Source organism: Dictyobacter kobayashii (assembly GCF_003967555.1).
In the GTDB taxonomy this organism is placed as follows: Bacteria; Chloroflexota; Ktedonobacteria; order Ktedonobacterales; family Ktedonobacteraceae; genus Dictyobacter; species Dictyobacter kobayashii.
This window is the reverse complement of the sequence record NZ_BIFS01000002.1, coordinates 403700-461370: the sequence shown is the minus strand read 5'-3', so window position 1 is coordinate 461370 and position 57671 is coordinate 403700. Positions and strand designations below refer to the sequence as shown.

Genomic DNA, 57671 nt, shown 5'->3' with positions numbered 1-57671 from the left:
GTGCGATAGCCAGCCAGCTCATCGGGCGTAACCAACCAGGGTCCCAGAGATGTCGCAAAATCCTTACCCTTGCCAGGCCCCAGGTTTAATTTCATATCCTGGCGCTGGAAATCGCGGGCACTCCAATCATTCATAATGGTGTAGCCTGCAATATAGCCAGCCGCCTCATCGACCGAGATATTTTTCCCCTCGCGCCCGATGACACAGGCAATCTCTAACTCGATATCCAATTCCTGGCTGCCGACCGGATAAGGGATAGGTTCATTATGTCCATACAACTCGCTGGTATTAGAGAAGTAGAAGGTCGGAAACTCATACCACTCAGGGATCATATCCAGGCCACGTTTGGCGCGACCAGCCTTGACATGTTGTTCGAAGGCATAGAAATCGCGCAACGTCGGAGGATTGGGCACGGGTGTCATTAAAGTAAGGGTGCTGAGAGGTAAGCCTGGCTTATTATTACTTTCCAGCACCTGGCGCGCCTGCTGCAAGCCAGCGGGATCTTGCAGCAGCCTGAGTAGATTGGGGTAATGCAGTAAGAGCACTTCCTCACCGCGCACTACCCCGGCGTATGTAATGTCATGGGCAGTTCTGACCGTGACCAGTTTCATCTAAAGGTTTCCTCGCAGCTCCTGCTCATGCTCCAGAGCCTGAAAGAGTGCTTTAAAATTGCCTTCGCCAAAACCACGGGCACCTTTGCGTTGGATCACCTCAAAGAACACAGTAGGTCTTGTCACGACAGGTTTCGAGAAGATCTGGAGCAGATAGCCCTCTTCATCATGATCGACCAGAATGCTCAAATCGGCCAGTTGTTTTAGATCCTCGTCGATATGACCCACGCGGTCCAGCACATCATCATAATAATTTTTAGGGGTCTGCAGAAATTCAATGCCACGCTCATTCAAATTGCGGACCGTCGCAACGATATCATCGGTGATCAAAGCCAGGTGTTGTACGCCGGGGGTGCGATAGAAATCCAGGTATTCTTCAATCTGGGATTTCTTACGGCCTGGAGCAGGCTCATTGATCGGCAGTTTAATGCGGCCACTACCATTCTGCATGACCTTCGACATCAAAGCCGAATACTCGGTACTGATCTGGCGATCATCAAAATGGATCATCTGCGAGAAGCCCATAACCTTCTCATAGAAGCCGACCCATTCATTCATCTTACCCAGCTCGACATTGCCCACCACATGGTCAATTCCAGCCAGGCCAGCGGGACGTGAACGGCGCGGCAGCGAGGAATCCAGGGCCCGGAAACCAGGCAGGAACGCACCTTTATAATCCTGGCGCTCCACAAAGGTATGGATGGTCTCGCCATAGGTAGCGATGGAGGCTATTTTCACCGAACCGAAGCTGTCGCGCATCTCGGTTGGCTCCTGCACACCACGGGCACCGCGGCTGGTTGCCTCTTGATATGCACGCTCCGCGTTCTCCACGCGAAAAGCCACATCTTTCACACCATCACCATGCAGGTGTACATGTTCGGCGATGGGACCATCAGGGGTTAAGGATGAAGTGATCAGCAGGCGGATATTGCCCTGTTCCAGCACGTAGCTGGTCTGCTCACGCGAACCTGTTTCCAGGCCTGCATAAGCCACTGGCACGAAGCCCCAACCATGGGTTAAATAATACGCGGTATGTTTAGCATCGCCAACATACATCTGAATATAATCAAAATTCTGGATCGGCATGAAATCCTGGTGCGTCATTGAACTCTCTCTTTCCATGCGTGAATGTAGCATTGCTTTATTGATTTGTCCGATAATCGGACAAAATATTCGTTAATCGGACTACCTGCTTTAGTTATAGCAGGGAACCTATCAGATGTCAAGGAAGCGCGAGATGCAGGCAGGGCTTTTTAATTCTCCTCTTTGGCGCCTGCGGCGCCGGGTTGGGAGTGAGGAGTGTGTGGTGGACGGCTGCAGCCGTCCACCACACACTCCTCACCGGAAAGAATGGACATCGTATCGCTTGCTCGCGATTTCTCTCTGCTCTCTGAACGAACAGTAAAAAGCTCTGAGATGCAGGCATGGGCAGGTCCCGATATGTAATCCTATGTTTATTCCTGTGTTTATATAGGAATAGATTATGGATAAAGTGATATGGACAAGAGAACTGCGAATAGTGTATAGTCGTCAGGATAGCATTTTTTCAAGGGAAAAACACGAATAAACGAGGAAAATAAGGTCATGGCACAACCGCTTCCAAATGAACGGTCCTTGCACGGTGAAACGGCCCAAACGTTGGATCGAGGGTTGCAGGTGCTAGATGTACTGGCCAACTATCCTGCGGGTTTGAGTATAAATGATATTGCTCAAGAACTGAAGTTGCATCGTACCATCACCTATCGGCTCCTCAATACCCTGGTAGTTCACCGACTGGTGCGGCGGATGGATGATAGCCGCTACTGTCTGGGAGTAGGTCTGCTCGAACTGGCGCGCCATGTCGTGCCACGTTTACAATCGGTAGCGCTCCCTGGCATGAAGCAGCTCGCCGATGAACTGAGCGCCACCGCCTGTTTAACCATCCTGGACGGAGATGAAGGCGTAGTATTAACCACGATTGAGCCCCGTACAGCGCCCATGCATATTGCCTATCGACCCGGCTATCGTCATCCTCTGGATAAAGGAGCGTCGGGGATGGCTATTCTGGCCGGGCGAGCTCCGCAGCCTGGTGAGCGCAGAGAAATCACCCAGGCCCGGAAACGTGGCTATGCCACCAGTTATAATGAAATTCAACACGGCGCAAGTGGTATTGCCGCCCCTATCCAGGTCAGGGGCCAGGTGGCCGAAGCCAGCATCGGCGTAGTCTTGCTGGGTAGAATCGATGAGGCCGCCTTCGCGCCATATATCATCGCAGCAGCTAATACCATTGCTGATGCCCTCTTCTGAGATTCTCCTATCTCACAACAATAAAAAGAGAGGCCCTTCAACACCTGAAGGGACCTCTCTTTTTACCTGAGCCGTATGCTCGATTGTGTGGAAACCAGCGGGATGATGAGACTAGTTGCAGCCGCCCTGTTGGCCGCCGAACCAGTTGCTACCACCACTTGAATGCTGGCTGCCGCCGAACCAATTGCCACCGCACTGCTGATAGCCACCACCATGATGGTGGTGATGACGATGATGATGATGACCACCAAACTGATAGCCGCCGCCATACTGGTTGCCGGGATCGCAGTTGCTGTAGCACTGGCTATGGGACCCGAAGGCACCGGTAACAGTCGAAAGATCTGCATCGGTTAATTCAAGTGCGCCAATAGGATTCTGAGGAAGTTGTGCGAGCTCCTCGCTGGTCAGGGTTTCACGATACTGGGCATCTTTCCAAGCTTTTGTGATGTTGATGTTCATAATTGGTGCCTTTCTTTTTGTAATAAACGGTTAAACTACATTTGTGGTATCTCACATCTTACGCACTACAGGAATGATTATAGAGACAAACTATCAAAAGCTCCACAACAGTGGATTGGCTTTATTGTTCTACATTCCATCTTGTAGTATATGTTCGCGTGACTTAATGAATTTGGATACCTAAATCTATTATAAAAACGCCCAAAACAAACAAGCTATAATAATATAGTAATACATGTATAAAAATTAATTTACTGACAGTGATTAACGCTTTTTCTCTCGATTTTATGAAGGGATCATTCATGTTTTGAGCGCCTGTGAAGAGGTTTGCCCACCAATTTAGAGCTACATTCTGGATAGTTTGTGCTTGATTTGCCTTTTTGGTGACCAATTTGTAGCAAAATAAAAAATGAATATAAATTTAACAAAATATATGAGTTTTACAGAAGGTAAGATAGGTGGAAAGGATTTTAACTATAAGCTCCGCTATGCATACATTCAAGCATATAGAGCGGCATTGTATCACAACAGCCAGCTTCTCACGTAATAATAAGAGCGCGCATCACATAATGTGTATTAGCCTGCCAGCAATAACTGGCTATATACGCCCCGTAATGGTGACTTTGTCTTCTTAATAAGAAGTCTCACCAGAATTACATTAGAAGTAAGGACGTATGAGATGAGTATTCTTCGCACCAAGTCTGTAGAGCAGTCTATCAAAGACACCGAAGATGGTGAGCATCAGTTAAAAAGAGAGTTAAAGGCGCTCGATCTACTCGTATTTGGTATCGGTATGATTATTGGTACAGGTATTTTTGTACTGACCGGTATCGCGGCCGCCACTAAAGCAGGTCCCGCCATAGTACTCTCTTTTGTTGTCTCTGGTATCACCTGTGCATTTGCCGCGCTCTGTTATGCAGAGTTTGCCAGCTCGGTCCCCGTGGCAGGTAGCACCTATACCTTTGCCTATGCCTCACTGGGCGAGATCGTTGCCTGGATTATTGGATGGGATCTATTACTAGAAGTTATTGTAGGAGCCTCAGCGGTATCGGTTAGCTGGGCTAAATACTTCAATACCATCCTGCACTATATCGGCATTCAACTTCCCACCTCATTGACTGGTGGGCAGCCCGTCATTGCCGGTTTAAACATCAATCTGCTGGCAACATGCATTGCCCTCTTACTAACAATTGTAGTAACGATAGGCATTCGTGAAAGCGCCCGCTTCAACCTGGTCGTAACATCGATCAAGCTTGCTGTAGTAGTCTTCTTTATTATCTTTGGTCTCTTCTTCATCAAAGCCGCCAACTGGGTACCCTTTATCCCTCCGGCTGGTCCAGCCCCGCATCCAGCTAATGCCGGGAGCAGCAACGGATTTCTGGACCAGCCCCTGATTGCCTTGATACTGGGACAACAATCAGCCTTTGGTTTCCAGGGCATCATCACCGGTGCGGCTGTGGTCTTCTTTGCCTACATCGGTTTTGAAATAGTCTCAACCACCGCCGAAGAGACGCGCAATCCACAGCGCGACATGCCGATTGGTATTCTAGGATCGCTGTTAGTCTGTACGGTACTCTATATCGCCGTTTCCTTTGTATTGACCGGCATGGTCTCTTACAAACAACTCAATACCGAGGCCCCGATGGCGACCGCCTTTACGCTGGTTGGACAAGGATGGGCCGCTGTACTGGTATCGATTGGCGCGATCTGTGGCCTGACATCGGTGATCATGGTACAGTTACTTGGTGCCAGCCGTGTCTTTTTTGCTATGAGCCGTGATCGCTTACTACCAGCATGGTTTGCCAGGACGCATCCACGTTTTCGAACGCCTTATCGCATCAATATTATTATTGGTTGTCTGGTAGCTATTATTGCGACCATCACCCCCATCCAGGAACTGGCCGACCTGGTCAACTATGGAACGCTACTGGCATTCATCCTGGTATCAATCGCAGTTATCGTATTGCGCCGCAGGAATCCTGACCTGCCGAGAGCCTTTCGGGTCCCCTGGGTGCCACTGCTGCCAATCCTCTCTGTCCTTTGTTGTACTTATCTATTAATTAGTCTACCAATAGTTACCTGGATACGGTTTATTGTCTGGTTAGCGATTGGTTTTGCCGTCTACTTTTTATATAGCATGCATCACAGCCGTCTGGCTGCATCAAATATCGAGGATCGTAAAGAGGCAGTTAGTAGAGGATGAAAAATAGCGGGCAACAAACAAATGGTTTGTTGCCCGCTATGCCGTGTATGTACTGACTACTTATATAATCTCGATTGGAGACTAGTAGCCGCAGCAGCTGCTACCACCGTAGTAGCAAGGGTCGCCACCGTCGAAGCCGTAGCCTCCACCGTACCAGGAACCACCGTCGTGGTTGTAGCCACCATACCAGGAACCACCAGAGTGGTGGTGATGACCACATCCGCCGTCGAAGCCAAATCCGCCGCCGAAGCCAAATCCGCCATCAAAGCCGCAAGGATCCTGTGGGCAGAAACCGCCATTAACGGTAGCAAGGGCACTATCTGTCAATTCCAATGAACCGATTGGGCTCTGTGGCAACTGGGCGCGCTCCTCACTACTGAGGCTCTCCTGATACTGGGCGTCTTTCCATGCACGTGCAATGTCAATACTCATAATCGGTATTACCTTTCTTTTTCAAAAAAAACAATTTGTGGTATCGCAGTCGAAGATAAGTAGATGGAATCGTGTATGCCCATACATTTATAAATGGACCAGGATTTATAAAGTACATGAACGACATCCACAACTCTTGTACTTATTTCGTTTTTTCTCTACGAATTTGGATACCTAAATGCATTATACGAAGGGAAAAAACAAGCGAGGGCTAAAAATATAGATGGAAATGTATAGTTTTTAAGATAAGATGACGGGAATGCAGATTATGTTCAGGGCGTGTGAAAGAAGCTTCACAGTGAGTAGAATGGCTTTTTTGAGAAGAAAAGTAATTCTAAAAGTGAAATGAGCTAATTTTCGGGCCAGTTTGATGAATTTGCACCAATTTTTGCCAATTTTTGAAAATGAATAAGATTTTAGCAATTAAAGCCGTATAAGAGGTTTAGAATAGTATTATGTATTAAAGATACAAATATATGGATTATAGAGCCGCCGAGAACTCAATATTGCGGCGGCTCTATAATCCATATTTATAGTTTGGTACTCTGGGAGGTCATGTGGAGATTGTAGTGGGCAAGTTCTGCGAAGAAGGGGGCTACGGGTATGCATACTTCAGGTCCGAAGGCACCATGCGATGAAATGGTTCCCTGGCCTAGCATATGGCCAGCGATGGCCAGAGGAACGCCCGTGTCGAGGGCACCTGCACTGATGCTCCAGGGAGTATAGGGCAAGGCCACGACCTGGTTAGTGATCTGGACAGGCTGATTATCCTGCCTGCCCGTAACCACCACGCGTAGCACATCACAATCCTGTGGCTCTACCTCTTCAGCAGGTTCCAGTTCAAGCAGACGGGCCAGCACTTCTCGCGGCGACACCTGGACTCCCTGTACTTTGATTGGCTCAGCCTTACCAAATCCAAGTTCAACTAAAAACGTCAGCTTGCTGACAAAGTCACCTGGAAAAGCGATCTTGAACGAAACATGGCGCAAGCCTTTTTCCCGGAAAGACAGTGGAAAGGTGGCGCATTCAGAGTGTAGCGAGTAGATAGCGGTGGCCTTACCTACGGGAGGCGGAAAATCCAGTATTTCCTGACCTGAAAGGGGGCGCTGGGCGATCCATGCACCATCCTGATAAACTTGAGGCTCTTTGGTAAATTCATCCAGAATGGTGCGAATGGAATAGGGGGCAACCAGGGCAGCATTGGATGGTGTTTGATCGCTGCACCCCAACTGTACTTTGATGCTATCTACCTGATCAAGCTGGTCAACGGCAGCGCGAGCCAGGAGATTGGTAATACCGGGCGTACCACCAATGCCCAGGATCGCTGTGATGCCAGCCTGTTGTGCTGCGGAATGCAAGTCTAATTGCTGACGAGAAACATGAAACAGGCCGCCAAGGTCCGCATAGTGAATGCGTTCCGCCAGGCAAGCCTGCATGACCAGGGTATTAAAGCGGTAGTCGGCGGCATTGAGCGCAACCGTGCAGCCTTGCAAGAGCGAGCGCAGCTGTGTCTCATTTGTAACATCAACCTGGCGGGCCACGACGCGTGTAGCTTCAAGTGAGGACGCTAGTTTCCGCGCCCGTGCTTCATCGTAATCAGCAATAATAATCTGCTCAATATCAGGATACTCTGTCAGAGCACGGACGGTTATCCGTCCCATCGCGCCTGCACCACCCAGAACTATAATACGCATAGCGGTATCCCTTTCCTGATAACTAAAAAGCTGTTAAAAACCATTGGGAGCGTCCCCAGAGCTTGCTAGCTAATTTTCGGCAGGCGGCATCGCCTTTAATATAAGCTGCCTGTGTTCTTGGCCATGGAGGACTTGCAGGGTGAGGGCATCTCCATGCGAGGCCAGCAATTGTTCATATAGGCACTCAATAGAACGAATCTCCCTCCCATTGGCCGCGATAATCAGGTCACCCTCTTGCAGACCGGCTTCCGCAGCGGGACCTGGTATAGAGACGTTCTGTACCAGCAGCCCGGGAATATCTGGAAGGCCAGAAGCGCGGCGTAATTTTCTAGCGATATGGGCAGGTGCCAACGACGCACCAATCCAGTGCGTAGGATGCTGTGGATCTTCAGGCGCAATCTTATCAAAGCTGAGCAGTAGAATGCGTAATAGATCAGCTAGCTGAGTGCGCTCTTCCTGATTTAAAGCGGAGAGCAAGCGATCCTCATTGGCCAGGTGCAGTGGAGCCACCTGCTCAAAGAGCCGTTCACCAGTTGTCGTCAGGCGCACCAGCACTCCCCGCTGGTCTAATGGATCGGGCAAACGCTCCACAATGCCATCGCGTTCGAGCCGATCAATACGCACACTGATCGTTCCTCCCGTTAACTGGAGCGCATCCATCAAGGCCCGTTGTGACAATTGATACGGCTTGCCGGCACGACGCAAAGTAGCGATGACCGCAAAAGATGGGCCGGTCAGGCCAAAGCGCTCATAAATGGCCGCAATTTCAGAACGCAGATAGACCTGAAGTCGTTCCAGGCGGCTGATAATCGCGATTGGCGAGACAGGGAGAGCTGGCAATTCTTTTTCCCAGCCTTCAAGTACCCAATCGACATGATCTTTTAAATGCCGGGTTGAGGTCGCCTGAAGATTGCTTGCTTTGGCATCAGGCGTTGTGCCATTGGAGGTGTTCTCCTGGGATGGTTCTGTCTCCTGCATACTTCACCTGTATTTGTAGTGATTAGTTCTGTGCTTGAACGATGGAATGGCTGAGTGTTTCTGGTAGCTTAATAATATCACATGGCATATCGGAATAAATATTTGAATTCAAACGTTGTATTAAAATGAAAGGCGAGTGGGCAAAATAGGGAGAGCAGATGCTGAACTATTGTAGCGCACTCAATATAAAATTTCGGAGAAGATATGATGGCAAAAGAAGCATTGGTCATTGCAGTACTAGGTGCAGGTAATATCGGGAGAACGCTGGGCAAAAAGTGGAGCGAGGCAGGGCACCAGATTCATTTTGGTGTGAATGATCCTGCTGGCAAGAATGCTCAGATCGTACATGCCGAATTTGGTGATCGCGCCACGGTTGGTACGATCGCAGAGGCGTTGCAGGGGACCCCGCCGTGGTATTGATTGCTTTGCCCGGTGGTGCCGTAGAGCCAGTAGCGCAAGAATATGCAGCCCAACTTGATGGCCGTATCATTATCGACGCCGCCAATCGTGTCGGCGAAGATTCAATGCATAATCTGGGCCATTTTCAGAAATACACACCACAGGCCCAACTCTATCGCGCATTTAACTCGCTTGGTTGGGAAAACTTCGCGGAACCCGATTTTGATGGTATCCAGTCCGACCTCTTCTACTGTGGAGTAGATGGTGCATCCCAGGCGACGGTCGAGCAACTGATCACAGATGTCGGCTTACGACCAATCTATCTGGGCGGGATCGATAAGGTCGAGCTACTGGATGCTGTCGCATCCCTCTGGTTTGCCCTGGTCTTTGGTCAAAAAAAGAGTCGTCACCTGTCCTTCAAAGTATTAGGTATCTAGTTTAAATTTGACTATACAAAGGGGAGAAGATCATGACGGATACAACACTCAAAAACAGTGGCTCACATCATGCTGCAATTGACACCACCCGTACCCGACCTTTCCGGATCTTACAGGTGGTAGCCAACCCCAGCACATCTACGACCACTGGCTGGCCAGTAGGCTTCTGGGCGGCCGAGCTCTCACATCCATATTACGAATTCACCGAGGCCGGCTATGAAGTCACCATTGCCAGTCCTAATGGTGGCAAAGTTGAAGTCGACGCGTTGAGTGATCCCCGTGACCCCAGTAAATGGTCGGCCGATGACTTGATTAGCATGGGATTTCTCTCCACCCCAGAGTTGATGGAACTGCTAGAGAACACGCCCCGCGTGGCGGACGTTGATCACAGTTCGTACGACGCGCTCGTCATCAGCGGCGGACAATCGCCCATGTTTACATTCCGCGACAACCAGGACCTGCACAATGCTATTCGCACCTTCTATGAAGCGGAGAAGCCAGTCGCCGCCTTCTGTCATGGTGTGGCGGCCCTGGTGGATGCAACCCTCTCAGATGGTAGTTACCTGGTCACTGGCAAAACCGTCACCGGGTTTGCCAACGTAGAGGAGGACTACTCAGACAAAGCGGCTGGCGTCAAAATCATGCCCTGGCGGCTGGAAGACGCACTCAAGGAGCGAGGGGCGAATTATATCCAGGCTGGCCTATTCAAGCAGTTCGCCATTCGCGATGGCCGCCTGATCACAGGTCAGCAGCAATACTCCGGACGCAAAGTCGCGCAACTGATTATTGCCGCCCTTGGCCAATAATCAGATTGCTAGCTGCTGGAAGCTTTTTCAGAGTTGACATGAACCCTGGGCACTGCTCATACGTATACGTAGACGTAACGTCCAATGTAAAACTGGTTTGCCAGATTTGATAGAAGAAGCAAGAATACGTATCTGTGTGAAAGGACCTGCTCAATGGACGCAAAGAAGCCACCAGTTGGCAAAACACTGGCATTGATGTATGGAATTGTTGCCTCATTTGTAACCGTCTATGTGGTAGGAGGAATACTCCTCGATAAAGTATGGCGCAAATAATTGTAGCAAATTCATGCCTGTGATAACAGAGGAGCCGGCTTACCTGAATATGGTGAGCCGGCTCCTTTATAAAACACGTCCTCATCATTTTTTTCTGATGATGACCCGAAAAATGGCTAGGCAATAAACTCGCGCGCAAAGCGCTGGAGTGAAGTCAACTGGGTAGCATCAGGGAAATTAATAAGCAGTTCATGCACACCAGCCTCTTCGTAGGTCTGAAGGCGCTGACGAATAGTATCAAGGCTACCAACGAGCGTACTATTAATCGCATCTCCAAAGCGAGCCTTCATCATAGGAGGAACCTTAGCCAGGGCCTCCTCATCGGTCTCACCAATAATGCAGATCGTTGTCGCTGTACGATGGATACTATTATAGTCGCGTCCAATCGCTTCACAATGCTGTCGCAGCACCTCAAATTTATGTTTCAAGGTCGGGATATCGCCGTTGACATTACAGGCATCGCCATACTGAGCCACCAGCTTGAGGGTCACTTTTTCACCACCACCACCGATCAGCAAAGGAATATGTGGTTGCTGAACCCCTTTCGGTTGATTGATCGCGCCATTGATATGATAGTATTTGCCCTCAAATACAGCCTCCTCCTGGGTCCACATTGCTCGAATCACCTGGACAGCTTCGCGCAGCATGCGCAAACGCTCAGGTGCATCAGGATAATCATAGCCATAGGCACGATATTCATGTTCATACCAGCCAGCGCCGATACCGAAATTCAAGCGACCATGACTCAGGACATCCACCGTACTGGCCATCTTTGCCAGCAGGGCGGGATTCCTATAGCCGTTGCATGACACCATCTGACCGATGCGTACCCGTTTGGTGTCGCGGGCCAGCGCGGCCGTCGTTACCCAGCACTCAAATGTCACTTCCTGGGAAGGCTGGGGGATAGTATGAAAATGGTCTACCAACCAGACAGAATTATAACCAGCCTCATCGGCTGTTTGCGCTACACGGGTCATGGTTTCATACGCTTCAACAGGATCTTTGATATGGGCCAGATCCATCGTCCAGCCCTGTGGGAGTGAAACGCCATACTGCAGTGCCATAATAGAAAGAACCCCTTTCTGCGAAAACGCTGTACACAACTAAGTAACCTGTAAAAGGTAAGAGGAGTGAGAACGCGATTGTAGATAGGCTGAATGACAGGAAATATGCAGTTTCCTGATATCAACTCCCTTTATTGTAGTACATATTAAGATGTACGTGGGGTATTTTCGACCCCGAAAATATGAGGTTCTACACAATAAGATCGGGTGCGAGGCTTGCCCCTGCTTCGTTCGTTCCTGCTTGAAAACAAACAAGAAACACGACTTGTATAGGTTCGGCCCTCAGCGGCCGATTGCCGCCCCGGTAGGGCGGCCCCGTATCCCAGCGCCAGGGTGCCTCGTGGCATGACCTGTTCCTCCACGCGGTGTCCAAACACGGACCATCCTTTTGGGCACCGCGTGGGCCGAGGTGTCAGAGATAAGCGAACCGCGTGGTGAGGATACCGGGCCGCCCTACCGGGGCGGCAATCGGGGACAAGCCCCGAACCTATACAAGTCGTGTTTCTTGTTTGTTTTCAAGCAGGAACGAACGAAGCGGGGACAAGCCTCACGCGTACAGATCATTGTTATTGTTGCGTCCGATGTATTGCTTGATTCTTAGTAGTAAATTATTTTCTGGCTCTCTCGCATGAATATAAATATATAAGCTATAATGATAATAGCGATATTGTATTCATGGATAAAAGGGGAGATATAAAATGCTAAATCTTTCTATCTCTTACAAGATGCTGGTCAGAATTGTAGGCATATTATTGCTTTTTTATGGCCTCTTCCTGGTCTTTAGTGCGTTGCTGGCACAAACCAATATGAGTGGAGATCAACCATACAGTGGTCTGCTACTTTTCTGGGATACTGGTAGAATTCTCTCATATATCTTCTATGGATTTCCTCTATCCTGCTTGCTGTCTATAAACCTGTGCTGGCGCTGTTAAAGAAACTCTGTATACGGCCTGCTACTTTGAACCCGTCAGGAATGGAAATGTCGGAGATGATGCGGACCAGGGATTAGCACAAAGCAGATATGATGTGTTGCGATGGGAGTTTGAAATAATTTTCTGGAGGCAATGCCGATGCAGCCATTTCATGATTTTTCGGCGCGGTCTTTGATTGAGGTGATTGAGGCCAATACACGCGAGTTCTTGCTGGCGCTGGGAAGGCTGGGTGGTGGTGAAGATCTTGATAGAGCGGACAGGCAGTGGATCATCGGGGGATCTCCACTTGCCTATCATAATTGTGTGGTCCGTGCGTGCTTGACGGAAGAGACAATGGATGAGGCTATTGTGAGCTCGATCCAGCGATTTCAGGCTTATAACGTGCCGGGTTCATGGCATGTTGGACCCTGGATGCGTCCGGAAAATCTTGGCGAGCGACTTGTTGCGCATGGTTTCACTCACGAGGGCAACGAGCCAGGGATGGCTGTTGACTTGCTGAGGCTCAACGCGCACATTTCGACACCTCAGGGGCTCGTCATTGAACGGGTGCGTAATGAGCAGGACCTGGAAGTGTGGACACGCACGCTGGCCATGGGGTTTGGAGAGGGCGAGATCGAGGCGAACTGGGTTGGAGCCATGTATCACAAATCCGGTTTTGCTGAGGATGGGTTGTGGCACCATTACCTGGGCAGGTGGAATGGGGAGCCAGTGGCCACCACATCACTGTTCCTGGGCGCGGGTGTGGCAGGGATCTACTTTGTCTTTACGATCCCGACCGCGCGCCGCCAGGGTATTGGTGCAGCCATCACGTTTGCCGCCTTGCAGGATGCCAGCAGGCGCGGCTACCGCGTGGGTATATTGGGGTCATCTTCAATGGGATATCCAGTCTATCGGCGTCTGGGTTTTCAAGAATACTGTCAGATCGAGATGTATGAGTGGACACCCAGAGAGAATGGCCCTTTGTTTGCTTCTCAATAACATTACGCTTGCTTTTAAGAACGTAGTATTTTTCTTAGAATGTGTTCGAGGGTTTGAGTTGGATGTGATGGCATGGAATGGGTGCGCCAGGCAATAAAGCCGTCGGGGCGTACTAATACTGCCCCGGTGGAAGCGATGCCGTAGGCTGAGCGGAAGGCGCGTTCTGGATCGGTGTAGGTTTGCTTAGCGCCGATGCCATAGATCGCAAGTGGAATATCCAGCTTATTTGCGACACTGGTAATGGCTTCGGACCAGATGGTGCTATCTGGTGTGAGTAAAACAAAGCCAATACCAAAGAGATCGAGGGTTGAGAGGCGTTCATCCTGGTATGCAAGCCAGATGTGCGGGGCACGTGTCCCGGGATGTCCCGAGGGCGTATTTTCGAATAGCGGAGCAGGGGTATCGTCTTTGGTAATGATAGCGGTTGAGCGATAGCGATAACCATTGACCACGCTAAAGCCGGTGGGTTGTGGTGCGTCTGGAGTCAAGCGTACGCGGTCTAATAGCCTGGAAGCGCTAGCAATAATTATCTCGCGTTGAGCATGTTGTGGCAGACGATAGGCATATAACCCAAGGGAAACACCCACAGCAAGATCCGCTGCCGGTTGACGTTCGGCCTCGTAAGTGGCGAGCAGGGAGGGAGCAGCCTGTCCTTTGAGGACCATAGCCAGTTTCCAGGCCAGATTGTGGGCGTCAGCAATCCCGGTATTGGCCCCAAAGGCTCCCATGGTCGTCATCACGTGCGCGGCATCACCCGCCAGAAATACCCTGCCAGCCTGGTAATGTTCAGCGACCCTGGCGGCTAATTCCCACTGGAGCGTGTTGACTAGCTTGACAGGCCAATCAGGGACACCAATGGCGGCATGTACCAGTTCCAGGCAGCGAGCTTCCGATAAAATAGCTGCTTCATCCGGGCGAAGATGGGCCAGCAAGCCCCAGTTATGAGCATATGACTGTCCCATAATACCCTCTACAGTTGGATTATTGACGAAGCAGAGTGTAATTTTGCGTTGCGGTAGCAGCTCGCTAAGGTCAGTCTGAAACAGGATACTTGCCCAATGTCCCAGCGTACCATAGCCATAGCTATTGATCTCCAAATGCTGGCGTATCGTGCTACGATTACCATCCGCAGCCACCAGGTAGCTGGCTCGTACCTGGTATGCGCGGCCAGTCGCGAGCTCTTTGAGTTGCGCAACCACGCTATTCGCATCCTGCGTAAATGATAATAGCTCTGTGCCAAAACGAATATCACATCCTGCCGCCCTGGCATGGGCCAGCACAATCGGCTCAAGTTTGTTCTGCCCAATCATGGTTCTACGGGTAGGACTGGTGAAAGGATCGGGTTGCTGGTACTGCTGCTTGACAATCTGTTCAGTCGTATCGACGACAGCGCCGGCCAGGCTTTCGACGCGCAGACCCATTTCGCCCAACTCTGAAGGGGGTGTCTCTGTTTGTAAAATAGGAGACTCCAGGCCTACCTGGCGAAATAACTCCATTGTACGCGTATTAAAGCTGCCGGCGCGAGCATGGATTGAAGTATTGCTGTGGCGCTCAACCAGCAGGCATGGTATGTTCTGTTTGGTCAGAAAGAGGGCTGTGGAGAGGCCGACGATACTTCCTCCAACAATAAGGACTGGTATGTCTACTGGATTGATAGCTGTTTGTGTGCTCATCGTGTTTGCTCCAATCTGCCTTTAAATGATTGATAGGTATAGATGAGCAGTATAAGGTGCAGCAGGGTGATATGGCATCACCCGTGCTGGTGAAATTTGTAGGTTGTTTGGGGGTGATTTGCTTCTTTTTTTATGGGAAGTGTGTTATTGCTGTGCGGGCGTGCGCATACGCGCCCGAATCTTTTTCTTATTTGGTGCAAAAATTGCGCATTGCGCAATTTTTGCACCAAATAAGAAAAAGAGCGGCGGGAGCGAAAGCTTATGTGGGGAGGGCGTGGTGGCGAGAGGGGGAAGATACATGCTTAGAAAAGACGGCGCCGTTGAATGGTTGTTTGGAGTTCGCGGCGGCTATGTATGCCGAGTTTGCGATAGATGCTACGTACCTGGGTCTTTACCGTATTGATGGTGACGATCAGCTCGCGGGCGATTTCTGGATAAGAGAGATCTGCCATCAATAGACGCAGCACTCGCTGCTCTTGAGGTGACAATGTCTGCGATGTGTCAGGCAGCGGCGCGGGTGTTGTCCGTAATGGGCCAAAGGCCTGGAGCACAGATTGTAAGTAGCGAGCAAGGGCTGGCTCGTATATTTGCCGCTGGAGTGAGCTCAGCAAAAGTGCTGCGATCTCTCCCTGGTCCAGGAAAAGGCGAAGATAGCCCTCAGTGTGGGTGTGTATGAGTATTGTTTGTAGTGTCTGGCGGACCTGCAAGGAGCGACGTTCCGAGTATTGTACACGGGCCATCAACAATTGGATCTGCAGCACTGTACGTCCATGCCCGTTTGCTTGATATTTTTCTTGTAGTCTGGAAAGAAGCGCAGTGGCTGCACGATGATTTTCTTGTACTACCAGCAGATGGGCTTGAAGCAGTTCGCGCTGCTCCTGAATGTAGACCGGGACGGCCGGAGCCCGGGCCGTGATGGGAGCGAGCTGTTGTTCGACTGTGGTTGGATTGTCAGTGAGCAGCAAGAAATGTAGCTGGCAGAGTTTCACCTGATAGGACAGCGGCTGCTGATCCGGAAGACGAGCTAAAAGGGAAATCAGACGCTGTTGCACCTGGCTTTTCTGGTCACGTGCATAGGCAATACGTATTAAAATCAGGGCGGCCTGTGTCTGTAATGTCTGATTTTGTAGCTGCTCGCTCAGTGCAGTCGCTTCCTGGGCGGCTCGCTCGGCATCTTCTAGCTTATTCCACTCATAGAATAAATGTGCCTGACCAAGCAAAGCAGGGGCCAGGTCCTCTAGATCTCCCAGCTCTCTGGCCTCCCGTACAACTTCTCGATAGCATGAATCCGCCAGCCGCAGTGCCCCTGTTCAAAGTACACCATACCCAATGTCAGGGTACAGCTACGGGCTCCATGGGGATGATGGAGGGCCTGCCAGAGTGCCAGCGCATTTTGTAGTGTTTTTTTAGCCTGTATGAGTTGGCCAGCATAAAGTTCGCCAGCGCCCAACAGATTGAGGCAGACACCTCGCCAGTGCCTGGCCTCAGCAGGCAGTTGTCGTAATGCCTGCCGAGCATAATTAGTTGCCTGTTCAATGTTACCTTGCCAGATCGCATGTTGGGCACGAAAGGCAAAGACCTCTCCCAGGCGAGCCATATTGTCCTGGGTACGCCAGCACTCTTCGGCGTGAAGCAAGAGCCTTTCGATATTCGCCAGTTCGGCACTTGCCGGGGGGAGCGGTGCAAAGCTTAGCGAGAGCACCCTGGCGTAGCACAGGCAGAGCAAAGGATGGAGATAGAGTACATCATCAGGTAATTGCTCCAACCAGCGGCGTAACGTATGAAACTCTTGCAGATCATCAAAACCCTGTAGGGCTGGCAACTGTACCATGATTTCCGCTGCCAGCGCCATTTCCTCGGCCTGGAACGCGGTTTCGATGGCTTCGGTAAACATATGTTGCTGTTGATACCAGGCACTGGCCTTGCGAGCAATATAACGCAATTGATCCAGACCAAGGCGGCGCCTGGACTCTGTACGCATTGCTTCAGCAAAGAGGGGATGGTAGCGATACCATTGTCCCGGGCCCTCCAGCTGTTCCAGAAACAGGCCGCGCCGTGCCAATGATTGTAGGAGTGATGCGCTATTATGCCGATTAGTCATAGTGTCACAGAGGGCAGGGGTCAACCGATTCAGCATACAGGTTTGCAGCAGGAACAGCTGGAGCGAATTGGTGAGCGTATTAAGGACCTCGTCAATGAAATAATCCTGTAAAGGCCGATGGTTGCGCACAAAGTTTGTCAATTGCTCTTCAACTGTCTGCTGGGTATGAGCTTTTTGTAGCGCGAGCGCAAACAGACGCAGGCCAGCGGCCCAGCCTTCTAACTGAGTGTCCAGTTGCTCAAGTAGCCGGGGGGTCAGCAGCCTGGGGAAGAGAGGTTGAAAGAAGGCGGTTATTTCTGCTGGCGTAAAGCGCAGCTCGCTAGCCTCTATTTCGCACAGTTCACCATGGACCCGCAGTTGTGCCAGAGGAAGTGACGGAGTGCTACGGGTGATAATGACGAGATGCATCGTGTCGGGAAGGTGGTCAAGTAGAAATGTCATTGTCTGATGAATAGGTGGTGAGGTGATCAGATGATAATCCTCCAGTACCAGCATGACTTGTTTCTCAATATGTACCAGTTCATTGAGGAAGAGCGTGAGGATGGTTTCCAGGAAATGTGTCTCACGCAGGTGCTGTGGGGTGAGTGCCAATTGTTCAAGGGCACTCTGTCCTAGATGATCCTGAAAAGCCTGGCATGCTGTAAGCACATAACGCCAGAAGCGCACCGGATCATTGTCATTGCTATCCAGGGATAACCAGGTGAGGTGTGGAAAATGGTTTTGATTCTTACGGCTGGCCTGCCATTGACTGATCAGAGTGGTCTTACCGCTGCCAGCCGGTGCTGAAAGCAGGATTAGACGGCGTTCCAGACCGGAGTCGAGTAAGGCAAATAAGCGTTCGCGCGGTACCAAAGATGAAGCAACGTGTGGCAGATGAAATTTTGGTTCAAGCAAAGGAGCAGGCTGCACACCCCGCAGTTCTAATCCTACCTCCTCTAACCGAGGGATGGTGACATCGGCGCTCTTCCCCAGATAGCGCTTGACGACACGCTTACCCTGACGTTGATAGGCATACCAGTAGCTTTCACCAGTATTCTTGCGCGTCTCTTTCAACACATTGAAGTGATGCTGCTCACCCTGAAAGGAGAAAGAGGTATGCGTATCCAACCAGGCAAACCAGGAGGGTTCATGCGTAGCCAGCAAAAAGTGGTCACGCTCAAATAGTTCGTAGCGACAATGTAGCCCCGACCATTTTAGAGTAAAGCGAGCAGACTTAGGCATGGCTCATCCTCTCATATTGCTCATTTTGTTCCCCAAAGCAATCCCTCTCTAAGAGTATAAAAGAGAGTAACAAGCCACGCAAGCCAGCATGAGAATTGTATTCTCACATAATAAGCTCTTATTTGGGAAACATAAAGGGGTGAAATCAACATAATTCTATCTCCAATATTGGTGCCGTTGTGTTGCAATTCCGCAGGTTGAGATGTAGAATTTTTAGTGACAGACAGAGAGATAGAAGATAGAAATTACATCTGATCTAATACCAATGTCCTGTAAGCATCGCAGTATTGATAAAGGTAAAATACAGTGCTGTGATGGAATCAAACGGTGGTACAAGCTATGGTGTTGCACTGGCGTAAGTGAACACCTGCATCTTCATATCAGACAGAACTGATATTACCCATCTAATAACAAGTGTATATCCGTGTGCGCTATACACGCTCTCATAGGTTCCGGAGTAGATAACGCGATCATTTCCCCAGCTAAACGAGGACGAGTTGATGTCCTGCGCCATGTGGCGTAAATACATAAATAATGTACCACTATAAATAGATCAACAAGTAGATTGATCAAAAGACAAACACAACATTTTTGATGTCCCATTTGCAACTACAGATGAGGGTTGTAGTTTTTCATGTCATACGGAACCATACGCACAAACCAGACGTTGCTTTTTTTTGCTTGCTGTTTCACGTTTATCGCAAATGGACTACTGGGGGTACTGCCCGGGGCAAGCTTAGTGATTTTAGCACAGAATACGCATATCGCAACGAGCACAGCCGGACTCATTTTCACGGTAAGTTCACTAGGAACAATTATCGCAGTTATAGTAAGTAACGCATTGATTAGAAGAGTTGGATCAAGAGTGATCGTAATGACTGGCCTGGGTGGTTTAGTCATTGCTAGCGTCTTGATCCCATTAGCCAGGCAATTCAATGTCTGGCTTGGAGCCGAGATGCTCCAGGGTATGAGCGCAGGGCTCATAAATATTGGTATTGCCATGACCCTGACGCTGAATTTCGGAGACAAGCTAGGTGAAAAATTGAACATGCTGCACGGTTCAGTCGGCATCGGCTCATTGCTGGCACCGATTTTACTGTCGTATGCATTGTCATTAGCGGGCAGTCCGCTACTGGCATTTCTTGGTACAGCAGTCACAGGCCTGCTGTGCTTTATGACATTTTACGTCTTACGCTTTCAAACAAAACCAGTTCTGGTGACCGCCAGCACCGGGGCACTCGTTGCCCCCCGGCACTCATGCCTGATAAGCCCGGGCAAGCATTCAAACAGACCTTACTCTGGTTTATCGCCTTGCAGGTCTGCCTCTATGTCGGGGCTGAATCTGGTTTTAGCAACTGGGTAGTGACAGCGATCAGCCAGGAATCTAACATCAGTGTCCAGATGGCAACGCCAGCGGCCACACTGTTCTGGGTCGGCATAACTGCCGGACGGCTGTTGGTAGCACGCTTAATGAAGCGAGGCCATCTCACCAACGCCCAGTTGCTCTACATCAGTATGCTTGGTGGAGGCGCTTGCGGCGTCTTATTGATCGCCTGCATGCATGCACCGATCATCTGTTTCATCGCCAGCTTTGGTGAAGGGCTCTTTCTGGGACCGATTTTCCCAACCTTACAGGCCATCGCCACCCGGCGCTTCGACCGGGTACCGGCCCTGGTATCCAGCGTAGTTATGGTTAGCTCAGGCTTTGCAGGAATGACTATTCCATTATCAATTGGAATGCTCATCCCATTCATGGGTGCGCGCGAGAGTATGATGATACCCGCGCTCCTGTGTTTGCTCGTAGCCTTCCCTTACTACCTGGCCAACCAGAAAGAACAGAAGATTGTCGCCTATCGGCAGCAACAACTGGAGCAGGTTGAGCAGCCCATTTACGAGCTTCCTACCATTCAGTTACCGATAGTCGAAAGTGTAGCATAAGCAATTTTAAAGACACATACAAAGAGCTGAAATACAAAAAATGTATTTCAGCTCTTTGTATGTGTCTGATCCTCATGATCTTTATGATCACAGCGCACTTTTTGCACCACACAAGAAAAAAAGCTCGGGCGCGAGCGCACGTCCGCGCCTTTGCATCGGCGCGCCCGCACCTGTTTTATTATGCAGTGTGTGAAATGCTTCATAATGCATTTCACACACTGCATAATAAAACAAAGAAAGTGTTATGCTGAAAGAACTGTTAACATTTTGTCAGTACCAACGATAAATAAGCAGAAATAAAATTTGAGGAAAGAGATGCATCAGATAGATAATAAATCATCCTTCGATGCCTCACCAGTAGCGCTACTGTATGACCGCTATGCATACATTATTTTGCGTATCGTGTCACGTTTCGCACAATCGCAAGAAGATGCGCATGATTTGGTACTGGACGTATTTATCGCGGCGATGGAGAAGCCAGTATGGCTCAACTGGCCCGAAGCAGAACAGCTGGCCTGGCTGCGGCGGATTGCGCATAACAAAGGCGTAGACCACTATCGACACCGTGTCAACCACCCGGCGCAATCCATTGATGATGAACAATTTACTCCGTTTCTCTATGAAGATGATGGGCGCATGCCTGAACATGTAGTTTTACGCAATGAAGAACATGCACTTCTAAGAGAAAATATTTCCAAGCTCTCTGAACTACAGCAAGAGATTGTGCGACTGCGTTTTGGGCATGGTTTGCGCTCAAAAGAGATAGCACAACGGCTGAACAAAAGTGACAATCTTGTACGCGTCTTATTATCGCGTGCCCTCAACTATCTACGCGGCATGTATCAGCAGCAGGAAGGAGAGCAAAGATGAGACAGCCTGAAGATCTGTTCCCCCCAGAAACAATCGATGAGCAGATTGCATATCTGACCAGTCGACAAGATCCACGCTGGGTGGCGTTGACCGAAGACAGCGATCTGCAAGATACCCTGAATGCACGCCTGATTCATGATTTACAAAATTTTGCACAGGATGATAAGCAAAGGCTAGAGCAAACAAGGGCCCGCCTGGCTGCTGCCTACGAAGCGTATAGCGCAACTATGCATGTGCAAGAAGATAATACCAGGATTGCAGAGCAAGAAACGTTGAAGATAGCTGCCCAACCATCTATACAATCAGCGATGAACCCGCCACAAAGGACTAAACGTCATGGTAGACAACGCAGGGTAACCATTCTTTCAGGGTTAGTCGCCATCCTGGTACTGGGTAGCATGCTGGCTATCTTTGCTGTGAATAATGCGCATCCGGGCAATCGAGTGGTTGCGAAACCAACTACAACACCTACAGCCGTAAAAAAGCCCACACCCGCTGGATTCTATACAGTTTTTAACGAAAAAACCGTGGTGCGTCTCGATACCAGCGCTAAAAAACTTATCTGGTCTTATGACTTGCCTTCATCTGAAGCGTTTTCCAGTGGTATGGTCGTGGATGGAGACACAGTCTATGCTACGGCAGAGAATGAGGTTTTTGCTATAGATGCAACGACGGGTAAAGTCCGTTGGGATCAATTGATGCCCGGTGTATTAAAAAGTGGTCCACCGCTAGTGTGGAATGATAGATTATACGCAATAGCCGCACGGGGAGAGCTCTATGAGCTACGGCCAGGAAATGGCAGCCTCCTGCACACCTATCCACTGCCCTTTGGTGCTAAATTCAGCTCCTATACTGATCATAATATCTTTTATGTGGTAGGTATGACAGAGGTCGCGGCCATTGATTTGAGCACCGGGCAACAACAATGGAAAAGGCGGCTCACCAGCGATGCAAATACAGTCATAATAGATATCCAGGTTTCCGATGGCATCATGCTGGTAAGGTTCTCTAAGCGGACAGGCTTAGAGGGGGCATGCAGGCTTTTGATGTGACGACGGGAGAGAACTTGTGGACAGCGGACCCATTAAGCAGAGCCGGTTACATAGATAGCCTGCAGAACGGTATTGTTTATTATAGTGCGTCAAATACGAAAGTGTTGCACGCTTATAATATCCGAGAGCGCAAAGAACTCTGGCAGAAGCATCTAGATGATGCAGTCTTTGAGATGACTACCTTAAATTCGAATACCTTGCTACTCAAGTTAGGTGAGTTTGTGCTACAAAGCGATAACAGCTATACGCAGCACATCAAAGGGTTAGTCACGATTGATCTACAGCAGGGAAAGACGAAAGGGCAGTATCCAGATCCCCAGCAGCAAGCCAGTAATATAGAGCTTATGACCTGGCCGGTGACTGTGCGGCGCGATGGCACATTTGTTTATATGAATCTTAGCGGTGGAACCTCAACGCAAGCTCTAACTTATACATTTACCGGCTTCTCACCCACCTGTAAACAGCTCTGGCAAGTAAGCTTTGCATATTAAAATCTGTACAATGTAAAGAGATTATGCGCACCAATGTTGGTTGCCGAGAGACATAGCCCGGCAGCGTCGACACTGCCGGGCTATGTCTCTCGGCGCTATATGAGGAAGTCGATTTGATTTTAGCGGGAAGCATAGTGTACGATAGCAAAACTATCATGATCTCCCAACGTAGTAATAAGCGATGGATTCAATGTAGTAGTAACGACCAGGTAATGAGTGTGGCCCTCTCGAAAGGCAAAATGCATGTTCAGGTTTTTATTCAAAGGGCGGCAGTCAACAACACCCCAACAAGTAGGCATCATGCCTGATCTGGATGAAATGGAGCGCAAAACTCGGCTCGAAGAAGAAATTCTGGGCAGGCGTACCCAGAAAGAAGCGTTACAGGAGGCCCAGCGCAAGAGCGGCGCTCTGAAGCTAGGAGATACTGAAGCACAATTAAAGCGTGTTTCAGAAGAGGTCACCATTGAAGCCGCCTACAGAAAAAGGAATATCAAGCCAGGTTAGAGCATTGAAGCGAGCCAATAGAAGCGCAAATATGCCTCTTGCACCTATTGGATGAAGCAAGGTATAATTTCAAAAAATCGCTGAAAAGGAAACGCTGCATGTTCAAACATTATTGACGCTGACACGCCGTATGGCACATAAAGGTACAGCCTCAACTCAGCAGTATATTAGCTACTGAGCAGTATTTTTGTTGTATATCCGCAACCTCTCCAATCCGGATTCCCCTGCCATGTGTAGAGCTGCCAGCATCAATTCGAGCTCCCCCGCAACCTCTTCCACAATTAGTGGTTAAAAATCTGGGATTTTCTCGCTAAAAATTGCCCATAGATCAGATCATAAAGCTGGTAATGAAGAGGAGAAATAGTTTTGTTTAGCATACCTGAAAAATTTGCCAATTTCATGCTTACCCAATTTGGAGAGGAAGGCCGCACCTGGCTGAAGAGATTACCAACCATCCTGGCTACCTACGAAGAACGCTGGAATGTAACCATTGGTGAGCCGGTACCCAATCTGTCATTCAACTATGTCGCGCCAGCGGTACGCGCTGACGGCAGCGAAGTCATGTTGAAAACTGGCCTGACCGACGAATTTCCCGCCCAGCCACAGGCCCTTCAGCACTTTGATGGCAAAGGGATGGCGCAGCTACTGGCCTATGATGAATCCGAAGCGATCATGCTGATGGAACGCCTGAAGCCAGGCCTCTCCTTGCGTGTAGTAGAGGATGACGAAAGAGCGATCTCGGCCGCGGTAAGCGTGATGCGCAAATTATGGCATCCATTGTCTGAGCAACATTATGCATTTCCCACCATTGGCGATTGGGGCCAGGCCTTCGCCGAGCTGCGTGAGCAGTATCAAGGCGGAACTGGTCCGATCCCGGCCCAGATATTTGATAAGGCCGAGAGGCTCTATCAGGAACTCAGTGCCTCTATGGCCGAGCCTGTCTTGTTGCATGGAGATCTGCACCAGGACAACATTCTATCCTCGGAGCGTGACACATGGCTGGCGGTGGACCCCAAAGGGGTAATTGGTGAGCCTGCGTTTGAGACCGGGGCTATATTGCGTAATTTCTGGCCCGATATCCTCTCGATCTCCGATCCCAGGGCACTGACTGTACGGCGTATAGACCAGCTAGCGGCCGAACTGGGCTTTGACAAAGAACGTATCCATAGCTGGGCACTTGCCCAGGCAGTCCTGTCAGTCATATGGAGTGTAGAAGATACAGGGAAGTTGGAATACGAAGGGCTCTACTTTGTGAACCTATTGAATGCTATTAAAATGTAATAGAAAGGGTGTTGTGTTGCGCAAAATTAGATTTTGCGCAACACAACACCAGTAAAAAAAGCATTATTCTGTAGCGTGATCGTGTGTATGTCCACGTATAGCGAGGTTGTTTATTGGTGTGTTGCTCGCGTTAAAAGAGGAGGTGCAAATGTGGAAAAGCAGCGGTCGTTGAAGGTTGTACCTATAGGTTTTCTTTATGATATGCTTTAGACATGAGCCACTGTGCTCATCTAAGCGAGAATCTCGTGAGCTTTGAATATGTTCCCGCCTGGTCGTAGATGACATACATTATGTCATCTAGTTCACAGACTTTATTTACAAACAAGTTTTAAAATAGTCATAGGCCTGAGAGAGTGTCAGACACACTTTTCCCTGGGGCGTTTACGCGCCCCTGCACAGGCGTCCGCATGCGCGGCCGCCCCTGTTTTATTTATTGATGCATAGGGGGCGCATTCGCGCCCCCTATGCATCAATAGGTGGAAGCTATTGTGAGCGCTCAAGAAGCCATATACGTGGTGCGAAAAGTGAGCGAATGGCCCCTATGCATCAATAGGTGGAAGCTATTGTGAGCGCTCAAGAAGCCATATACGTGGTGCGAAAAGTGAGCGAATGCGCCCCCTATGCATCAATAGGTGGAAGCTATTGTGAGCGCTCAAGAAGCCATATACGTGGTGCGAAAAGTGCGCCCAGCGCACTTTTCGCACCACGTAAGAAAAAACGTGCGGGTGCGTCAGCGCATGCTCGCACACGAGCGACGCGCTTCCCATGCTAATGGGAATTTGTATATGTGTGCCTTAGGCATGAAAAATCATGATATTGCGTGAGCAGCGTTGTGGAAAATTATAAGGAATCATGTAAGATATGAAGCAAAAGGAGTATTATTCGAGCGAGGTTGTGTATGTCTGATTACACGGGGAGGCAGCTTGGTAACTACCAATTGACTCGTCTTTTGGGAGAGGGAGCCTTCGCCCAGGTTTATCTTGGGGAGCATATCTATCTCAGTACACAGGCCGCAATCAAGGTACTTAAAACGCAAACGGAGAATTATCCGGTTGATTTATTCTATACAGAAGCCCGCAATATTGCCCGCCTTGTCCATCCAAATATTGTGCGCGTCCTGGATTTTGGGGTAGACAGCAATACGCCGTTCCTGGTCCTGGATTATGCACCTAATGGTACGCTTCGGCAGCGTTATGTGCCCGGAACTGTGCTTCCATTGTCCACTATCGTTTCTTATATCAAGCAGATAGCTGAGGCACTACAGTATGCCCATGATGACAAGCTAGTTCACCGAGATATCAAGCCTGAGAATATATTATTGGGGCGGCGCAATGAGGTGTTACTCAGTGATTTTGGGATTGCATTGATGGTGCAGACGATGCAATATCAAAACCTCCAGGATGTAGCAGGTACCTTACCATATATGGCGCCTGAGCAAATTCAGGGTCAACCGCGCCCGGCCAGTGATCAATATTCATTGGGCATAATCGCCTACGAGTGGCTAAGTGGCCGACGACCGTTTCAAGGTTCGATGACCGAGATGATCTCGCAGCACCTGGCGGTTGCTCCTCCCTCATTACGGAGCATAATACCCGCCATTACGCCAGATGTTGAACACGTAGTCATGACCGCCTTAGAGAAAGATCCGGGTCAGCGTTTTGGTAGTGTGAGAGCCTTTGCCGTTGCGTTAGAGCAGGCCAGCCAGTTTTCAGAACAGGGTGGAAAATCGGTCCTGGCCAGCGCGCCCACCGCCCCGATCCCTTCATTAAAGAAGCCCGCTACTCCCCCACCAATCTCTTTAAGAGCCCCCGCCTCCATGGCGCAATCCGCGCCAGCCGGGACCGTGATTGGAGGGTATCATGGCCACCTCAATACTGTAAGGTCGTTATCATGGTCGCCTGATAATGCCAGTATTGTGTCTGTGAGTGATGATCGGCTGGTACATGTGTGGGATGCTTTGACGGGGGAGAGACGTCAGATCTATCAAGATATAGCTAATATCGTGCATGCAGCTGCATGGTCATTTGATGGTAGCCGTATTGCTACGGTCGGAAATGATGCGCATGTGCGGATCTGGGATTTCGCTACTGGACGCTTGCTAGCCACATATCGCGGCCATACTGGTAGCGCCATTAATGCACTGGCCTGGTCGCCTGCGCATCATATCATTGCCACCGCGGCCAGCGATGGTGTTGTACATGTGTGGGATGCAACAACGGGCCAGCCTCTCACCATTTATCGCGGGCATACAGGCAGTGTAAATGCACTGGCCTGGTCACCATATGAAATCTCAACCCCTTATGGGCGTGGCTATCATATAGTCTCGGGTGGTGATGATGTATCCATACAGACCTGGGAAGCTGCCACCGGCAGAGGCATCGCATTGTACCGCAGCCAGCCCGCCAGGGTCTTGAGCGTCGGCTGGTCACCGAATATCTATTCATCTTCCTCTAGATTTGAGCCTGCTACCAGTATGTACAATAGCTCGCGTGTCGCATGTGGAAGAGAAGATGGTATGGTAGAGATGTGGGATACGTCCGTTAATCGTGAAGTGTTGAGCTATCGTTACTTATCGGCCGTGACCACTGTCGGCTGGTCGCCCGATGGTAGACGATTTGCGTACGCCAGCCATGAGAGTGCGGTGGAGGTATGGGATACAACGACAAATCTTAAGCTTGTAACCTTCTCACACACGGCACCGCAACGTGTGCTGGCCTGGTCACCGAATGGAAAATATATCGCTTCTGGCGGTGGCGACAGCGAGATCCTGATATGGGTTGCACCCTAAAAAAGGTCAGCAGGAAAGCTAATGATTGAGCGGCAGAATAGATGGGCTTGAAAATCTCTTGACAGCTCTACAAGAATATGATATCAAGTGTTCAATGGACTACTATTATTTATAAAGATGTATGAAATCTCTGATAATAGAGAGTAAAGTAATATAAGAGGGAAGAGATAGCACGTGGCAGGTTCTATCACAGTCAAGGATATTGCCCGGCAGGCAGAAGTCTCGGTCGGCACCGTCTCACGGGTGTTTAATAACCACAGCAATGTTACCGAAGAGATACGTGAGCGTGTTCTTAAAGCCGCCGCAACGCTGGGTTATGCGCGCATGGTCAGTGAGAATCCCCAGCCGCGCAGTGAGCCGCGCAAATTAAAAGAGATCGGCTTTTTATACTGTTCGTACCTGGACAATATCGCGGCCACCAATAATCCCTTCTGGTCACATATCCTGAATGGAGCAGAGAACGCGGCCCGTCGATCAAACATCAAGGTTACCTATCGAGCAATAGGAGAGCTAACTTCAAACCCACAACTATTATTGGAATCTATTAACAAGATGGAGCTAGGTGGCATCTTGCTGGTTGGTCCGGCGGAAGCAGAGACTATCAAGCACATAAAAAGCCTCAATATTCCTCTTGTCCTGGTTGATAACCATGTTCCCGGCCTATCAGTTGACTCGGTGCTGTGCGATAACTATGAGGGAGCCAAGGCCGCGGTTGATTATCTAATCGCTAAAGGGCATCGCGACATTGCTTTTATTGGCGGTCCTGTTGAGAATGGCCCCCGCCCAATAAATAAAGTATTCACGGTCGAACGCCGGGCGGCTGGTTATCGAACGGCCCTCCTCAATGCCGGTATCCCCATCAACTACGACTTATTTGAGGCATCCGATCTCTATCCTGAAAGCGCGTATGAGGCCTGCAAGCGCTTGATCGCTCGCAAGCCCCACTTCACTGCCTTATTCGGAGCCAATGATAGCACTGCCATAGGTGCTATGAAAGCTTTACGAGAAGCAGGTGTGCGTGTGCCGGAGGATGTTTCGATCATTGGATTTGATGACATTGATATGGTAGAGCATTTGACGCCAGCCCTCTGTACGGTGCGCATTGATAAAGAGGCTATGGGGTCTGTGGCCGTCAGGCGCCTGATTGCTCGCGCCGAAGATCCAGAGATGGTTACTATTACAAGCATGCTTGAAGTCGAACTCATCGAGCGCGACTCTGTCATCCCCTATCAAGAGTAGGGATGGCATAAAAAACACCTGGCTGCTCGCCAGGTGTTTTTTATGCCACAAGCGATGTGCGTGCGTGCGCTGACGCGCCCGAACTTTTTTATGATGAGTTGCCGCGTGCATGCTTCGCACGCACGCGGCAACTCATCATAAAAAAGTTTGTGAGGGGGGAGCTTACCAGTGCATTTTTGTGAGGGTGGGCGTGATGGCGCTTACCCGAACATTTTAAGTATGGTGTGAGCTTACCCCGAACATTTTGAGAGTGGTGAGGCTGGTGTGAGCTTACTCCCGAACATTTTGAGAGTGGTGAGGCTGGTGTGAGCTTACTCCCGAACATTTTAAGTATGGTGTGAGCTTACCCCCGAACATTTTGAGAGTGGTGAGGCTGGTGTGAGCTTACTCCCGAACATTTTGAGAGTGGTGAGGCTGGCGTGAGCTTACCCCCGAACATTTTAAGTATGGTGAGGCTGGTGTGAGCTTACTCCCGAACATTTTAAGTATGGTGAGGCTGGTGCGCATCGCGCACCAGCCTCACCATACTTAAAATGTTCGGGCGCGTCAGCGCACGCACGCAAAGAATGTAACCAGGACACGTATCTCTTGATAGATAAAAATCTTAAAGAAAATAATCGAGATACTGGAGTAGCGATGTGAATACATCACGAGATTCACATGAGCAAACACAACAAACATTTCAAACATTTTACCAGGAAAATCTTGGTATAATCTATCGCTATGTGTATAGTAAGGTTGGCAATCGGGAAGAGGCCGAAGATCTATGTGCACAAATATTTATGAAAGCAGCACAAAGTATCGATGCCGAGCGCGGACCGCAAAGTATGCAGAAATGGCTGTTTCAGGTAGCGCGAACAACGATTGCAGACTACTGGAGACATTATTACCGCATAGTGACCAGTTCACTGGAAGAGTTGCTGGATAGAGGATGGGAGGGACCAGCGGAACCCGATACCATAGAGATTAATGTGTCGCCATCCGAGAAAGTTCAAGCGCTGCTGCACTTATTACCAGAGCACTACCGTGAGGTGTTGATGTGTCGTTTCATATTCAATCTTTCGGTAAAGGAAACGGCACTGAAATTGAATTTGACAGAAGCGAATGTGAAAGTATTGCAATTTCGTGCCCTCAAGCGAGCAGCTGAGCTTGAGACGACTATAACTAAGAAACACTAAATGCGACTGAATTGATTAAGCATAATGGAGAGAAACCATGGCGGGCGAAGATCAGGAACGAGTAGAAGATTATCTGGAATTGGAGCGCTACATCGAGATGTTGCAGTCTGGCCAGATTGCGCATCCACCAGTAGATCTAACGCCTGAGCAAGTACATATCTATCAGATGGCGGCCCTCATGCGCTCGGCAGCGCCTGAAAATGTTGAGCCACGAGCAGATTTTGTTGAGCAGTTGAGGCAGCAGTTGCTTGAAATAAATGCAGAACCCGGGTTTCAAGAAGCGAGTTCTAGCAGTGAAGAAAGTAGCGCAAACACATCTCTTGTTAAGCCTGTAGCACGGGAGGAAAAGAAAACATCTAAGCCAGCACGTTTCTTTTCACGACGTCATGTGTTGATGGGAGGGGCTGTTGCTGCGGCATCATTAGTGGTGGGAGGAGGAGCCGAGCGCATCATAGAAAGTGAAACTACACCCACTCCCAACAAAGGAACTGGCGTACCCTCATATACCTCTTCCGAGCTGAAAATTGATGCAACGATACCAACCACCTGGCATTTTGTAGTTGCGCTCACCGATTTGGGTCAGCAAGCGGTACTCTTTGCCGCACCAACCCTCATTGGCTATGTGCTGCGCAATGCCGATACACTAAACAGCGAGTACTATTCTAAAGCAGAAAATATCGTTGCCTTATCCGCGGCATGCACACACATGGGATGTATAGTGCAATGGGAAGATAGAGATCGTAGTTTCCATTGTCCATGCCATAGTGCTATTTTCGCAGCTACTGGCATGAACATGAACACGCATTACCGACTTGAACTCCCACCTCTATCACGCCTGAATGTAAAAGTCGAAAACGGTAAGGTATATGTAGAGGTTCCCCAGCCACATAAATAAGTTATCCTGGTGGTTCAGGGAGAATTTCGCGCAAATATCCCTCAATCCCTCTGGCCTGCTGCCAATCACGCTGGTAGCCGAGCGACACCTCTTCAAAGCGTACACCATCGCGATAGTCGGTGGCGCGAAAATGGATATGTCCATAGACGACCACTGAGATGGGAAAGCGTGTGTGCCAATCTTCTGTCTTTCTTGTTCCGCACCAAAGGGAGAAGCGCGGAATCCTTTTGAGGCGCACAAATTCCTGGCGGAGCGGAAAATGGTTAATAAGAACGATAGAGTGGGATGAAGGAATAAGCGCCAGGCGTTTTTCAGTATAAGCGACACGGGCATGGCACCAGGCAATCCTGGATGGATAAGGGGTAGGATGCAGAATAAATTCATCTGTACAAACTACGTCGGTCTCTTCTGCCCAGGCCACTGCTTGTGCCTCAGGAACATTATCAGGACGAAAACTGTAATCATAAAGCAGAAATAATGGAGCCAGTACCGTTGGCTTACTGGAACCAGGCCAGAGGGGATAAGGATCTTCAGGCGTAATTACCCCGTAAGAGCGACAAATATTTACCAGTAAGCGATATTTTTCATCACCCTGTAATTTTGAAGCATTTCCGCCAGGAAGCGTCCACAGATCATGGTTGCCTGGCACCCAGATGACCTTAGCAAAGCGTCTGGTCAGGATCGAGAGCGCATAATGCAATTGGTCTTCAGCCTCTCCAACGTCGCCCGCCACAATCAGCCAGTCCTCAAGATAATACGGTAAGGCAGCCAATGCCAGTCGATTAGCTGGAACAGCAAGATGCAGATCACTGATCGCATATAATTTCATTGCATCATTTTCTAGACTTTTTGCGTATAGTAGATAATACATATATTTTACTACAAGATATATGTATTATCTACTAAATATAGTTATGTCCAGGTTTTTTTGATTTTCCTCTTTGGCGCCTGCGGCGCCGGATGTGGAGTGTGGAGTATGTGGTGGGCGGCTGCGGCCGCCCACCACATACTCCACACAGGAAAGAATGGAGATCGTAGCGCTTGCTCGTGATCTCCATTTAATAATAAAAGCCATATTATATTGTGTCGAAACGTGGGCGGCGCCCACGTTTCGACACAATATAATCATGTTCGGGCGCGTCAGCGCACATATGGAAGGGATAATCTAGTTTCCATAGGTTACAATCAGGGGAGCTGGCTGCATCGCCAGCACTTCTGCAGGCGTCATAACGCTTGTCTTAGATTCAATGTTGTAGAACAACTTGAACCCCCCATAGTTGAAATTATGATAGGCTTGTAGATCGTCATGGACCCATTGACGATATTGCCGTACTTTATCCTCGTGATCGCCAGGATATCCCCCAACACTATCGACATGGATAACTAGATCCACTCTGGGATCACTGACCAGATCACGTTTATCCGCGATCTCTGCGTTCGCAGCATCATTTGGGTTTGGCGTTCCATCGCCACTGGGACGATACTGATGAATAATGAGGATCTTGCGTGGAACATGATACTTCATCGGGATAGCCGCGACAGCCTGGATGATCGGATTTAGATCGGAGGCATGCACATTGCTCAGGTTATAGCCGGGGATACCATCATGGGTAGGAAACATCCACTCAGGATCAATGGCCATATGGACAAATGTGTATTTTTCCAGGTAAGGCAAGAAAAAATCGACCTCTGGCATAACCGCTGACCAGCCAAAATCGAGGTCGAGGAAGAGGAGTAAATTGTTATGTTGACAATAGTCGATATATTGCTGAAGGGTAGCAGTATCAAGGTGATGGCTGTACGTATGGTCGGGTCCAGGGGTGCCGTCCGGAATACTGACGACCAGATCGATACCCAACTGTACAGGATGGGCCGGGTCGAGGCGCTGATAGGCATCCCCTTGTGCTTTCAAGCGGGCGAGCATTGCATCGCTCAACTGATAGGCAGGCCCTGTTGCGTAGGCCCCGGTACCGCGTAGAACGCGACGATGCGATGTGTTGGTAAAACCGCATTGAGGTTTGGATTAAAGACCGGTGTTGGCGTTGGTGTGGGCGTGGGTATAGGAGTTGGTTTTGATGCGAGCGTAATACTGGTCTCTACATGATTGTTTGATGTCTGGTTTAATGATGAAAAATATGAAATGGAGATACTCGTGGCAACAATCAGTGCCACGAGAGACAGAGAAAATAAAACCAGCACGCTGATCGGCCTCCAACCTTGCCAGTGTATGTTGTTAACTGGTCTTCTCGCGTGAAGTATTTGTTGTGGCAATGAGGGTTTGTTTTGCATGGGTTGATATTTTCCTTCAGAAATGGCTTACATGCCTTTCCTTGACCCAGTTCCTAGCAAAAGGGTCGGATAGAGCTCGAAAAAAGCGATAACGAGTAGAACGGAAATAACAAATATCTGCGTGATTTTTCAAAAAAAGAATATACAGGATGAAATATTGGTATGCTCTTTTCTATATATAATACAGTATATCCAAAAATATCTATGTGAAGTACTTCACAAACTTAAGGGCCATGATCTAATGGGTAAAATCTGCTAGTGACCAATGGAGAAGAGCAGCGTTTTCACTCTTTGACATTTATGGTAGTGGGTTAATTTTTAGCTGGCTATATATATCTATATACATAACGTCACATACAAACTTTCGTTAACAATCTCGTTTGAGGTGTGTGGCGGAAAGGTAGATGCCGCCGTTTCTCTATCACATACCGCAAATAAGACAAACACACTATACTATCACCTTATAGTGTGTTTATAAATTGAAAACGCTGCAAAAAAAGGAATAAAGTCCAAAAATTATCATATTATTGTATTTATTGTGGTATGTAACGTCTACATCAATATAGATATACTGACTTATATGCTTATTGAAGTTGAATAGAATAGTCATAAAGGAGAATGTTTTGGCTAGTGACGTTGTAGTGAACGTTTCGCATGTAAAGAAGTATTACAAGGCGGTACGAGCTGTCGAGGATATTTCTTTACAAGTGAGGAGCGGTGAGATATTTGGTTTTCTGGGTCCTAATGGCTCAGGAAAAACAACAACTATCGGCATGATGCTCGGTCTAATTTATCCAACCGCAGGCAGTGTTGAAATCTTTGGGCAGCAGATCACCCCGATGCATAACGCCGGTCTGGTGCGGGTAGGAACACTGATGGGTTCTCCATCCATGATGATGGCATATTCGGCACGCCGAAACCTGCAGATGCTTCATCGTTTGTATCCAGATGTGCCATTGCAGCGCATTGATCAAGTGTTAGAGATGGTTGGTCTCAGTGATGTCAACAATCGTCCCGTCAAGCAATTTTCAACCGGCATGAAACAGAGACTTGGCCTGGCACTGGCCCTGCTTGGAAAGCCCGATCTCTTGATCCTTGACGAGCCGACCAATGGCATGGACCCGGTTGGAATGCATGAGATACGGCTCTTGCTGCAGGACTTAGCCAGACAGGGAGTGACCATCTTTATCAGTAGCCATCTACTGCATGAGATGCAGCTTATATGCAACCGGGTAGCCATTGTGGGCAAGGGTCTGGTGGTGGCCGAAGGAAGAGTAGAAGACCTGCTGAAGACCGATCTGATTACACGCGTCAAAACCAGCAATCCTGAAAAAGCTATGCAGGTGCTGGCGGAGATTGTAGATGACAAAAAGTATCTGCATGTGAATGGACCATACCTCGATGTGCAGGCCGTGACGGCAGAAAAGATTATCGAGCAACTGGTTTCTCATAGCCTGACGCCCTCAGAGGTTTTTCCGATCCAGAATAACTTAGAAAATGTATTTCTGCGCCTGGCGCAACAGACAGATAAAGGAGTTGAAACGCATGCTGTGGAGAGTGCTACAGTTAGAGAAAGATAAAGTCTTTGGTCGACCCATTCTATGGATTGAACTGGCGATTTTGACACTGATCATTGTGCTGATTGATGTTGCACAATATGCTTTTACCCAGCTACTGCCTGCCAATGCCAGTGCGCCGATAGTCGACATGTTAGTCTGGCCATCGGGGCTGGTCCAGTCAATGCAATTTGCCGGTCCCCATTCGCTTGGCGGCATCTTGTTAACTATTATTGTCGCGGTAATTACAGCCAGAGAATATTCCTGGCGCACTTTTCATCTCTGGTTAAGTCGTGGCGTGTCGCGCCTGATCTTGATTGAGGCGAAGTGTATTATCAATGTGCTACTGATAGTGACGATGGTGGTCACATCCATTGTGGTATCGGGTATCCTGACAGCGATCTTGACTTTACTGCTGAATCATTCATTAACAATGGACTTAGATCATATAAAATTGTTTGCTATCAATTTTCTCATCACTGATTATGTCCTGCTCCCGTATGTGGCACTGGCTTTTATGCTGACCATTATCAGTCGTTCATCCATCCTGGCGATTGGCGTTGGATTAGCATTTCTGCTATTGGTAGAATCGATCCTGTATACAACATTGATGCTCGTAGGTGGTACATGGATGCATATTGCCCAATACTTGCCCATAGGTATAGAAGCATCTTTAAAATATGCAGCGGCGGGAGAGACCACACAAACGGGATCTTTAAATATCCCATTTTTACCACCTCTTGCTTCCTGTGGACTTATCGCGCTCTACACTGCGATTTTTGCGGGTATTGCCATATGGCGCTTTTTGCACCAGAACTTTACTGACTAAATTCGTGTGTGGTGGGTGGCTGCGGCCGCCCACTACACACATTCCACACCTGAAAGAAGGTCCATCGTCTCGTTTGCTCGTGATCTCTGGACGAACAGTAAAAAGCCACATTAAACATGTACTTGACGAGCTTATAATACGAACATACAATAAGGGTAGGAAATTTAATTTCCTTTAAATCAAGGCCAGTGGTGCCAGGAAGCTCGCGATTCTCTGCCTCCTCAAAATCATGCTAATTATCAGGAAAAGAGGATTTGATGGCCAGCTTAATTGGAACTTGGATAGGTCAGAGGCTCGGCAATTATCAATTGAAGCAGCTTGTAGGGCAGGGAGGGTTCGCAGAAGTCTATCTCGGAGAGCATATCTATCTTAAAACGCCGGTAGCGATCAAAGTCTTGTCTACACAACTTGCGCAAGAAGATCAAGAAGGTTTCCTCAACGAGGCGCGTATCATAGCCCATTTGAAGCATCCTGATATCCTCTCGATCCTTGAGTTTGGGGTACAAGAAGGAACACCCTTCCTGGTAATGGATTATGCTCCCAATGGAAGTTTGCGTGAACGTTATCGAAGACAGGCACATCTTACTCCAATCATGGTGTTACCCCACGTCAAACAAGTGGCTGCCGCGCTACAGTATGCACACCAGGAGCATATTATTCATCGCGATGTCAAACCGGAGAATATATTGCTGGGTGCGCAGGATGAGGCCTTGCTTAGCGATTTCGGCATGGCGCTGGGTACACGGAGCTCACGTACGCAAAACATGGAAGAACTGGCTGGCACGCTGGCATATATGGCGCCCGAGATGTTACAGGGCAGGCCTGTGCCAGCCAGCGATCAATATGCCTTAGCTATCGTGCTCTATGAATGGCTCAGTGGAGACTATCCGTTTCATGGCACCTTCACCGAGATTGCCAGCCAACACCTCATGGTCCCGCCACCACCTATAAAGAATCCCGCCGTTTCGCCCGAGGTTGAGGCAGTCATTTTGCGCGCCCTGGCCAAGCGTCCTGAGCAACGCTTTGAGAGTGTGCAGGCATTCGCAGATGCATTTGAGCAATCCATCCTGGAGGTGGGTAGGACCTTCAGAGCCCCGTCAGGCTGGCTCCCGCCTGGTGTTTATCAGCAACTCAGGACCGCTCCTTCTATTGAAGGACAACCTACTATACGTGAAAGCTCCTTGCCAACCAAAGTGCAAACTCCAACGGAAGCAACAGCGATTTTGCCGCCACCACCAACAAAGATAGTACGCAGCCGTAAGGGGCTACCGAGAAGTCTGACCATCGCGCTCGTTGTGCTGGTGCTGCTGACGATCACAGGTGGCCTTATCCTGGCCTACTCTGGTTTCGGCGTCAGGCAGCCAGCTAGCAAAGGGCAGGTTCAGATATCTACTCCAAGCACTGCTGCGGGCTCGATAAGCGCGGCTGACTGGCAGAACAGGTACGAACAGGTGACGAGCCAGAAACCATTTCTCACCGATCCTTTGAGCCAGAACGTGAACGGATGGGATAGTGGTGTCGCGAGCAATCGTAGCTGTCTCTTCACCAGAGGCGCCTACCATGTAAGTTCCTTAAAGCCTTATGCTCTTGGATTGTGCGGCAAGGGCCTCAATGACAAATTTAGTAATATTGCTTACCAGGTGCAGATGACCATCCTGCGTGGTAATGAAGGTGGCCTGAGCTTCCGCCTGAGCGTCCCTTCAAGCACACAGGTGCTGGCGTATATTTTTGACGTCAATCGCAATGGAACCTATAACCTCTGGTCTATCAATGGTCACTATGAAATCCTGCTGTATAGAAGTAGCTCGCTTATCAAAACTAGCCTCAATCAGCCCAACCTGCTTTGTGTCATAGCCCAGGGAAATCAGATCGCGCTCTATATAAACAAGCACTATGTGGCCAGCATAGTCGATAGATCTGCTGCCACTGGCAGTATTGGTCTGTTTGCTAGAAGTCTGCCCGCGACTACCGAGGTTGCATTCAGCAATCTAACTTTATGGAGGCTATAACGATGCCAGAGGAAACCAGCATAAACACATATATAGGGCAGCAATTTGGCAACTATCGCCTCACCAGCCTGATAGGAAGAGGAGGCTTCGCCGAGGTCTATCTTGGTGAACATGTCTATCTCAAGACGCAGGCCGCCATAAAAATATTGCAGACACGCTTATCTAAGGAAGAGCAAGAAAGATTTTATGCGGAGGCGCGTACCGTGGCACATCTGCAACATGAATGCATTGTGCGTGTCCTGGAGTTTGGTTTGAAGGATGGCAGTATTCCCTACCTGGTCATGGAATATGCGTCTGGTGGTACGCTGCGTGAACAACTGCCCCGAGGAATAGCGATACCGATAGAACGTATTTTACCTGTGCTCAAACAGGTAGCGGGCGCGCTGCAATATGCCCATGACGAAAACCTGGTTCACCGCGATATCAAACCAGAAAATATGCTGCTGGGCACACACGGCGAAGTCCTACTCAGCGATTTCGGGATCGCTGTAATGATCAAGGGTTCGCAACGGCAGGAAGCGCAAGAGGTGGCGGGGACCATCACATACATGGCGCCCGAACAACTCCTGGGACAGCCAACACAAGCCAGCGACCAATACGCGCTTGGTGTGGTGGTCTACGAATGGCTGTGTGGTCAGCGCCTTTTCAGTGGAACATTTACCGCCATCGCCACACAACATGTGCTTACGCCCCCATCTCCCTGCGAGAGCGCGTACCCGGTATCTCTCCCCTGGTTGACCAGGTTGTCCTGAAGGCCCTGGCAAAGGAAGAGCGGCAACGTTTCGCCAGTGTTCAGGAATTTGCGAATGCTCTGGAGGCGGCAGCGCAGGGACAGATTCATGCTGGTAGCGGTGGAATTGATGCGACGCCTGCTACTTCTGTACATGCAAACACAGGGGTGGCGTATGCAAGCAATGCATCAACCACACCAATTATGCAGCAAGGATACACGTTCCCCCAACCATCAAAGAAGTCAGAAGCTCGAACCAGTATGCGGATGCTGAAAATCATCTTGCCTGTATTAGCTCTACTGTTGGTGGCAGGAAGTGTGCTGACATTTGCCCTGACAAGGAATACGCAAGCACCAAACAAAATTACAGTCCCGGACATGCATAAATTGTATGTCAGTGCGACGATGGGAGTACCGCGAATAGACGATCCACTCAACGTAGAGGGTCCTCTGGCATGGCTTTTGAATTCCTCTGACGACTGTAGCTTCAAAGCAGGGGTCTTCCACGTAGCAAACAAAGGGGCCGCTGCGTGTAACACTGTATACACAGAGCTTAACAACTTCGCTTACCAGGCAGAAATGACTATCCTCCAGGGCACCAATGGTGGTTTGATCTTCCGCAACGAATTCTTCCCTACCATGAACGACGGTCTCTACTATTTTAATGTCACCACACAGGGTGCGTTCAGCCTTAGCGTTAGAAGTATATCCCATTCCGGTAAGCAACTTTCTTCTTCAGGTTTGAATACTTTGCTCAAAGGCCAGAGCGCGGCCATTAAAAAGGGCCTGAACCAGACCAATCTACTTACCGTGATTGCGCTTGGCTCTACTATCTACTTGTATATAAATAAACAATTTGTGGGCAGCATAAAGGATAGCACAACCTTGACTGGAACCATTGGTATGTTTAGCCAGGGGGAAAACAGTAGCCAGACGCTTGACGTGACCTTTAAAAATTTGCAGGTGTGGATTTTATAGCAGCAGAAGCAAAGGCTGCTGGCTGGTCTTCTAGATAATCACAATCAGCGTAGAGAAGGATGTGCATAGATGGCCGATTTGGTAGGAGATCACATAGATAAGCAACTTGGCAACTACCGTTTACTGCGCCTGTTGCGGCAGGAGAGCGCGACAGATGTGTACCTGGGGGAGCATATTTTTTTAAAGACGCAGGCTACCATTAAAGTGTTGCACGCTCAAATCGAGCAGGAAGTTTTGGAGACGTTTCTGGCTGAGACCCGTAATATCGCCCGCCTGAAGCATCCTAATATCCTGCGTGTATTGGAATTTGGCGTGGAAGACAAGATCCCCTTTCTGGTAACGGACTATACCACCAGAGGTTCACTACGGCAGCTATATCCCAGAGGCATGTGCGTTCCGCTGGCCAACGTTGCCTCCTACGTCAAGCAGGTTGCAGCGGCCCTCCAATATATTCACGATCAAGGTTTGAGCCATTGTGGAGTCAGGCCGGAGCATATGTTGCTCGGACACCAGAATCGTATCTTGCTCAGCGATTTTAACCTGAGCATTGATGCTCTGGATCAACGAGATCCCAGGAAGCAGGACGAGAGGGATGAAGAGCTGGCATATATGGCTCCTGAACAACTGCAAGGGCACCCGGGCCCGGCCAGTGATCAATATGCACTGGCTGTGGCTGTTTATGAATGGCTGAGCGGAGAGCTCCCCTTTCAAGTCTTTTCCGGGGAACAAGCGGGACGTAAGCTCACACCGACTTCACTAGATACGAAGCTACCAGCGATCCCTCCCGAACTTACGCAGGTGCTTATGATAGCCCTGGATCAGGAGCCTGAGCAGCGCTTTAGCAGCGTTGCCGCTTTTGCTCGTGCTTTTGAGCAAATCAGCGGACCGCCACAACCACTGAGTAGCACCACGCAGAATGGCGCCAGCGAGATAACAACCGGCCCACAGGTACGTGTACAGCCTCTGACAACTGGCGTCAAGGCGCCCAAAAAGCGCGGTTTTACGCTGGGGATCGCCATCAGCCTCTTCCTATTCATCCTGGTCCTGGCAGGAGGGATTGTGGGTTATAATGTCGGACTCTTTTCTCCTATCCGGCAAACCATCCCCACCATGACAGCTATCCAGGCCGCAAAAACAGTGGCGGCCAGAGCCACCCAACAGGCTGTCGCAACGTTTACAGCGCGCTCAACCCAGGAAATCTATGCAACTGCAACCAGTGGCAGTCCGTTTATCAATGATCCACTCAACGACAAAAGTGCCAGCACGTGGCAAGACATACAAGCGAAGACCTATGGTTGTACCTTTAGCGGTGGCGCCTATCACATGCATGTTCCGAACGCCAATACTTATTTAGCCTGTGGCGAGCAAAAAAACGTCTTTCACAATTTTGCTTTTGAAGTTGAGATGAGCGTCATCAAAGGTGATGGAGGAGGTATTGTCTTTCGCTCTGACAGTGACCATACCCATTTCTATGTATTGAGGCTTATCACAGGGGGGTCTCAATCGTTCCTGGATGTGGCCGCATACAGTAGCGCTAAGGGCCAGACAACTATCCAGGATATACGGGATACTATTTCATCTACCAATGGGCATACATTTAATCTGCTTACCGCTATTGCCTATGAGCATTCCTTTTATTTTTATCTGAACAAGCAATTCCTGATGACTTTCCAGGATGCTACACGCAATGATGGCATTATGGGCCTGTACGTATTGAATAATAATAATCCAGCAACCGAAGTGGTTTTCCGCAACGCAAAGATATGGAAGCTGTAGCGTAGGCGCGCGTGCGCACGCCCACGCTGATTTTTATCTATATGCTGCGGAAAATATGCTATACCCATTTTTTGCAGCATATAGATAAAAATCATGTTCACTAGCTGTACTATTACCTCCTCCATCGGTTGTCTGGACGTTGTTGAGACATGGCAACATTATATAAGGGTCTCTGCATCCTGCCTGCATGGGGACCCTGGGAGAGCGGATTGGTAAAGACCTCAAGCGCCAGGGTAAACGTTTCTCTTAAATATAAACTCAAGCTAAACGGCGATATACATAGAGAAACCTATAAATTGAAAATAACTAATGCTGTAAAGGGAAAAATTAAGGAAACGTTATTTCTGACACAGAGAAAGTGCTCTTCCATGTATGCATAGCAGTTATGTTGACAAAGCTTTAGAGCGTGGGGATTGGCAGGATTGTCTGATGACGATCGACGTTGAAAGCTCAACATTGGTTGATTCCAGAGTCTGCCCGGCAATCAGGCGCAGTAGCATATTGGTGGCCATTTTACCTATTTCTACCAGCGGCTGCCGAATAGTTGTCAAAGGAGGGGCCATCTGGGCAGAGTAAGTCACATCATCAAAGCCGATCACACTCATATCATCAGGAATGCGGATATTGCGCTGATAGAGTGCCTGGTAGACCCCTGTTGCCTGAGCATCATTGCCAGCAAAGATCGCGGTTGGTGGTTCTGGCAGATCGAGCAAGGTATATGTTTGTTTTAGACCATCACCGAGGAGATAGGTACCTTCACAAATCAGAGCAGGATCGACGGGAATGCCAGCACGTTCAAGTGCTTCCCGGTAACCGGCCAGGCGAGCGCGGGAAGTCATAAGATGGAGAGGTCCAGTGATAATACCAATGCGGCGATGTCCCAGTGAAAGCAGATACTCAGTCGCGGTATAGCCTCCCAGCCAGATAGTAGAGCCGATGGTAGGAAAATTTGTGGCCGGCTCATTGCGATCTCCAATCGCTACAAAGGGTATTTTTTGTTGCAACAGTGAGTTAGCAATCTCACCATGCTCATAAGGGAGTAAAAGCAGCACACCATCGGTTGACTGGTCAAATAAGCGGCGCAGCCAGAGGCGCTCTACCACTTCATTTTCGTGGGTAGCGAAGACAGCCAGGCGATGTCCACTCTCCATGAGGGTTTCCTGAACCCCATGCATAATACCCAGATCATAGCCACCTTCCAGCCGCATTAAAACCAGATCTATCAAACCAGTCTGGCCCTTGCGAAGATGGCGAGCGGCATGATTCTGGACATATTCATGCTGCTCAATGACGTGTTGAATGCGTGCACGTGTTTGCGCACCGACTCCTGGAAGCTGGTTTAGAACTTTAGAGACCGTAGTAGTTGAAACGCCGACTTCCCTGGCTATTTCTGACATGGTTAAACGTTTAGGCTGTTCTAACTCCAACGTCGTACCATCCTCTCGATTTAAGTAAACGATAAACCACTTCTATTTCACGTATCGTAACATGATTTTCTCGAACCTGTCAATGTACAGTATGGCAGAAGCAGAGTTTTTAAAAATTTCCTCATTGGCGCCTGCGGCCGCCCACTACACACACTCCACACCTGAAATAATGCACATTTATATGCAATATATTGGCCTGTTTTGCAGTTTTTTCAAAGAAAAACAGTAGACTCTTGACAGCTACATTTTTCTATGTTACGTTTATTCACAAGAAACAAGGTTAACGTTATCCTAAATTGCCACCTAAATCAGGTAAAGGCAACGGATACTGGTGGTTCTCTTAATTTTGTCAAGGATCGACGAATAAAACTCTCTGGAGGCAGGAAGCTATGATGCTAACCACTGCACAACGGGCGTATCGCCATCATACCATAACTATTTGTTTTCATTTCTCCCAACTGCCTTTTCTTCTTCTATCGCGTCCTGGTAAATCCCTGGTTTATTGCTCCTGACCATTTCTAGATTGGTGCATGCCTGGTATTAATGTGACCAGGTAACAAAACTGGCGACAAAAAACCTGAGGTCGCGTCTATGTATTAGATCATCAGGGATGTGTATCCGGAAGCATTTTCGCCTTATTCCTGGTTTGTTGTTCTATTAAGTCAGTCCTACGCTCTGTACAGACATCATGATGTCTGTACTATGTCATCATGCACATTGGAGGAAACTTTATGAAAAGCGCTTCATTTATTAATCGGCGACGTTTTTTACAAAGTAGCGCCGCATTCGGTGCAGGAATTATCGGTTTAGAAGCCTTAGCTGCCTGCGGCTCAACCGCGGTGGGTAGTAGCCCGGCCTCGGTGACCGCGACCGTGAACACGCTGCCGCCGGCCAGTAATCCGGGTGCCATCCATGTTTTCAATCAGGTGATTCAGCAATTCGAAAAATCCCATCCTGGCGAAAAGATTGTAGGTAAAAACGATCCATACGATCCCACTACTTACTTCGCTAAGGTCGCGGCCAATCAAGTAGAGGACGCGACGCAGAGTTATTTTACTGAACCACCCCTGCTCATTCAGAAACACGCGCTGGCGGACATAACCAGTTTAATCAAGGGTTGGCAGTATTTCCAGAGCTATAATCCGAATATTGTGAGCATTGCAAGCAACGGCGGCAAAATCTATGGCGTCCCTCAGAATGCGTATGCGCTCGGTATTTACTATAACCGCAAAATGTTTAAGGCGGCCGGCCTTGATCCAGACAAACCACCCACCACGTGGGATGATTTCCGTGGCTACGCCAAACAGCTTAAGTCCTCATCTGTAGCTGGTTTTGCTGAGACCAGTACCTCAAACCAGGGAGGCTGGCACTTCACCAACTGGATGTATACAGCGGGTGGTGATATGCAATCTGAAGATGGCAAGAAGGCATTATTTGGTAGCGATAAAGGGGTAAGTATCCTTCAACTGCTCAAGGATATGCGCTTCACCGACCAATCTATGACCAAACAACAGTTGTTTACGCAGGCCGACACCTTGCAACTGCTGGCTACTAATAAAGTAGCCATGGTGGTGATGGCGCCTGACCAGTTAAACACCTTGAAATCACAATATCAGGCCAACCTCGACGACTTTGGCATTGGACCCATGCCACAAAATGGCGGTAACGCGGCCCTAACCGGTGGTAATATCTTTGTCTTCAACCCCAAATCGTCTCCAGACGTTATCAAAGCTGCCTTTGATTATGTTGTCTACTCCAATTTTGATCTATCCGTCATCGAAGACAGCTACGCGTCCAAGTCTGCGGCTGGCCAGGTGGTCGGAGCACCAACGAACGTGCTCTTTACGGGAGATTTCCAGCAAAAGCTCGACGCACTCAATACCAAATATGCTAACGTGCCGCTGCAGAACTACAAACCCTTCACCGATGCACAGCTCACATTGCGTGCCGAACCTCGCAACCAGACACAGAAAATGTATGCGGCACTCGACAGTGTTATGCAGTCGATTCTCACCAACGCAAGTGCTGACCCGGCTAAGCTACTGCAGCAAGCAGTACAGCAATTTCAGCAGCTCCTTGATCAATCGGTTTCATAAGCCCGGCCGCCAGGAGGAAACAATTTTCTCTGAGAGAAAAGACCTGAGAGAAAATTGTTTCTTTGAATGAAATCTAACTACTAAAAGGAGATTGAGATGGGGCTTTCATCGCCTGTACCGCCTTTATTGCCTGCACAGGAAGCGACAGTGTTGGTGGCGGGAAAAAAGGGTACGCGTAAGCATGCTCCTCATAGCAAGAGAAGCGTGACGATCAAGCGTGCACTGAAACGCAATAGTGCCGGCTACCTCTTTTTGCTCCCTGCCCTCCTGATCTTCGCACTCTTTGTCTGGTATCCGGTGGTGCTAGGGATCGTGATGAGTTTTCAAAACGTCGACATGATCAATCCTGCGACCTGGATAGGATGGGACAATTACCGGACAGTGCTGCTCGATCCGTTGTTTAAAGTTGCATGGATCAATACTCTGGAATTCACTGGATATGCCCTGCTGTTTGGTTATGTGGTACCCATTATTCTGGCCCTCATCATCAACGAAATGCGCCATGGTAAGGGTTTCTTCCGCCTGGCCTTTTACCTGCCAGTGATGTTGCCACCGATCGTCACAGTCTTTCTCTGGCGCTGGATATACAATCCAGATGGTGGGCTTTTAAATACCCTGCTGAATTTGCTGCACCTGCCAACCGCGCTCTGGCTAGAGACGCCAGGGATTGCCTTACCAGCGCTGATGGTAATCACTACCTGGAGCAATGCTGGCTCAACCATGTTAATCTACCTGGCTGCATTGCAGGGCGTACCGGCAGCGCTGTATGAAGCGGCCGAAATTGATGGCTCAAGTATCTGGCGGCGATTGTGGCATATAACGTTACCTGTCATTCGTCCTATCATGCTCTTAATGCTTATCCTGCAGATCATCGGGACGATGCAAGTATTTATCGAGCCCTTCACCATCACAGATGGTGGGCCGCAGAACACAACTATCAGCGTCCTACTCCTAATCTATAAATATGCTTTTCAGCAGGCCAACTTTGGTGCTGCCAGTGCCTCGGGAGTCCTACTCTTTCTCGTCCTCGCAATTTTTGCCCTGATCTATATGAGGATGACAAGCCGCTTTATGGAGGGAGAATAGTAATATGGCCACTTTACTACGCAGCCCTCAGGGGGAATTGCCTGAAGGAAGAAAAAGAAATCGTACTACTGATGAAGCATACGAGCGGACACTGATTTCGCCCTTCGCATTGAAACGGCTCGAGGGACGTTTGATTTACTGGCTCGTCTTTACCCTGCTGGTGCTTGCGACTCTGGGAACACTGGGCCCTATTTACTGGATGTTCAGTGGTGCGCTCAAGTCTAGTAGCGAAATTTTCCAGACACCGCCCACATTCTGGCCAGTGCATCCGCAATGGTCGAACTACAGCAAGGCCTGGGATATCCTCAACTTTCCCGTTCACTTTACCGCGACTATGGTGCTGGCCGTAGGGGCTGTCTGTTTGCAAATATTTGTCTCCGCGACCGCCGCCTATGCGCTTTCCAAGCTACCCGTAGCCGGTAAAAGCATCATCCAGTTCAGCTTCTTCTGCACGCTGATGGTTCCTCCGGTGGTCTATTTGATCCCACAATTTGTCAACATCAATGACCTTCCCTTAGTACATATCTCACTGATCAACACATGGGCGGGCGTGCTGTTGCCCGAAGCCGCTAATGCATTTAACATCTTGATCCTTAAAAGTTTTTTTGACGGTATTCCCAATGAGTTATCCGAGGCGGCCTGGCTGGACGGGGCCAGTGCCTGGCAGCTCTTTGTGCGCATTATCCTCCCCTTATCACGTCCGGCGCTGGCCGTGATAACCATTTTTACCGTCATAGCCTCCTGGAAAGATTTTCTCTGGCCCTTGCTTGTACTCTCCGATGACCAGTTGCAACCACTGATGGTCTCGCTCTACCACCAATCTGGCACAAATTCAAACCTGCCCTTCATGTATCTGATTGCGGGTCTGGTGCTTGCCAGTATTCCACCCATTCTGTTATTCCTACTGTTTCAACGGCAGATCATCCGCGGTATCAATCTGACAGGCCTTAAAGGATAGTCGAAACGAGCAAAGGAAATAGTATAGATGGCAATTTCTCTTTGATAAAGCAGTAGTAGAAAAGCCTTAGCGGGCTCAACTGCTGCCTATCTATTGACGATTGATAAAGGTTTTTACGTAATGTTACGTTTTTGGTCCTCGATGAAAGGAGGGGTAGCAGATATTTAAGCTGGCGCGCTACGGTGGCTTTATGATGAGGTCACGTAACGCGACATATATTGGCAGACAGTACATTGCGGTACGGTGCTCTACCGTTCAACAGGCGGACGGTAATGACACTGAGTAGAAGCCTGGAAAGGAAACTGCATGATGCAGAATGAAAAGATAAAATTGCGAAAATTGCGAACAAGGGTACTGGGAGTATTTATTGCGCTGTTGTTGTTGCTGATCTCGGTTGGATTTTTGTTTAATGTTCCTGGTACCGCCAATGCCGCGCATTTGCCGCCTGCAAACAGCGGTGCACGCTCAAATAGTGTCGCAGGTGGCTCCGGGGCCACGCTGCCATATGTTGAGATGGAAGCGCACAGCGCGGCCACTAAAGGCACCATAGTTGGTCCAAGTTTTCAGCTGGGTGACCTGGCCTCGGACGCAGTAGATCGGACCATCGTCCAGTTGACGCAGGGCAATTTGTGCAATTTACACTGCCCCAACAGGCCAATGCCATTAATCTCCGTTATAGCATTCCAGATGCGCCAGGTGGCGGCGGCATTAACGCCTCACTGAGCATTTATATTAACGGGGTCAAGCAGTCCAAGGACCTGCAACTGACATCGAAATACAGCTGGTTGTATGGAGCGCCGAACTTCTCTGACTGTAACGGGAACGACTGGTCGAACAGTCCAGGAGGTACTGCACATCATCAGTTCGATGAAGTGCACACATTGTTGCCACAGATGGCGGCTGGCACTACTGTAAAATTGCAAGTCGACGCCGAAAATACCGCGCAATGGTATGCCATCGATGTCGCTGATTTTGAACAGGTAGCCGCCCCGCTGGCCAGGCCCGCAGGCTCTATCTCGGTCACTGATGCGCCCTATAACGCCGATCCGACCGGGGTCGTCGATGCTACCACCGCCATCCAAAATGCCGTCAACGATGGCGCTGCTCAGGGCAAGAGCGTCTATATCCCACAGGGCAACTTTCTGGTTACCAGCCATATTCTGGTTAACAACGTCACTGTAACGGGCGCAGGACCCTGGTATTCGATCCTGGGTGGTGCTCCAATTGGCACTGGCACTGGCGTTGGCATCTACGGAAACGATACTTATGATGGCAATCCGAGTGCCAATGTCAATCTATCGAACTTTGCCATCGAAGGCCAGATCACCAACCGCATCGATTGTATCCAGGACAACGGCATTGGAGGTTCACTAAACAACTCAAGCATCTCCAATGTCTGGATCGAACACACCAAAGTTGGCATGTGGTTTGATGGCCCGTTTAGTGGCCTGACGATCAGTAACAGTCGCGTTGATAGCACGCTCGCCGATGGCATCAACTTCCATCGCGGCATCAGCAACTCAACCGTCAAGCAAACTATTATTCGTGGCACCGGCGACGATGGGCTTGCCATGTGGTCGGACCTGGGTGGCGCGTCATCCGGTGATAGCAATGATAGCTTTGATCACAATACTGTGCAATCGCCCTACCTGGCCAATGGTATCGCTATCTATGGTGGTAATGGGAACAGCGCCACCAACAACATAGTCACTGGCGCGCAGTATCGTGGTGGTGGCATCATGCTGGACTACGAAGATTTTGGCAACCCGACGGCGCCTTTTAGTGGCACGACCACTGTCTCAAACAATACCATCAACCATACAGCCGGTTGGGGTGATCAAGGTATCCAGCAATTTGGCGCACTCATGTTCTGGGCCGATAACGGCTCCATCAATGCGCCCTTCACAGTTTCCGGCGATGAGATCGACGATAGTTACTTCGCCGCGATTTCATTTGATGGTGGCAATCCTATCAGTAACATAGCCTTGAGCAATATCAATATCAATGGCGCAGAGTTCGCATTCTCAAACAAAGTGAACACCGTAACAGGCTCGGCCAACAACGTGATGGCCAGCGGTCTGACTGTTGGTGGCTTAGAGAGTTGCGAAGGTTCGCAATCCTGGAATATAACGCTGGGTACGGGCAACTCTGGCTGGAGCCCGGCGACCCAGACCTGTGGTTTCCCAACCGGAACGCCGACGCCCACACCCACCCCACCTCCAGGAACCACGCCCACACCTACACCGACACCCGCGCCATCGCCGACGCCCACACCGGCACCGAGCGGAACCTTAATTACCGCCATCAATGCAGGTGGTGGTGCGTCAGGTAGCTATGCAGCCGACACAGATTATAACCAGGGCAACGCCTTTAGCGATACCTCGAGCGCGATCGACACCAGTGGCGTAGCCAGTCCGGCACCGCAAGGAGTCTGGCAGACCTGTCGCTGGAACAGTTCATTTACCTACACCATTCCAGCTTTAACAGCTGGTAAAGCCTATACGTTACGACTCGACTGGGCCGAACTAAGCTTCCAGAACGTCGGCGCACGTGTCTTTAACGTGGCGGTCAATGGTAGCGCGGTTTTGAACAATTTCGATGTCTATGCAACGGCAGGATACAAGAAGGCGGTTGCCAGGACCTTTGCCGTTACTGCCAATAGTAGTGGTCAGATCGTGATTGCCTTCACCCAGGCCGGAGCTGATAATCCCTTCATCAATGGCATCGAAGTCTGGGACCCCGCCGGTGGTCCGCCGCCTACCCCAACACCTACGCCTACCCCGACCCCGAAGACATTGGTCAAGGCTATTAACGCTGGAGGAGGCGCGAGCGGGAACTTTGTCGCTGATACCGGATACAACCAGGGCAATGCTTTTAGTGATACCTCGACCTCAATTGATACCAGCGGCGTCAGTAATGCAGCGCCACAGGCGGTCTGGCAGACCTGTCGCTGGAACAGTTCATTTACCTACACGCTTACAGGGTTAACTGCGGGCAAGTCATATACCTTGCAACTGGATTGGGCCGAACTGACCTGGCATGCAGCGGGGCAGCGTGTCTTCAATGTTGCTGTGAATGGTAACACCGTGCTCAGTAACTTCGATGTCTATGCAACGGCAGGTTATAAAACAGCGCTAGCGAAGCAGTTTGCTGTTACCGCCAATAGCAGCGGCCAGATCGTGATTGCCTTCACCCAGGCGGGTCCAGACAATCCCTTTATCAATGACATCGAACTTTATTCCTGAGTAAGTGAGTCTCTGCGCAGGGTTAGCCTGAAAAAGCAGGAAGATACGCGCCGTGGAAAATTTCCATGGCGCGTATCTTTAGTCAGGTAGGGATGCTAAGCATTCCGCTCTCAATGCGCGTTCAGACTCTGTGAAAGCGGCTCCTCTATGATCAAGGATGTTTCACTCTGCACATTCTGGTGCTTTTTTCTCCTCGGCACGAAAGTTATTGCCACCAGGGCCACGATGGTCAGGGCGGCGGCAACCAGAAAACTGTCATGCATCGCTAGCAGCGCGCTCTGGCGGGATAGCAACTCACCGGTGAGCCCTTGCCTGGCGAGACTGACTGTTGCTTGCTGACTTTGCAACTGGTCAATGTTCGAGAGGAGCGCGACCCCTGTTGGGGCGGCGACTGCACGTAAGACGGTAACGAGCGTTGAGCCGTTGGCAACGGCTTTGTGATCCTCATGTTTAATGCGCGACATGGCCGCAACAGGAATTTGTTGTGACATGCCACTGGCACAGCCCAATAAAACCAGGATGCCCACAACGATCCAGAGCGCAGTATCTAATGCCAGCGTCATCATCAACAAGGTTGTAACAAGTAGCACAAGCAAGCCAACCAGCGCGATCAAGCGCGGGCCAACTTTATCTGAACACCTTCCTATAATGGGTAGAAGGGCCAGGGTTGCTAGAGCCTGTGCCGTCTGGATGGTGCCTGCCTGGAATGCTGTTTCCTGATGTAATGTTTGCAGGTAGATAGGGATCAGCAGCAAAAGACCGAAGAAGACCATGCTGAAAAAGATCAGAGCTAGCACGCTGAAGGTGAAGGTACGATCCTGGAAGCAGCGTAGATCGAGCAGAGGCTGCAGGCCGCGTTGCGTTTGACGTCGCTCGACCAGCGCAAAGATGAGCAGGAGTAATGCACCCGCACAGATGCTGAGCACGGTGTCGGTCGCAATACCATACACGAAGGCGGCACAGCCAGCAGCAGCAGTGAGAAAGCCAGCGCCATCGAAATGCGTTTGCTGTTCCGGTGCGGTTGGTCGCAAGACTTTTTGGGCGAGCGCAACGGCGATGATGCCGAGCGGGATATTAATAAAAAAGGCCCATTGCCAGCCAAAATTCGTGACCAGATAGCCGCCCAGAATCGGCCCCGACAGCGGCGCGATCGTCAGGGGGATAGCCATCACACTTGCGGCCTTACCCCGTTCCTCAACGGGAAAGGCTTGATACTGCAAAGACATGACCAGTGGTAAGAGGATACCGCCGCCGATGCCCTGTATGAAGCGGAACAAGATGAGCGAGGGCAGGTTCCAGGCCAGCCCACAGAGCAGGGACCCACCAAGGAAGGCGCTCAGCATCCAGATATAGGCTCGTTTGCCGCCCCATTTCATGGTCAAATAAGGAGCCAGGGGGATCACCATAGCCTGGGTCAGCATATAGATAGTCATGACCCACTGCACATCCTGGAGACGCGCACCAAAGGTGCGTTGCATCTGTGGAATGGCGACATTGACAATGGTCATATCCATGATGCTCATAATCATGCCCAGCGTGACAGCAATGGTCACCCACCATTTATAGGCCAGGTTAACCCGAGAGATTGAGACCAAGCGCATATACACCCCTTTCTATAAAGGCGCGCCTCATGACTTACACGTGTAAGTTCATAGCGACAAATACTCACGCGATTTGACTTACACGTGTAAGTTAAAGTATAGTGTCAAGCACAGGTCGGTGTCAAGAAACAATAGAAAGAGCTCTATATGGAGACAGAAGAAACGAGAGCGCAAAGGGTCACCAGCGCTGACGTCGCCCGAGCAAGTGGTGTCTCGCGAGCGACAGTAAGCTATGTCCTCAACGATGATCCTCATCAGACTATTCCGCCAGAGACACGTGAACGCGTACTCAAAGCCGCGCAACAGCTAGGCTATAGGCCCAACACACCGGCCCGTATACTGCGTACAGGGCACAGCCCGATTGTTCTGGCCGTCCTGCCATTTGAGCAAATTGATCCTAATCTGGCCCAGGCTCTGAAAGAGCTGGAAGCAAGCTTAGCCATGCGTGGTTTTACACTGATCTGGCATGTTGGCTTACATCTACGCACTGGAAAATCTCATCCATCCTACAATGTGACCCCGGGAGTTATCCTTTCCTACGCGGACGAAACCTCGCCTGCGCTCTCCTCATTTCTCCAACAGTTTCAGGCACCGATTCTGTCGATGCTAGGTCACAGCAGCGTGCAGCAAGAAGTAGGAAAGATGCAGGTCAGCCACCTGTTGCAGCGCGGTAAACGTCGGTTGCTCTTTGCCGCTTCTGAGCGCGAAGATGTGCGCGTGCTGACACAGAACCGTCTGGAAGGAGTGCGTCAGGGATGCGCCCAATGGGAGCTTGAACCTCCAACGGTCTGTGTCATACCTGCCTCACGCGAAAGAGCACGAGCGATCATACACGATCTGAACCTCCACCAGGCACTCCCACAGGGAATATGCTGCTATAACGATGAAGTCGCCTTTGCCGTACTGGCCGCATTAGCCGATGAAGGTATTGCTGTGCCGGACGAGATTGCCGTGATTGGCTGTGACAATATTCCACTTGCACAATTCAGCATTCCACCTCTAACGACCATTCAATTTGAGCGTGAGCAACCACTTGATATGATCGTTGAGATGATTGTGGCAGCCAGTCAGGGCAAAGCAGTCACGGAAATGCCTCAAGCCATCCCCATGGTTGTTGAGCGTAGATCCGCCTAAACAATGCTGATCAATATATGCCTGGATAGGAGGATATTCATTATGGCAAACACAACTCGTATTCGGATCGCTATTGTTGGTTTAGGGTTTGGTGAGGATTTTGTCCCGCTTTACCTTAAACATCCTGACGTTGAGTATGTAGCGATCTGCGACATGAATGAAGCCAGAGTCGCTGCTGTGGGTGACAAATTTGGTATTACACGTCGCTATACGCGCTTTGAAGATATTATCGCCTCAGATGAGTACGATGCCGTGCATATACTCACGCCGGTTTCCTTGCATGCTGAACATGTCTGTGCGGCACTCGCGGCAGGTAAGCACTGTGCCTGTGCTGTCCCCATGGCGACCTCTATCGAAGATATTGAGCGCATCATCGCGGCCCAACGCCAGGCAGGTAAGAATTATATGATGATGGAGACCTCTGTCTATACGCGTGAATTTCTCTATGTCAAGCAATTGCGTGATGAGGGGCATCTGGGACCGATTACGTTTTTGCGCGGAACACACATACAGAATTTGGAGGGTTACCCAATTTACTGGCAGGGGTATCCGCCGATGCACTATATCACCCATGCCTTGTCGCCGCTCCTGGCGCTGGCCGGGACTAACGCCAGCAAGGTGTATTGCCTGGGATCTGGCGAATTACGTCCCGATCTGCGCAAGCAGTATACGAATCCTTATCCCATAGAAACAGCCCTCTTTCGCTTACAGGATACACAACTTGCAGCGGAGGTCACGATGTCATTCTTCCAGATGGCTCGCAGCTATATAGAGAGTTTTGCTGTCTATGGTGAGCAGCAGGGATTTGAATGGGAGCAACTCGAAAATGAAGGTCCGGCGCTCTTTACCATGCAGCCGGTCCGCCCCGGGCATCATGGACGCGTGACTACGGCTACCCGTGTGCATATGCCCGATGCAGCCGAACAGTTGCCGCGCGAGATTGCACGTTTTACGCAGTTGGTCCCCTACGATGAAAGCGATGCACAACGCTCGTTTCGCGTTGGTGGTGGGCATGGTGGCGCACATCCCTACCTGGTGCATGAATTTGTGCGCAGCATAGTAGAAGGGCGCGCGCCCGCGGTTGATGCCAGGACTGCCGCGAACTGGACCGCACCGGGTATCTGCGCCCACGCATCGGCTCTACGCGATGGGGAATTGGTCGTCATTCCAGAATTTTCTTAGCTGCTGATATAGATTGAATATAATGAATATTGAGCAGCATAGCCTCTTTCGAGAGTGATTTTCTTGTCATGCTCCCTCATACTTTAACTTGTTTACGGTTGAGGAGAGCATGAACTTTTTCTGCGGTATCGGTCGTGGAAGCTGCCAGGTAGACGCTGATTTGCCGGGTATACAATAGAAGAAAGATCGGCAGATTTTATAGTATTAATAGATAGGTGATATCCTTTTTATGAAGAGGGGGGGAAGAAACATGGGATATACGGAGTCATTTCATATTAAACGGTTGCCTGAGCAGATGGATGTCTATGCGCCGGATGGGACTGAGATTCGTTTGCTGGCAAGTATAACCAGAGGGAGTATGGTACATTGTCGGCTACTGCCAGGACAGAACTCGCGTGCAGGGGTACACCAGACGGTAGAGGAATTGTGGTATGTGCTGCAAGGGCAGGGAAAGGTGTGGTTGAAAAGCGAGCACGAGGAGCGAGAAGAAGTGCTTGTCCCTGACACCAGCTTTACTATTCCTGTGGGGACGCAGTTTCAGGTGCGCAACACAGGATCTGTTCCCCTTTGCTGTGTGCTGGTGACCATGCCACCCTGGCCTGGAGAGCAGGAATGGGTCCGTGTAGGAGATCATTGGCCAGCATCGTAACATGTTCATTCGATTGTGGGCCAGAGCTGTGATAGAAAAGGAAGGTAATAAAAATTGTCGAAATGCGGATAGTTCCGCAGTCACTTATTATGCAGGAAGCGAGTGACAATCGCCAGATTGGAGTTCCTGTTCGCATGAGCGCGGGTCTGTAAGCATATCCAGACCCGCCGTGGTGGCAAAGTTAGAGGCGCCGCTTCAGCACAATGGCCTACCTTTTCCTTTATACTATACAGCTTTGAGATGAATAGGTAGCGCGCCAGATGTGAGGGTAGCGACAAGTGCTTTCGCCTGTTGTTGGGTAAAGTTGCCTGCGATCACTCCTGGACCAGTGATAGTCGATTGGATCACTCCAGAAGTGATAACTTTGTCGTCTAGCGTGATGGTCAGGACATCGCCAATATGTGCGGCAGTATATTGTTGAAAGCGTTGCGTTGCACTTCCTTGCATCGCAAAGCTAACATTATAAGCTCCGCTCTGTTTATCTTGGATTGCTGAAAAGGCCTGGGGATTGAAATCCTGATTAGCAAAACCTGGTTTACCTCCGGGATTGTATTGGGCGTAGTTATCAGCGTGAAAGGTTACGCCTGGTTGTAGAATGCCTGCCGGGCCTGTATCCCACGCCTGGATAGTACCGGTTTCCAGTAGCGTGCTGAACACCTCCTGGTCGTTATTGCCAAACTGAACAGTATCAACCAGAAGGCGAGTCTGCCCGCTCGTATTAACAATAGTAACCTTTGAATCTGTAAGACCAAAATAGTTGAAGCGATTGAGTAGTATCGTTCGGGCCTGTTCCAGAGCTTCTTGGGTCGGCGCACTCCCACTTTGAGATGTGACGAGAGTGATGTGCATGGAAGGCTTCTGTAGTGTTTGGAACAGATCCAAATGAGTACTGAAGAGGAGCGAACCCGCCAGGATACTCAGCAGCAGTACGGCCGCAGCCAGTCCCACTCCAAAGCGTGTTCGGCGTCTGATCCAGCCTGATCGCGGTGAAGAGACCAGATAGTCAGCACTCGTGCGCACATGTGCCTCGTCAGTCTGTGTTTTATGCAAGTTACTGATGGTAGACCAATTCAAACTGCTTGGTGGTTGAGGGCCATGCGCAAGCGTATCCATATTCTGAACCAGGTAAGTCAGTGCAGGATCGGAGGTATCGTCCAGGAGATCAGCGTAGGTCGTATGCAGTTTCTGTTGATCATTCATGCCATTTGCTCCTTAAGTTGCTGTAGAGTACGAGTTAATTGTTTTTTGACAGCCGCCTGACTTTTGTCGACGACCAGTGCGATCTCACTAGCACTCAGTTCACCTGAAAAACGCAGTGCCAACAGTTCACGCTTATAGGGGTCTAGCCGAGCCAGCAGACCAGCTAATTGGGTTAGTTGCTCCCGTTGAATGGCGAATTGTTCGGGGTTAATCTCGGCTACCAACAGATCGTGGGAAAGAAAATCCCAGGAAATAGTCACTATTTTCTGGCGATAGACATCGCTGACCGTATAGTGAGCGATGCGAAAGAGCCAGGCTGCGAAGGGTGCTCCACGAGGATGATAGTTGGGCAAGGAACTTAAAGCCTTGAGAAATACCTGCTGTGTCAGATCAGCCGCGTCTTCCGCATTACCCACACGTAAAGAGAGATAGCGATAAATACGCAGCATATAGTGCTGATATAGAGGCTCAAAAGCCGTAAGATCACATTGGGCTGCTTTGATCAGGCTGATTTCATCTTCGGCCTTCTCCGTTGCGAACGAATTACTACTGTTCATTTAGTTGTCATCCTTGTAAATACGCATGCAATAATTTTCTAGTTCTTCGATAGTTATATCGGAGATTTTGAAAAACGGAGACATCAATGAGTCATCGTAGCGGGTCCTGCATCATTATGCATAATGATGCAGGACCCGCTACGATGACTCATGATAAGCAACAGCCTATTATAACACCTGTTTTGTCAAAGCTGTAGTAGCAAGAAGCGCTCCCGCTCCGTCGCCGAATGGGCCAGCTGTTGTGTCATCTGGCGCAAGGTACTACTCTGGCTCGCCCAATCCTCGGGTGTCATGCGCGAGACATACTGGTATAGTTGCTCGCTATCGCGTACAAGGACCAGATCGAAGTTGAGCAACTGCAGCAAAAGGTTTTGCTCTTGCCGGAAGCGCCACCAGATCCGATCCTGGGTTGGGACCGACATCCCGCGAATGCCGGATTCTATTTTAGCCAGCGCCTGTTGGGCCGCCTCAAGCGCACGTAACTGGACCATGGCTTCCTGAGGTGGATCAGGATTGGCCCGCGTCAGAGGAGGAACAAAGCGCATCTGGTAGTCACTGCGTAGCTGTGCCAGCGTGGACATTGCTTGCGAGAGATGATAGGAGGCCCGTTCGCGCACAAGCAGATCATCTGCGCGTGCTTGATTGGTCTGGTTGTAGAAGTTATAGCCATAGCCTGTGAGCAGCAATTGTAATTGCTGGACAAGTGGATTGCTGGATGGTTGCGAGCTCATTTGAATCCTCCCGACCACGGGCAAGTATGAACTTGCCCGTAATCCTTTAAGCATGCCTCTTAATCTTAGCGCCGTGGTTGTGCGGGTGGAGGTGGAGGAGTAGACGCGGGCGCGGAATCTGGTGAATAGTTATTTCCGGTATAATAGTCAGCGTTCGTGGTTGGCTGTATTCCATTAACGTTAAAAGGCTGGCCAATCGCCATATTGGGGGCCGAGATGATACCCTGTTCCGCCATCAACATCGCTGTATAGTAGCGTACCGCCTCTATTTCGCTCAGTCCGAACGCTTTGAGTGAAATGAGCGCCTTCATACGTTCATCGCGCGGGAAGACCAGGACCTTGACGGTATCGAGCGCGATGCCATAGGCGGCCAGAAATTGTTGCAGATGCTGAAATACAATCTGTGAAAGATCATGAATCTTTTCATTGACCGCTTCCAGAGGTGTAATCTGTACAACCTGGTTTACTGCTTGCTCAATGACTGGTCCGGCGTAAGCGTTTATCTCTTGCGTTGTTAACGCGTGTCCGTGGTAAGGCATATGTTGGACAAGTTGTACCGCAGCCTCGCGTGTCTCGACATGAATATAGTAATCCACGCTGTAAACCATCTCCGCCATTTCGCGCGAGAGGGCCATGCCTCCAGTTTTTAGCACGAGCTTGGCGCGATTAATGTAGAGCGCCTCATACTGCCAGGGACTCTGGCCACCGTAGAAGGCCTGCTGCATAGAGCCGAAAAGAGGACGATCAGGCGTCTGGACCGTATACTGTCCTGTTTCGTAGACATTAAGAATAGCTCCACGGGATTTGAGGACACAAAAATGGTTGCTCTCTACTGTCAGCAGTGAGCCATTGATA

The 57671-nt window shown here is 49.7% G+C and carries 48 protein-coding genes and 2 pseudogenes (1 of these 50 cut by a window edge); 31 read left to right on the top strand and 19 right to left on the bottom strand.

Annotated features, from left to right (window positions below; translation table 11 throughout):
* Together EL645_RS28740 and hppD are read right to left on the bottom strand one after the other, a co-directional pair.
* Positions 1–611, bottom strand: partial view of a fumarylacetoacetate hydrolase family protein gene (locus EL645_RS28740; protein ID WP_126555028.1) — the 5' portion only. The gene continues 286 nt to the left of window position 1, outside the view; the window shows 611 of its 897 coding nt (coding positions 1–611); its start codon is at positions 609–611; the stop codon falls past the left edge of the window.
* The gene (gene hppD, locus EL645_RS28735; protein WP_126555026.1) at positions 612–1715 is read right to left on the bottom strand and encodes a 4-hydroxyphenylpyruvate dioxygenase; all 1104 of its coding nucleotides are present in this window, start codon (positions 1713–1715) and stop codon (positions 612–614) included. It lies immediately after the preceding gene.
* A 480-nt stretch (positions 1716–2195) separates the two neighbouring features.
* Between hppD and EL645_RS28730 the strand changes: the two genes are divergently transcribed.
* On the top strand, positions 2196–2897 hold the full coding sequence (locus tag EL645_RS28730; RefSeq protein ID WP_126555024.1) for an IclR family transcriptional regulator: 702 nt from the start codon (positions 2196–2198) through the stop codon (positions 2895–2897).
* Between the two features lie 111 nt (positions 2898–3008).
* On the opposite strand, the gene EL645_RS41545 is transcribed toward EL645_RS28730, so the two are convergent.
* Complete coding sequence (locus EL645_RS41545; RefSeq protein WP_218032112.1) at positions 3009–3356, bottom strand: mersacidin/lichenicidin family type 2 lantibiotic; 348 nt, start codon at positions 3354–3356, stop codon at positions 3009–3011.
* Positions 3357–4035: 679 nt separating this feature from the next.
* Between EL645_RS41545 and EL645_RS28720 the strand changes: the two genes are divergently transcribed.
* A complete protein-coding gene (locus tag EL645_RS28720; protein WP_126555022.1) occupies positions 4036–5559 on the top strand; it encodes an amino acid permease in 1524 nt (507 codons plus the stop codon).
* An 81-nt stretch (positions 5560–5640) separates the two neighbouring features.
* On the opposite strand, the gene EL645_RS28715 is transcribed toward EL645_RS28720, so the two are convergent.
* The 3 genes from EL645_RS28715 to EL645_RS28705 all read right to left on the bottom strand — a co-directional run bounded on the left by EL645_RS28715 (position 5641) and on the right by EL645_RS28705 (position 8663).
* The gene (locus EL645_RS28715; RefSeq protein ID WP_218032111.1) at positions 5641–5991 is read right to left on the bottom strand and encodes a mersacidin/lichenicidin family type 2 lantibiotic; all 351 of its coding nucleotides are present in this window, start codon (positions 5989–5991) and stop codon (positions 5641–5643) included.
* Between the two features lie 530 nt (positions 5992–6521).
* Positions 6522–7685 (bottom strand): saccharopine dehydrogenase family protein, encoded by a 1164-nt coding sequence (locus tag EL645_RS28710; RefSeq protein WP_126555018.1) that lies wholly within the window; start codon positions 7683–7685, stop codon positions 6522–6524.
* 69 nt (positions 7686–7754) lie between these two features.
* Positions 7755–8663, bottom strand: coding sequence for a MarR family transcriptional regulator (locus tag EL645_RS28705; RefSeq protein ID WP_126555016.1), 909 nt, complete (start codon positions 8661–8663; stop codon positions 7755–7757).
* Between the two features lie 204 nt (positions 8664–8867).
* Between EL645_RS28705 and EL645_RS28700 the strand changes: the two genes are divergently transcribed.
* From EL645_RS28700 to EL645_RS28690, 3 genes are read left to right on the top strand one after another with little or no spacing between them, the layout of a single operon-like run.
* Positions 8868–9083, top strand: coding sequence for an NAD(P)-binding domain-containing protein (locus EL645_RS28700; RefSeq protein WP_126555014.1), 216 nt, complete (start codon positions 8868–8870; stop codon positions 9081–9083).
* Positions 9074–9499 carry a hypothetical protein gene (locus tag EL645_RS28695; protein ID WP_126555012.1) on the top strand — a complete coding sequence of 142 codons (426 nt, stop codon included), beginning with the start codon at positions 9074–9076 and terminating at the stop codon, positions 9497–9499. The genes EL645_RS28700 and EL645_RS28695 overlap by 10 nt, the downstream gene beginning before the upstream one ends.
* Before the next feature lie 32 nt (positions 9500–9531).
* On the top strand, positions 9532–10305 hold the full coding sequence (locus tag EL645_RS28690) for a type 1 glutamine amidotransferase domain-containing protein (protein ID WP_126555010.1): 774 nt from the start codon (positions 9532–9534) through the stop codon (positions 10303–10305).
* 389 nt (positions 10306–10694) lie between these two features.
* Here EL645_RS28690 and EL645_RS28685 read toward each other — a convergent pair whose 3' ends face one another.
* Complete coding sequence (locus EL645_RS28685) at positions 10695–11642, bottom strand: LLM class F420-dependent oxidoreductase (RefSeq protein ID WP_126555008.1); 948 nt, start codon at positions 11640–11642, stop codon at positions 10695–10697.
* 698 nt (positions 11643–12340) lie between these two features.
* Here EL645_RS28685 and EL645_RS28680 point away from each other — a divergent pair.
* Together EL645_RS28680 and EL645_RS28675 are read left to right on the top strand one after the other, a co-directional pair.
* Positions 12341–12574 carry a hypothetical protein gene (locus EL645_RS28680; RefSeq protein ID WP_126555006.1) on the top strand — a complete coding sequence of 78 codons (234 nt, stop codon included), beginning with the start codon at positions 12341–12343 and terminating at the stop codon, positions 12572–12574.
* A gap of 138 nt (positions 12575–12712) precedes the next feature.
* Positions 12713–13552 (top strand): GNAT family N-acetyltransferase, encoded by an 840-nt coding sequence (locus tag EL645_RS28675; RefSeq protein WP_170207751.1) that lies wholly within the window; start codon positions 12713–12715, stop codon positions 13550–13552.
* Positions 13553–13566: 14 nt separating this feature from the next.
* Here EL645_RS28675 and EL645_RS28670 read toward each other — a convergent pair whose 3' ends face one another.
* The 3 genes and pseudogenes from EL645_RS28670 to EL645_RS46360 all read right to left on the bottom strand — a co-directional run.
* Entirely contained in the window at positions 13567–15225 is a 1659-nt protein-coding gene (locus EL645_RS28670) for an FAD-dependent monooxygenase (protein WP_126555002.1), read from the bottom strand.
* Between the two features lie 302 nt (positions 15226–15527).
* Positions 15528–17734 (bottom strand): annotated as a pseudogene (locus tag EL645_RS46365) (winged helix-turn-helix domain-containing protein).
* Positions 17729–18547, bottom strand: a pseudogene (locus tag EL645_RS46360) (DUF6788 family protein); the annotation flags it as partial. The pseudogenes EL645_RS46360 and EL645_RS46365, both read right to left, overlap by 6 nt.
* A 634-nt stretch (positions 18548–19181) precedes the next feature.
* On the opposite strand from EL645_RS46360, the gene EL645_RS28655 reads away from it, so the two are divergent.
* The 11 genes from EL645_RS28655 to EL645_RS28605 all read left to right on the top strand — a co-directional run bounded on the left by EL645_RS28655 (position 19182) and on the right by EL645_RS28605 (position 30783).
* A complete protein-coding gene (locus EL645_RS28655) occupies positions 19182–19910 on the top strand; it encodes an MFS transporter (RefSeq protein ID WP_126554999.1) in 729 nt (242 codons plus the stop codon).
* The gene (locus tag EL645_RS28650) at positions 19910–20485 is read left to right on the top strand and encodes an MFS transporter (protein WP_246035612.1); all 576 of its coding nucleotides are present in this window, start codon (positions 19910–19912) and stop codon (positions 20483–20485) included. Before EL645_RS28655 ends, EL645_RS28650 begins: the two co-directional genes overlap by 1 nt.
* 315 nt (positions 20486–20800) lie before the next feature.
* Positions 20801–21355: an RNA polymerase sigma factor gene (locus tag EL645_RS28645; RefSeq protein ID WP_126554995.1), complete on the top strand. Its 555-nt coding sequence runs from the start codon at positions 20801–20803 to the stop codon at positions 21353–21355.
* Positions 21352–22407, top strand: a complete 1056-nt coding sequence (locus EL645_RS28640) for an outer membrane protein assembly factor BamB family protein (RefSeq protein WP_126554993.1) — start codon at positions 21352–21354, stop codon at positions 22405–22407. Before EL645_RS28645 ends, EL645_RS28640 begins: the two co-directional genes overlap by 4 nt.
* Positions 22389–22898 (top strand): outer membrane protein assembly factor BamB family protein, encoded by a 510-nt coding sequence (locus EL645_RS28635; protein WP_126554991.1) that lies wholly within the window; start codon positions 22389–22391, stop codon positions 22896–22898. Before EL645_RS28640 ends, EL645_RS28635 begins: the two co-directional genes overlap by 19 nt.
* A gap of 243 nt (positions 22899–23141) precedes the next feature.
* Entirely contained in the window at positions 23142–23402 is a 261-nt protein-coding gene (locus tag EL645_RS28630; RefSeq protein WP_126554989.1) for a hypothetical protein, read from the top strand.
* 366 nt (positions 23403–23768) lie between these two features.
* Positions 23769–24683, top strand: coding sequence for an aminoglycoside phosphotransferase family protein (locus EL645_RS28625; RefSeq protein ID WP_246035611.1), 915 nt, complete (start codon positions 23769–23771; stop codon positions 24681–24683).
* 898 nt (positions 24684–25581) lie between these two features.
* Entirely contained in the window at positions 25582–27471 is a 1890-nt protein-coding gene (locus EL645_RS28620) for a serine/threonine-protein kinase (protein WP_126554987.1), read from the top strand.
* 174 nt (positions 27472–27645) lie between these two features.
* Positions 27646–28710, top strand: coding sequence for a LacI family DNA-binding transcriptional regulator (locus tag EL645_RS28615; RefSeq protein ID WP_126554985.1), 1065 nt, complete (start codon positions 27646–27648; stop codon positions 28708–28710).
* Between the two features lie 638 nt (positions 28711–29348).
* Positions 29349–29888: an RNA polymerase sigma factor gene (locus EL645_RS28610; RefSeq protein WP_126554983.1), complete on the top strand. Its 540-nt coding sequence runs from the start codon at positions 29349–29351 to the stop codon at positions 29886–29888.
* A gap of 37 nt (positions 29889–29925) precedes the next feature.
* The gene (locus tag EL645_RS28605) at positions 29926–30783 is read left to right on the top strand and encodes a QcrA and Rieske domain-containing protein (RefSeq protein ID WP_126554981.1); all 858 of its coding nucleotides are present in this window, start codon (positions 29926–29928) and stop codon (positions 30781–30783) included.
* A 1-nt stretch (position 30784) separates the two neighbouring features.
* On the opposite strand, the gene EL645_RS28600 is transcribed toward EL645_RS28605, so the two are convergent.
* The 3 genes from EL645_RS28600 to EL645_RS28590 all read right to left on the bottom strand — a co-directional run bounded on the left by EL645_RS28600 (position 30785) and on the right by EL645_RS28590 (position 33072).
* Positions 30785–31612, bottom strand: a complete 828-nt coding sequence (locus EL645_RS28600) for a metallophosphoesterase family protein (protein ID WP_126554979.1) — start codon at positions 31610–31612, stop codon at positions 30785–30787.
* Positions 31613–31948: 336 nt separating this feature from the next.
* Positions 31949–32719: a hypothetical protein gene (locus EL645_RS28595; protein WP_126554977.1), complete on the bottom strand. Its 771-nt coding sequence runs from the start codon at positions 32717–32719 to the stop codon at positions 31949–31951.
* The gene (locus tag EL645_RS28590; RefSeq protein ID WP_126554975.1) at positions 32716–33072 is read right to left on the bottom strand and encodes a hypothetical protein; all 357 of its coding nucleotides are present in this window, start codon (positions 33070–33072) and stop codon (positions 32716–32718) included. Before EL645_RS28590 ends, EL645_RS28595 begins: the two co-directional genes overlap by 4 nt.
* A 623-nt stretch (positions 33073–33695) precedes the next feature.
* Here EL645_RS28590 and EL645_RS28585 point away from each other — a divergent pair.
* The 5 genes from EL645_RS28585 (at position 33696) to EL645_RS28565 (ending at position 40950) form a co-directional block, all read left to right on the top strand.
* The gene (locus EL645_RS28585; RefSeq protein ID WP_161977775.1) at positions 33696–34652 is read left to right on the top strand and encodes an ABC transporter ATP-binding protein; all 957 of its coding nucleotides are present in this window, start codon (positions 33696–33698) and stop codon (positions 34650–34652) included.
* Positions 34618–35457, top strand: a complete 840-nt coding sequence (locus EL645_RS28580) for a DUF2705 family protein (protein WP_126554971.1) — start codon at positions 34618–34620, stop codon at positions 35455–35457. Before EL645_RS28585 ends, EL645_RS28580 begins: the two co-directional genes overlap by 35 nt.
* A 257-nt stretch (positions 35458–35714) precedes the next feature.
* Positions 35715–37466 carry a serine/threonine protein kinase gene (locus EL645_RS28575; protein ID WP_126554969.1) on the top strand — a complete coding sequence of 584 codons (1752 nt, stop codon included), beginning with the start codon at positions 35715–35717 and terminating at the stop codon, positions 37464–37466.
* 2 nt (positions 37467–37468) lie between these two features.
* Positions 37469–38218, top strand: coding sequence for a serine/threonine-protein kinase (locus tag EL645_RS28570; protein WP_161977774.1), 750 nt, complete (start codon positions 37469–37471; stop codon positions 38216–38218).
* Between the two features lie 1025 nt (positions 38219–39243).
* Entirely contained in the window at positions 39244–40950 is a 1707-nt protein-coding gene (locus EL645_RS28565) for a serine/threonine protein kinase (RefSeq protein WP_126554965.1), read from the top strand.
* A gap of 383 nt (positions 40951–41333) precedes the next feature.
* Here EL645_RS28565 and EL645_RS28560 read toward each other — a convergent pair whose 3' ends face one another.
* Positions 41334–42377 carry a LacI family DNA-binding transcriptional regulator gene (locus tag EL645_RS28560; protein ID WP_126554963.1) on the bottom strand — a complete coding sequence of 348 codons (1044 nt, stop codon included), beginning with the start codon at positions 42375–42377 and terminating at the stop codon, positions 41334–41336.
* Between the two features lie 731 nt (positions 42378–43108).
* On the opposite strand from EL645_RS28560, the gene EL645_RS28555 reads away from it, so the two are divergent.
* From EL645_RS28555 to EL645_RS28535, 5 genes are all read left to right on the top strand, one after another.
* Positions 43109–44473 (top strand): ABC transporter substrate-binding protein, encoded by a 1365-nt coding sequence (locus tag EL645_RS28555; protein ID WP_161977773.1) that lies wholly within the window; start codon positions 43109–43111, stop codon positions 44471–44473.
* A 96-nt stretch (positions 44474–44569) separates the two neighbouring features.
* Positions 44570–45559, top strand: a complete 990-nt coding sequence (locus EL645_RS28550; RefSeq protein WP_126554959.1) for a carbohydrate ABC transporter permease — start codon at positions 44570–44572, stop codon at positions 45557–45559.
* A 4-nt stretch (positions 45560–45563) separates the two neighbouring features.
* Positions 45564–46517 carry a carbohydrate ABC transporter permease gene (locus tag EL645_RS28545; RefSeq protein WP_126554957.1) on the top strand — a complete coding sequence of 318 codons (954 nt, stop codon included), beginning with the start codon at positions 45564–45566 and terminating at the stop codon, positions 46515–46517.
* Positions 46518–46823: 306 nt separating this feature from the next.
* The gene (locus EL645_RS28540; protein ID WP_126554955.1) at positions 46824–47240 is read left to right on the top strand and encodes a carbohydrate-binding protein; all 417 of its coding nucleotides are present in this window, start codon (positions 46824–46826) and stop codon (positions 47238–47240) included.
* Complete coding sequence (locus tag EL645_RS28535; protein ID WP_126554953.1) at positions 47147–49762, top strand: malectin domain-containing carbohydrate-binding protein; 2616 nt, start codon at positions 47147–47149, stop codon at positions 49760–49762. Before EL645_RS28540 ends, EL645_RS28535 begins: the two co-directional genes overlap by 94 nt.
* Before the next feature lie 110 nt (positions 49763–49872).
* On the opposite strand, the gene EL645_RS28530 is transcribed toward EL645_RS28535, so the two are convergent.
* Positions 49873–51363: an MDR family MFS transporter gene (locus EL645_RS28530; RefSeq protein WP_126554951.1), complete on the bottom strand. Its 1491-nt coding sequence runs from the start codon at positions 51361–51363 to the stop codon at positions 49873–49875.
* A 147-nt stretch (positions 51364–51510) separates the two neighbouring features.
* Between EL645_RS28530 and EL645_RS28525 the strand changes: the two genes are divergently transcribed.
* The 3 genes from EL645_RS28525 (at position 51511) to EL645_RS28515 (ending at position 54328) form a co-directional block, all read left to right on the top strand.
* A complete protein-coding gene (locus EL645_RS28525) occupies positions 51511–52497 on the top strand; it encodes a LacI family DNA-binding transcriptional regulator (protein WP_126554949.1) in 987 nt (328 codons plus the stop codon).
* Positions 52498–52539: 42 nt separating this feature from the next.
* Positions 52540–53679 carry a Gfo/Idh/MocA family protein gene (locus EL645_RS28520; RefSeq protein WP_126554947.1) on the top strand — a complete coding sequence of 380 codons (1140 nt, stop codon included), beginning with the start codon at positions 52540–52542 and terminating at the stop codon, positions 53677–53679.
* A 250-nt stretch (positions 53680–53929) separates the two neighbouring features.
* Positions 53930–54328 carry a cupin domain-containing protein gene (locus tag EL645_RS28515; protein WP_161977772.1) on the top strand — a complete coding sequence of 133 codons (399 nt, stop codon included), beginning with the start codon at positions 53930–53932 and terminating at the stop codon, positions 54326–54328.
* Between the two features lie 225 nt (positions 54329–54553).
* Here EL645_RS28515 and EL645_RS28510 read toward each other — a convergent pair whose 3' ends face one another.
* The 4 genes from EL645_RS28510 to EL645_RS28495 all read right to left on the bottom strand — a co-directional run bounded on the left by EL645_RS28510 (position 54554) and on the right by EL645_RS28495 (position 57655).
* Entirely contained in the window at positions 54554–55528 is a 975-nt protein-coding gene (locus EL645_RS28510) for a SecDF P1 head subdomain-containing protein (protein WP_126554943.1), read from the bottom strand.
* A complete protein-coding gene (locus EL645_RS28505; RefSeq protein WP_126554941.1) occupies positions 55525–56085 on the bottom strand; it encodes an RNA polymerase sigma factor in 561 nt (186 codons plus the stop codon). The genes EL645_RS28510 and EL645_RS28505 overlap by 4 nt, the downstream gene beginning before the upstream one ends.
* Before the next feature lie 185 nt (positions 56086–56270).
* Complete coding sequence (locus EL645_RS28500; RefSeq protein ID WP_126554940.1) at positions 56271–56816, bottom strand: hypothetical protein; 546 nt, start codon at positions 56814–56816, stop codon at positions 56271–56273.
* A 65-nt stretch (positions 56817–56881) separates the two neighbouring features.
* Complete coding sequence (locus EL645_RS28495) at positions 56882–57655, bottom strand: SPFH domain-containing protein (protein WP_246035736.1); 774 nt, start codon at positions 57653–57655, stop codon at positions 56882–56884.
* Positions 57656–57671 lie beyond the last annotated feature (16 nt).

What these genes read in the sequence shown, in the direction of transcription:
- hppD (WP_126555026.1), bottom strand. Translation starts at nt 1,715, where the DNA reads ATGACGCACCAGGATTTCATGCCGATCCAGAATTTTGATTATATTCAG.
- EL645_RS28730 (WP_126555024.1), top strand. Translation starts at nt 2,196, where the DNA reads ATGGCACAACCGCTTCCAAATGAACGGTCCTTGCACGGTGAAACGGCC.
- EL645_RS41545 (WP_218032112.1), bottom strand. Translation starts at nt 3,356, where the DNA reads ATGAACATCAACATCACAAAAGCTTGGAAAGATGCCCAGTATCGTGAA.
- EL645_RS28720 (WP_126555022.1), top strand. Translation starts at nt 4,036, where the DNA reads ATGAGTATTCTTCGCACCAAGTCTGTAGAGCAGTCTATCAAAGACACC.
- EL645_RS28715 (WP_218032111.1), bottom strand. Translation starts at nt 5,991, where the DNA reads ATGAGTATTGACATTGCACGTGCATGGAAAGACGCCCAGTATCAGGAG.
- EL645_RS28710 (WP_126555018.1), bottom strand. Translation starts at nt 7,685, where the DNA reads ATGCGTATTATAGTTCTGGGTGGTGCAGGCGCGATGGGACGGATAACC.
- EL645_RS28705 (WP_126555016.1), bottom strand. Translation starts at nt 8,663, where the DNA reads ATGCAGGAGACAGAACCATCCCAGGAGAACACCTCCAATGGCACAACG.
- EL645_RS28700 (WP_126555014.1), top strand. Translation starts at nt 8,868, where the DNA reads ATGATGGCAAAAGAAGCATTGGTCATTGCAGTACTAGGTGCAGGTAAT.
- EL645_RS28690 (WP_126555010.1), top strand. Translation starts at nt 9,532, where the DNA reads ATGACGGATACAACACTCAAAAACAGTGGCTCACATCATGCTGCAATT.
- EL645_RS28685 (WP_126555008.1), bottom strand. Translation starts at nt 11,642, where the DNA reads ATGGCACTGCAGTATGGCGTTTCACTCCCACAGGGCTGGACGATGGAT.
- EL645_RS28680 (WP_126555006.1), top strand. Translation starts at nt 12,341, where the DNA reads ATGCTAAATCTTTCTATCTCTTACAAGATGCTGGTCAGAATTGTAGGC.
- EL645_RS28675 (WP_170207751.1), top strand. Translation starts at nt 12,713, where the DNA reads ATGCAGCCATTTCATGATTTTTCGGCGCGGTCTTTGATTGAGGTGATT.
- EL645_RS28670 (WP_126555002.1), bottom strand. Translation starts at nt 15,225, where the DNA reads ATGAGCACACAAACAGCTATCAATCCAGTAGACATACCAGTCCTTATT.
- EL645_RS28655 (WP_126554999.1), top strand. Translation starts at nt 19,182, where the DNA reads ATGTCATACGGAACCATACGCACAAACCAGACGTTGCTTTTTTTTGCT.
- EL645_RS28645 (WP_126554995.1), top strand. Translation starts at nt 20,801, where the DNA reads ATGCATCAGATAGATAATAAATCATCCTTCGATGCCTCACCAGTAGCG.
- EL645_RS28640 (WP_126554993.1), top strand. Translation starts at nt 21,352, where the DNA reads ATGAGACAGCCTGAAGATCTGTTCCCCCCAGAAACAATCGATGAGCAG.
- EL645_RS28635 (WP_126554991.1), top strand. Translation starts at nt 22,389, where the DNA reads ATGCAGGCTTTTGATGTGACGACGGGAGAGAACTTGTGGACAGCGGAC.
- EL645_RS28630 (WP_126554989.1), top strand. Translation starts at nt 23,142, where the DNA reads ATGTTCAGGTTTTTATTCAAAGGGCGGCAGTCAACAACACCCCAACAA.
- EL645_RS28620 (WP_126554987.1), top strand. Translation starts at nt 25,582, where the DNA reads ATGTCTGATTACACGGGGAGGCAGCTTGGTAACTACCAATTGACTCGT.
- EL645_RS28605 (WP_126554981.1), top strand. Translation starts at nt 29,926, where the DNA reads ATGGCGGGCGAAGATCAGGAACGAGTAGAAGATTATCTGGAATTGGAG.
- EL645_RS28600 (WP_126554979.1), bottom strand. Translation starts at nt 31,612, where the DNA reads ATGAAATTATATGCGATCAGTGATCTGCATCTTGCTGTTCCAGCTAAT.
- EL645_RS28590 (WP_126554975.1), bottom strand. Translation starts at nt 33,072, where the DNA reads ATGCAAAACAAACCCTCATTGCCACAACAAATACTTCACGCGAGAAGA.
- EL645_RS28580 (WP_126554971.1), top strand. Translation starts at nt 34,618, where the DNA reads ATGCTGTGGAGAGTGCTACAGTTAGAGAAAGATAAAGTCTTTGGTCGA.
- EL645_RS28575 (WP_126554969.1), top strand. Translation starts at nt 35,715, where the DNA reads ATGGCCAGCTTAATTGGAACTTGGATAGGTCAGAGGCTCGGCAATTAT.
- EL645_RS28570 (WP_161977774.1), top strand. Translation starts at nt 37,469, where the DNA reads ATGCCAGAGGAAACCAGCATAAACACATATATAGGGCAGCAATTTGGC.
- EL645_RS28565 (WP_126554965.1), top strand. Translation starts at nt 39,244, where the DNA reads ATGGCCGATTTGGTAGGAGATCACATAGATAAGCAACTTGGCAACTAC.
- EL645_RS28555 (WP_161977773.1), top strand. Translation starts at nt 43,109, where the DNA reads ATGAAAAGCGCTTCATTTATTAATCGGCGACGTTTTTTACAAAGTAGC.
- EL645_RS28550 (WP_126554959.1), top strand. Translation starts at nt 44,570, where the DNA reads ATGGGGCTTTCATCGCCTGTACCGCCTTTATTGCCTGCACAGGAAGCG.
- EL645_RS28545 (WP_126554957.1), top strand. Translation starts at nt 45,564, where the DNA reads ATGGCCACTTTACTACGCAGCCCTCAGGGGGAATTGCCTGAAGGAAGA.
- EL645_RS28540 (WP_126554955.1), top strand. Translation starts at nt 46,824, where the DNA reads ATGATGCAGAATGAAAAGATAAAATTGCGAAAATTGCGAACAAGGGTA.
- EL645_RS28530 (WP_126554951.1), bottom strand. Translation starts at nt 51,363, where the DNA reads ATGCGCTTGGTCTCAATCTCTCGGGTTAACCTGGCCTATAAATGGTGG.
- EL645_RS28525 (WP_126554949.1), top strand. Translation starts at nt 51,511, where the DNA reads ATGGAGACAGAAGAAACGAGAGCGCAAAGGGTCACCAGCGCTGACGTC.
- EL645_RS28520 (WP_126554947.1), top strand. Translation starts at nt 52,540, where the DNA reads ATGGCAAACACAACTCGTATTCGGATCGCTATTGTTGGTTTAGGGTTT.
- EL645_RS28515 (WP_161977772.1), top strand. Translation starts at nt 53,930, where the DNA reads ATGGGATATACGGAGTCATTTCATATTAAACGGTTGCCTGAGCAGATG.
- EL645_RS28510 (WP_126554943.1), bottom strand. Translation starts at nt 55,528, where the DNA reads ATGAATGATCAACAGAAACTGCATACGACCTACGCTGATCTCCTGGAC.
- EL645_RS28505 (WP_126554941.1), bottom strand. Translation starts at nt 56,085, where the DNA reads ATGAACAGTAGTAATTCGTTCGCAACGGAGAAGGCCGAAGATGAAATC.
- EL645_RS28500 (WP_126554940.1), bottom strand. Translation starts at nt 56,816, where the DNA reads ATGAGCTCGCAACCATCCAGCAATCCACTTGTCCAGCAATTACAATTG.